Below are 56,774 nucleotides of genomic sequence, written 5' to 3'. Positions count from 1 at the left end.
GCCACAGCATTATTGTGGAGCGCCTGGTGGCCTGCGGCGCTTCAGTTGCCACGCATGCCATGGATGGCTCGACGCCGCTGCACGCGGCGGCGGAAAAGGGGTACCCCGTGGTTGCCGATCTGCTTATCGAAAAGGGAGCCCAGATAAACGCCAAAGCTCACAATGGATGGACACCTCTCCATCTCGCCGCCTGCTATGGCCATGGAGCCGTAGCGGCTCTTCTCCTCGAAAAGGGAGCCAATCCCGATGAGAAGAACAATTTCGGCTGGACCGCCCTCCACTGGGCTGTTGACAGGAACCAGAAGGACGTTGCCGAGGTCCTCATCAGGGGAGGCGCCGCACTTAATGCCCTTACCAACAACAACTCGACGCCGCTGCACTGGGCGGCGAAAAAGGCTTACACTGAGCTGGCCGAGATGCTTCTCTCGAGAGGCTGCCAGGTGAATGTGCAGGATTCCCAGGGCCTCACGCCGCTGCACTGGGCAGTGCAGAGCGAAAACGGCGATCTGGTCTCTCTGCTCGTGACCAGGGGCGCTGACGTGACTCTTGTGGATTCCCTGGGGAGGACGGCCGTACAGTGCGCCAATGAGAACCGCTGCTGGGAAATCGCCGAGCTGATCCGCGCCCAGGGCCCCAGGGAGACAAGAAAATACCGCGACATATTCCAGGCGATTGAAAAGCAGGATCCCGATGCGGTGAGCGCCTTCGTCACCCAGGGTGCTCCCCTCAACAGCAAGAATTATGACGGCTGGACGCCGCTTCACTGGGCAGTGGAAAAGGGGAGCCTCAGGGCTGCCGAGATTCTCGTTGCCCGCGGTGCCGATATCAACGTGAGGACTTTCCGGGGGACCACTCCTCTTCACTGGGCGATAAAGAAGGGAAACGGCGCCATGATTGAGCTCCTTGTAGACCGCGGCGCCGACGTGTATGCCCAGGCTCAGGACGGGAAAACGCCCGTTGACTGGGCCATTGAACGGGATTACGGGGAGGTGGCTGATTTTCTCGAAGAAGAGGGAAGGCGTGATGCCCTCCGCCAGGGTGCCGTTCTTCCGGAGCCTGTCCCTGTCATGGAAGCCAGGGCTCCCCAGAAAGTTCTTGAGCTTCCCGTGGCAAGGGAAGCCAGGGCGGGCCCTCCACCGGTAAAAGTGATTCCTGCTCCCTCAAAAGCGTCCCCGCCTCCTGAAAGCCGCCTTGCTGAAGGGGCTCCCCCTCCCCCGGTGAAAGTGTCAAGGAAATTTAAGGATATCTTCGAGGCCGTGGACCGGAATGATCTTGACGGCATAGACGGCTTCATCGCCTCGGGTATCTCGCTGGACGGCAAAAACTATGACGGATGGACGCCCCTTCACCGGGCTGTGGAAAAAAACCTGATTGACGCCGTGGACCTGCTTCTTTACCGCGGTGCCGACGTGAACGTGCGCACCTTCAGGGGGCAGACACCGCTGCACTGGGCGGTGAAGAAGGGGAACCTTGATATTATCGATCTTCTCATAGAGAACGGTGCCGACGTGAATGCCGAAACCCACGACGGGCAGACGCCCCTTGATGTCGCCCTCGGGCGGGAGCGTGACGATATCGCCGAGCTGCTCCGCTCCTGCGGGGCGCTTTAGCTCCCCCGTCACCGATTTCCTAGTTGTATTCGAAGAGGACCGTCCTGTCCACGTCGCCGTTTCGTGTGGGCACCGGCACGAAATTCATGCTCTTGGTGATCTCAAGCCCTTTGTCGCTGTAAATGAAATCGATGAACTTCTTGAGGGGCTTCTTCGAGCTCCTGTTCTTGTAGAGGAAATAGGGCCTCAGGATGGGATAGGAGCCGTCTATGGCTTCCTCGAGCGTGGGCTTCCTGTAGATGGTGCTCCCTTTTTTCGCGATGGCAATGGCCTTGGTGCCTTTCGGATCCTTGTAGAGATAATAATAGCCAATGGCCCCGGGGTCATGGCGGAGCCTCTCCATGGTCTCGGCAGGCTTGTCCAGTATCTCGATGTGGGAGGGAAGGTTGTTGAGATCAATATTTTTGCTTATGTCCAGAAAATTCTCCAGGAAGAAATCGTACTGGTCCTTGCCGAATGAATGATAGAGCACCGTGATGGGCATGTCGTTGCCGCCCACTTCCTTCCAGTTAGCCGTCTTGCCGAGGAATATCTGCCTCACCTGCCCGTCATCGAGCTGGGAGACGGGGTTCCCGGGGTTCACCGCCACCGTGTATATGGCAAAGCCTGCATAGGATTCTTCGACCTGCACCCCTTTTCTGCGAGCCTCGAAAATCTCCTGGGTGGTGAGCCTCCGGGAGGTCTCGACGATATCGCAGGTCCCTGCCAGAAAGGAATCTATGCCCGCCTTGGTGCCGCTTTTCAGCACTTCAATGGTGATGGTGGGATTCTCCTTCATGAAGGTCTCGGCCCATTTCATTGAGAGCTCATAGAGCATCGTGGAGCCGTCGATTTTTATGGGACTCGAGTCCACCGCGGCGGGCTGTCTCGTGCAGCCCGCGGAAAGACTGATTATGAGGAGCACGAGAAGAATCACTGATAGATACCTCACGGCATATTACCTCTTTTCTTCGGGAGCTTCCTGGAGTGGTGCTTCACAGGCGACTGGAGGCTCCTTTTTCTTAAAAATAAGCGGGATCGTGAGGAACACGATGGCCATAATTATGAGACCGGCGCCGATAAGATTGCTGAGGCTTGGCGGGCGCTGGCCGAAGAGGTACGTGAGGGTGTACGAGGCGAAGATCCCCGCCATGATGCTCGATGAGCGATTTACTGGCACGCAGTAAGTGTTCTCACTCTTGTCAAGCAGGATAAGGCCGCCGAAGAAGCCCGTTCCTGACGAGAGAAGCCCGAGAATAAAGGTGTGGAGAGCAAAGCCGGTGCTGAAAATGGCCGTAAAGCCCGAGCGGACCTCGTGCATGCTGGGTCCGTAATTAATCATGGCGAAGACACAGAGGCCGATAAGCATAAGGGGGCTTGAGACGATCTGTTCTTCCACAAAATACCTCGTGTTGGCGTTCTCATCATCGCACTTTGCCACCTTGCTCATGAAGCGGAGCCTTATGAAATAGGCTATCAGGTAAATTGTCACATTGAGGGCACAGGCGATGGTGATGCAGTAGCCGCCCTTTTCGGAAAAAGCCACAAGGAGCGCGAGCATGCTCAATACCAGGCCGGCCCAGGAGAACCACCGCACCTTTCTCTTGCTGAAAAAGTCCACAAGAGGCGCCATAATGAGCAGCCCGCCCCTCATCAGAAGCATGATGAAGACGATGGAGACGCCCCTGAAGGTATAGGCAAGCGTGGTGGTCATAATGATAAGGGAGCAGCAGATTCCTGAGTAAAACGTATATTTGCTCGGCCAGAAACAATTGATGCCGAGAATTTTTTTCCTTCCCGCGTATTTCCACCACCCCTTGATGGAGAGAAAAAATATCATGCCCGATACTGCGCCGACAGAGGTGAGAGGGAGGAGCTCGAAGGAGGAGATCCCGCGGGGCATCCCCGCGAGGAGGCCGTCTGAAAGCGCCTTGGTGAGGGCGCTGTAAGGCCAGTAAGTGATGAAGTAACCAAAGGCCAGAAGCCATATGCCGTAGGCTGCGAGGGTTTTATGCTTTTCCGCCATAGTGCTCCTCTTGAGGTAAAATGGTGAGATATTGTCCCTTTCAGCTTATTTACACAGTGGCATGACTTTTCCTGCATCGGGGAACCAGGGAGCCCGCAGAGAGGAATCGGGAGAGGGGAGTAAGAATCCAGGAGCCAGGAGCCAGCGAAAGGAGATGCCTATGAAGTGCGATGAGCTGCCCCTTCCCTCTCATTTCGATCCCGGAAAAACGGGCGATATCTTCAGGGTGCCCTATTATGACAGGGCCCGCGAGGCCCTTGAATGGGCACGGTCACACCGCATAGGGCCTTCTTCCGAGGACCGCTTCCGCATAGCGCTCCTTGCCATCGATGTGCAGAACACCTTCTGCATTCCCGGTTTTGAGCTTTACGTGGCGGGTCCCTCGGGGAACGGGGCTGTCGAAGATACGGCACGGCTCTGCAGGTTCATTTACCGGAACCTGCAGAGCATTACTGAGATTGTGCCCACGATGGATACTCACCGGGCCATGCAGATTTTTCATCCCCTCTTTTTCATCAACAGCGAGGGAGCCCATCCCGATCCCATGACGGTCATCCCGGCAGAGGACCTGAGGAACGGCATATGGCGGGCCAGTCCCCATGCGGCCGCTCTTACCCATGGAGGTGACTACGGTGAGCTGCAGCAGCATGTGCTTCATTATGCTGAGGCCCTCCGCAGGGGGGGAAAATATGAGCTTATGATATGGCCTTACCATGCCATGCTCGGAGGAATAGGCCATGCCCTTGTGCCGGCCTTTGAAGAGGCCCTCTTTTTCCATGGAGTCTGCCGGTCAGCGCAGGCTTCCTTTGAGCTCAAGGGAGGGAATGCCCTCACGGAAAACTACTCCGTATTGAGCCCCGAGATACGGGAAGGCCCCGGCGGTGAGCCTCTCGCGGAAAAAAACAGAGAGCTCATCACTCGCCTCCTTGGCTTCGATGCCGTGATAATTGCGGGCGAGGCAAAAAGCCACTGCGTGGCCTGGACTGTCGATGATCTTCTCGGTGAGATAGAGGCCCGCGATGCCTCCCTGGCAGGGAAGGTCTACCTGCTTGAGGACTGCACCTCGCCGGTAGTGGTTCCGGGCGTCGCGGACTTCTCCCATGAGGCGGACAAGGCTTTCAGCCGCTTCCGTAAAGCAGGGATGCACCTTGTCAGTTCAGGGGAGCCCATGGCCTCATGGCCGGGGATCCCGGGCGGGTAATGGCTCAGTGGATCACCGGGATAGGGGCCTCGTCCATCCAGAGCTTGTGGATGTAGCGGTAAAGGGTGTCGCTCACTGAGACCTTGTAAGGCGTTGGATTAAGGGCCCTGATATGGTCCTCCCTCGTGGTGGCAAGCTGCTTCAGGGTATGAGCCCTTGTCTGCTGAAGTGATTCAAAGGGAGCAGAGAGCCTCCCGTCCCAGACCAGGCGGTGAAGGGGAAGGACCCTCTGGGGGACCACATAGGCCCGTTTTGTTTCGTCAAAGGGGTGGCGGCAGAGAATCTGTTTTCCCTCGCCGGGCGGCGCCTCCTCATCACCCATCATGATATCCAGCAGGGGATACTCCTGGGAGCCTATGAGGCGATACGCCTTCTTTTTCCCCGGGATTGTCACCTTGCTCACGTCCTGCGATATCTTTATCCTCGGGTGGTCGTTCACCACGACGAGCTTGTATACCCCGCCCAGGGCAGGCTGCCCGTAACAGGTCACGAGATGGGTCCCGATGCCGAAGACGTCTATTTCGTGGCCCTGCTGGTTAAGCGACAGCAGCGTCGATTCGTCAAGGTCGTTGCTTGCCACGATGGTGAGCCGTGAGAGATCGAGGCCGTATCTCTCGCCTGCCATGCGGAAGAGATCCCGCGTCTTTTTCGAGAAATAGGAGAGATCGCCTGAGTCAAGCCTTATCCCCATGGGCTTGTAGCCTATGTGCATGAGAGCCAGGGCCGCGCAGATGAAGTTGGGGACGCCGGATTTGAGGGTGTCGTAAGTGTCCACCAGGGCCAGGAACTGCTCCGGGAAGGCCTGGGCATAGGTGAGAAAGGCGGCGAGCTCTCCCTCATTGGTGGTGGTGAATTCCAGCTCCTCACGGAACCTGAGGGCCAGGGCCACGAGGTCGTGAACGGTGCCGTCAGGGGCAGCAAGGGTTCTCGTGGTCACCTCGTCAAGGCTGAGGAAGGTGGAGACAAAGGAATGGGCATGAGTTCCCCTGGTGGGGATGCCGAAAAGCTGACCCGCCAGGACATTGCTTGTGCTGTCAAAGCCGCCGATATAAGAGTAGCGGGAGGCTGACATGGCGCCATCAGGGCCCTGGGCCCTCCTGAGGCCGAACTCCATGAGGGTTTTCCCCGAGCCCGCCGCAAGCCTGAGGCGGGCCGCCTTGGTGGCCACCAGGCTCGGGTAGTTCACCAGGGAGAGAAGGGTTGTCTCAAGGAGCTGGGCAACGGCCAGGGGGCCTTCGACGCGGACCAGGGGGATCCGCGGGAACACCATGGTGCCCTCCGGGATGGCGTGAATCTTGATGCGCGAGCAGTCTATCGAGGCGAGCCAGTCGAAGAATCCGCTGTCGCATCGCGCCAGGAGAGGGGGCACCATCTCGTCGCCGCGGGGCGGCTCGACGGGAATCCAGCTTTCCCTTCCTTCTTCGTCGTGGTGCTTCTGCTCATAACCTGAAGCGGTTTTTCTCAGGTATCCCTGGCTCACGCCCTCCTCGAAGGCATGGCTTAAGTGCTTTTCCCTCAGGCGGACGCCCTCCTTGAGGTAGGCGATGTCATCGCCGGTGAAGCGGAAAGTGTCCACAAGGCGCAGCACCTCCTCGAGGCCGGCAAAGATGGTGAACTCACCTCCGAAGGGGTTCTTGCGGAAAAAGAGGTCAAAGACTGCCTGAGCTTCATGGCGGCCGCTTTTCCAGTAGGCATAGGCCATGGTGAGCTGGTAGAGGTCTGTGAGCAGGGGGCGGACAAAGGCATTGGCTGGCTCCATGGAGCCTCCTTTCACTTCCCGTTATTCGGTGATGCCGGCGAAAATCTCAAGGGTAACCTCCATCTCAAGAGGCCGCTTGGTGAAAGGGGTTACCTCCCCCTCCTTCACCTTCTCGCCCCGGAAGAGACGCTCGATAAGCTGCGAGCATGTCTTGCCGCCGCAGGAGCCCATGCCGCACCTGAGCATGGTCTTGAGCTCATTCATATCGCGGAGGCCTTCCCTGATGGCTTCCCTGACCCTCCCGGCAGTGATGCGCTCGCAGCGGCATATGATAACCTCGTCATCGGGGGAGGCCTCATGGCTCTCCAGGGCCTTTTCTTCCTCAAAGAGCCTGATTCCCGCAATTCGTCCTGCAAGCTCGGGGGGCACAGGAACGGTGACAATAAGGGTGCGGTCCTGGAATTTCCTGTCGGCGATCTTTTCAATGGGCGCCCTGGTCACAAAGGTTCCCCTGATGTCCACAAGGGCTACCTCCTGGCCCTCTTCGAGCCATGAACGGTCAAGCTCGAAGGGCAGCGAGACGAGGGCCCTGCCGCTCTGGCGAAGGTCCACTGTCGTGACGGCGAGGCCCGGGCATATGGCGATGCAGCGCTGGCAACCACTGCATTTCCCTTCGAAGCGGGGGATTCCCATGATGTCGCCGCCGGGGATGGTGATGGAATTGTTGGGGCAGACCTCGGTGCAGGGATTGCAGGGAATCTCCTGCACGCAGTGAAAGACGGGGAACTGGAGGGCGCCGTTTCTTGAAAAGGCAGCCGCCATGATTTTCCCCGGCTTGCTTTTCAGCACCTCGTTCTTTTCGCGCCATTCCCGGGGAATGGTGATCTTTTCCCCGAGGTCGGCCGCTATCTCAAGACCTTTTATCTTCCCGCTGAACATGGCGGCGCTCGCCTCGGCAATCTCTTCGGCATCACCGGCGGCGAAGACATCCATCCCGAATGAGCGGGCCATGTGGAAAAGCTCATCGATGGGGGTGAGCCCTACGGCCACGAGGACCGTATCCACCTTGAAGGTCTTGAAGGTGCCCTCCTTGTGGCGGAAGGCCGGGTCAATCTCGCAGATAGTGATCTCCTCTACACCCTTCTCACCGCCGAGGCATTCCACGACGGTATGAGACACGTAAAGAGGGACGCCGAAGCGCTGGAGCTTGTTGGCATGAACCAGGTAGCCTCCCACCTGCGGCATGGCTTCCACGAGGCCGATGACCTTGATGCCTGCCTGGAGGGCATGGTACCCCGCAATGATTCCCACGTTGCCCCCCCCGATGATGAAGAGGCGCTCCGAGGCCTTGACGAGATCTCTGTTCAGCAGTGTCTGGAAAGCCCCGGCGCCGTAAACGCCGGGGAGATCCCACCCGGGAAAGGAGAGGGCCTTTTCCCGGGCACCTGCGGCGATGAGAAGCTTCTGGGGCTCAACGAGGACATAACGGTCGCCGCTCAGGATTCCCACCTTCCTGTCCTTGAAGACGCCTATGGCCGTCGAGTTGAGCCAGAGCTTGACGGAAGGGAAGCCACGGAGCTCTTCGGCGAGCTTCGTGGCGATGTCGATGCCCCTTGTGCCGGCGTAACAGTCGGAGATGGAGCCGAAAAAGGTGTGGGTCTGGAGCACCAGCTTGCCTCCCGGCGAGGCCTTGTCATCAGCTATTATCACGTCCTTCCCAAGGCGCCCCAGTTCTATGGCCGCCGTGAGGCCCGAGGGTCCGGCGCCGATGACGAGGACCTCGCACTTTATGAGGGGGATGGAATGGCAGATTGGAGCCTCGCCAGTCTCTTCAGGGAGCGCCGGCAGCCCGTCGCAGGGAGTGATGACCATTCCCTCCCTCACGGCCGCCATGCAGGCCTTGACGGGGAGACCGTCGGCAATGACGGTGCACTGTGCGCACTGCCCGTTCGCGCAGAAGATGCCCTGGGGGCTCCCGTCCCTGGGGTGATGGCCGAATATCTTGATGCCGTGGGCAAAGAGGGCAGAGGAGATGACCTCTCCTTCGAGGGCTTTGTATTTTTTCCCGTTGAAGGTGAACTGCACGCTCTTGCGCTGAGGCACGGGTAGAATTGGATGACTGGCAAGACGCTTGTTTTTCATGATGCGGGCTCCTTTGCGACGTTTTCCAATGAGATATTCGGGAGGACAGGGAAAGACTCCTATATTATCCTAAAGTGACGGGGACAGGCTCTTTTTCCCTGACGGAAAGCGTTTCTGAATGAAAAAGATACTGTCCCCGCGTTCGTGTAAAGCTCGTGCGGAGGTGCTACCGGAGTGTGGTGAGGAGATCCCCGAGGCGCCCGCTGAGGGCTTCGATATCACCGGGGTTTATATGCTCCCTGCCGAACCTTATGGTGCAGTACTCGGACAGGAATGCCCTCACCGAGGCCTTTTCCTCATCGGAGAGGGGGCGCCCGCTCTTCGCTTTCGGCTCAAGGCGGCGAGAAAACTCCAACAGCGGCACGGAGCCTTCCCGTACAATCTTTCTCTTCGCAAGTGATTTCTCAAGCCTGGCGATGAGCTCCTCGAGGAGCTTCGCCTCGGGCGAGACCTGACTGCTGTGAGGTTTTTTCCCTTTCCTGAGGACTGTCAGAAAACCCTTCCGGCCCTTTGTGGAGAGGTAAAAGGCCGCGATGACGGCAATGAACACGATGGCTCGACGCTTTGAAGAAAATGTCCATATGAGGGCGTCGCGGACCTGGAGGAAAAGCGCCTTGAAAAAGCCCTTTATATCGCCGACAGAAAGGCGGGCCCTCATCATGTCATATTTCAGGGCCAGGGTTTCCCAGAGCTCCTTGAGAAAGTCCTTCACCGGCGAAAAGGGGGAGCCCTGGACATTGGAAGGGGGCGTGGGGTCGAGGGTCGTCCACCCCCGGCCGGGAAACCAGGCCTCCACCCAGGCATGGGCGTCCTTCTCGCGGATCAGGTAGAACCCGCCCATCCGGTTGTATTCCTCGCCCAGGAAGCCGTTTATATAGCGCGCCGGGATGCCGTTGAGACGCAGCAGCACCGTGAGGCCCGTGGCGAAGAATTCGCAGTGGCCCTCGCGCTTCTCGATAAGAAACTCCTCAAGAATATTCTTTCCCCCGGGATACCGGGGGCCCGCGCCGTATCTGTATTCATTGTGGAACATGTCCATATAGGTCTGGGCAATGGTCCAGGGTTTATCGTCAGGGTTCACATGGGCTTTGTTGAACTCTATGACGGCCGGCGCAATGGTGTCCGGGAGGGCCGTGTAGAGCGCCACCTCCTTCTCAGTCAAGGGGGCCGGGGCGGTGAAGGTGGGCCTGAGGGCTAGGTGGTATTCGCCGCGGGCCGCCTTCATATCGCCGTGCACGACTCCCGGGTCATCCCTGCTGATCGGCTCTCCCTCGATGAGGGCGAAGAGGGAGCCCCGGGGGGCGAAGAAGGTGTCGGTGCTTGTTGAGGTGAGGTAAAGGCTCATGAAGTGAGTGACGGCGGCAAGGTGGGTTTCCCGGTCGCCCTTTTCGGCCGCATGGTAGACCGAGCCTTCCTTATCGGGGAAATGCCTCCTTATCTGCTGCGCCTCAGGCTCCCCGAGTGGATATATGAGAGTTCTGTTCCGGTCCGATTCCCACGTGTTGTTGACGAACTTCTGAAAGACCTTGCCTACCAGATAGGTGGGGGGAGTCGAGGAGAAGACCCTGATCACGACGCGGTGTGAGCCTTTCAGGTTTGTCACTGCCGAGAGGTGGGTCTTGTCGGCGAAGGCCGGCGAAAATGAAAGGGAAGGCATTGTGAGAAAGACCAGCGAGTTCACCTTGCTCTCCGACCAGAGGAAGAACCTGGCTGTTCCCCATGCAATTGCAAGGATTACCACGCTGATCGCGGCGAGGACCGCCCAGTAGCGCGTCCCCCTCTTTACCAGGGGAGCGGCCAGAAGGTGCTCCTTCTCGATGCAGTAGTATGCGATAAGCGGCGTGAGGGCCACAATGGCGAACTTGTAAAGGGGGCTCGCCTGGTAGCCCGAGACTACAAGCAGGAGCAGGATGAGAAGGAGGAGCATGGAGCTGTCCCGGGGCTCAGATTTTCTGAACGCGAAAATCACGATAAGAAGAGAGAGGTAGAGCCCCGTAAGGTTGAAAAGCCTCACGAAGATGAAAGTCTCAGGCGTGAAGCGCGTGAAGAAATAATAGGCAAGGACGGGAATAAAGCCAAGGAGCCCCCCGATGAAAAAGGCCCTCATTGAGAAGGAAAGCTTCAGCGGAATCACGAGCGATGCAAGGCAGAGGAGCGCGAGGAATGAGAGCACCACATAATCCGTCGGCGTCTTCGCAAGCGACAGCATCGCGGCGGCCGCCATTATGATTCCCACAGGCTGGAGGGCATCGTGTCTCACAGCGTGGCTATCCCCCTTTTCTCATCATCGGGGCTTATCAGAGCTATCTTTCCCACGAGGCCCTCGTATGGCGCAGGGTCGGCGGAAGGGGCTCCATCGCGGACAATAATGGCTTTCACTGCCGTGCCGAGCGCCCTGGCGGTCCGCACGAGGCGCTCCCTTGGCTCGTCCCAGTCCAGAAACACCATGATGCACGTGGTGATCTGCGAGAGGTTCTCAAGCAGGATGGGCTCGAGCTTCTCAAAGGGCGGTGTGGAGCAGTGCTCGATGCAGGCGAGGATGTCCAGGATGTTCTCCAGGTAGGCGAGGCTCCTTCCCGCCTGGAGGTGATACACATTGGGCCCCGCGGCAAAGATGTCGATGATGTATTCCTTCCGGGAGAGGTTGTCAGCCACGGCCGCTGAGAGAGAGATGGCCGCCTCGAGGCTCTCGAAGGCCTTCTGTTTCGACCCCGGGGGAACGTAGGTGTCCAGCAGCAGGGCGATGCGGCAGAAATATTCCTCCTGGAACTCCTTGACGACAGGCTTTCCCAGGCGTGCCGAGGAGCGCCAGTGGATAAAGCGCGGGCTGTCCCCCACGCGGTATTCTCTGGTGCAGATGAACTCCGTCGATTCGCCCAGGTTCGACGTGAGAGCTATGCCGCCGGGCTGATAGCGCTTTCCCACGGGGATGTCAAGCGAGGTGAGGTGATGAAAGCGCGGGTACACAAGGAGGCTTTTCTCCTGGGGGAAGCGGCGCATTCCCTTGCCGATGCCGAAAGGAAAGGAGGACTCCACTTCAATGCCGGGAAGCACGTAGTGGCCGCGGCGGGTAAACTCCAGGACCACCTCGCATGAGGTCTCCCCATGGGGAGGAAGGTGCGGGATATAGTGGGCCCCTTCCTGGTGCTCGTGTATGAAGGGGGGAAGTGCTCCCTCGGTGACCGTAAGATCATAGTAGTTCTTTGCCGACAGGTTTCTCACCTGTATCCTGACCCTCACCGAATGGCCGCATGTGCTCCGTCCCGGAGGGGCGTGACTTACCTCGAGGCGAGGGGGCTTCAGGTAGGAAAAGAGTCCTGTGTATATGAAGGAGACAAAGAAGAGGGCAAAAAGGATGATGAAGACATAATAAATCTTGATGGTGAAGCTGTAAAAGCCCAGCCCCGAAGAGAGGACAAGGATCCAGAAGATAATCCTTCCCGAGGGGGTGAGCTTTCTCATATAGGCTGACTGGAGCCAGTAAAAGAGCCTTATGCGGGGTCTCTGTGGGTCCATCATGTCGGGATCTTTGTTTTCGCGATAATCTCTTCGATGATCCCCTTCTTGGAGACTCCGGAGTACTTTGCCTTGGTCTCCAGCACAATCCTGTGGGAGAGGACCAGGGGGGCCACTTCCTTCACGTCGTCGGGGAGCACATATTCGCGGTTCCGCATAAATGCCAGGGCCTGCGAGACGCGGTAGAGCATCAGGGAGCCCCGGGGGCTCACGCCGAGCTGGAGCTCACTTTTTTTCCTGGTAGCCTCCACGAGGGCGAGCATGTAGAGGGCAATGCTTTTCTCCACCCTCACTGCCCTCACTTCTTTCTGGAGTCCCACGACGGCGGTGAGATCCATCACCGGCACCAGATCGTCTATGGGGTGCTTCTCGGCCTGGCCGTAGAGAATCGCGAGCTCGTCGTCGGTCCGGGGATAGCCCATGGAGATCTGGAGGGCGAAGCGGTCAAGCTGGGCCTCGGGGAGGGGGTACGTGCCATGGAATTCAATGGGGTTCTGCGTGGCGATCACCAGGAATGGCTCCGACAGTGTGTTGCTTTTTCCCTCAACGGTCACCTGCCTCTCGCTCATGGCCTCCAGGAGGCTTGATTGCGTACGGGGTGAAGCCCTGTTTATCTCGTCGGCGAGGAGAATGTTGGTGAAAATAGGGCCTTCGTGGAAGACGAAAGTCCCGTCTCCCGGATTATAGATGGAGGAGCCCAGGATGTCGGTGGGCAGGAGGTCGGGAGTAAACTGAATGCGCCTGAATCCCCCGCTTATGGACATGGCCAGGGCTTTTGCCATGGTGGTCTTCCCCACGCCGGGCACGTCCTCGATGAGGACATGGCCCCCGCTGAAAAGGGCGAGCATGAGGTACTCTATGGCTTCATGCTTTCCCTTGATGACTTTTGAAAGGTTCTGCTCGAGACCGTCGTATGGTCTTTCCTGTCTCTCTGTCATGGAGCGCTCCTGTTCTCTGCTCAAAAGGAATGGAGCCCTTCCGGTGCCCGGTGGGATGGCTCGAGCAGGGGGGCATCCCTGAAGGGTTCACTGCCGCCTAAAGGGGGGACATGGTCTTCATGATCTCGCTTACTTCTGTTTTTAGCGCTGCAAGTTTTTCCGTGGAATCGATGATCATCCTGTAGCCCTTTTCAAAGCGCTTCTTCTCTTTGGCGGAGAGGCTCTCCTTGATGAGGGCGACGCCCCGCTCCATTCCGTCAAAGATGGCGGTGAAGGCGGCGCTCTTTTCAGCCAGTTTTTTCGAGTCGGGGTTAAAGAAGATGGCAGGCTCAATCTTCTGCTTGAACTCGTCCCTGAAGAGCATGAGGGAAGGCACAAAGCCCTCAAAATAGGCGGCAAAGTCTTCTTCGCTCATGGCCCCCTCGAGGTAGTTCTTTCCCATGGTGGTAAAGGTGATCCTCGTCGTCATGTTCTCACTCCTTAAAGGAACTGCTATGGTGAATCATTCAACAAAGCCTTATAGATACCTTCTCTTGCCGCATAAGGCTTTCGAGGTGCCAAGAAGGAATATCGGAACGTGACGGTGAATAAATTTCTCTTGAAAAAAGGATAAAGGGAAAAGGGGTAGAATTACCTAGTAATTTTCCCGAGAATGGAACGGAGGTTCCACGATATAAGAATTCAAGAAAGGAGGTGACAATATGAGAAAGGTTATGCTCGTTATGGCGGTGGCATTCGTCCTTTTGACTTTCGCGGCTGCCCATGCACAGGTCACTACTTCGGTGATGGCTCCTCAGGTACCCTTCTATGGGACAGACACGGCAAGGACATATGAGGGTTTCGTAACATGGAACGGGAAACTCCCACAGTGGGGTTCGATGATCGTTGTTGATACCAAGGACAAGGGTTCACAGAAATTCCTGCTTAGCAATGGAACTCAGTTTCATCCCTCTTCGGTCAAGCTCAGAGATGGCGTATATGTGATTGTGAAATCCGATGAGTTCAATCACGCTAAATCTTTCGAGATTCTTCCTTTCGTAGAATGGCAGAATCGCACAGGCTGGAAGAAGTAATTTTTCAGTCATCATACAGGGAAGGCCCGGCATGAGCCAGGCCTTCTTATTTTTTCCCCTTTCGACGGGCGGTGAGGCCTGTGAAGGAGAATGTCAGGGTCTGTCATATCTGATATACTGACGCACATTATGCTCTCTGGAGGATAATGATGCCGTCAGTCATGCTCTTGAGTATAAGGAGAACCATTGCAAGGAGGAGCCTTCCATGCTGCTTGACGGGGAATCGGAAAAAATTCTGCTTGACTCAGGGATAATACAGAGCGCTCTCAAGAAGGACGCGTCGGACATCCATCTCTGTCCGGGGAATCCTCCCACTGCCCGTATCCACGGGAAAGTGGTTCCTCTCAGCGACATGGTGCTCACCGGCGAAGATGTTGACAAGATAGTGCGCCTTCTCACCAACCGCTTCATGCTCTCGGATTTTTTCGGCGAGAATCCCCGCGACCTGGATTACACCGTGGAGATGCCTTCCACGGGAAGGCGCTTCAGGATCAATGTATTCAAGCAGTATCACGGCTCCTCGATCGTGATGAGAGTGCTGTCCAACCGCCTGAGGTCCCTCGAGGAACTCGGGCTGCCCAAGAAACTTGAGGAGCTTGCCCTCGAGCGGTCGGGCCTCGTGCTGGTCACCGGTGCCACGGGGAGCGGGAAATCCACCACGCTTGCCGCAATGATTGAAATCATCAACCAGCGGTCGGAAAAGCACATCATCACCATAGAGGATCCCATCGAGATAGTCTTCCAGAACAAGCGCTCCCTCATTGAGCAGAGGGAAATAGGGACCCACGTGCCCGATTTCCACATAGCGCTCAGGAGCGCCCTCAGGGAAACGCCCGATGTGATCCTTGTGGGGGAGATACGCGATGAGGAGACAGCCCAGATGACCCTCAGATCGGCGCAGGTGGGTGCCCTGGTCATTGCCACCCTCCATACAAGGAGCGCCCAGGAGACCATCAGCCGCTTTCTTTCCCTCTTCTCCGACGATCACCGGGGCGGCGCCAGGCTCCAGGTGTCGGACTGCCTTCTTGCCGTGGTCTGCCAGAACCTTATCCTCACCAAGAACAAAGAAGGCCGCGTGGCGGCCTGCGAGCTGCTCCTGGGCACCACGGCCATACGGCATCTCATAAGGCAGGACAGGATGCACCTCCTCCACTCGGCAATGGAAATCGCCTCGGAGCATGGGATGATCACCATGGAGCAGTCCCTGGTAAATCACGGGAACAACGGGATTATCTCATGGGAGGACGCCTTTTCATTCTGCAACGAGAAGGAGGCCTTCCTGGCCCAGATGCCTCCGGGGCTGCGCCGCCAGTTCACCATTGACTGGGAGATGGAGCTTGACATCAAGAAGCTTGAGGCGCTCAAGGAGTCCAGGCTCCGCATCGCCGGAAGCGATGTCTATGTCAAGAAGGAGGGCGGCGACGAGGAGATGTTCTGACGGGTGCTCAGAGAGGGTATTTCGCGATGAAGCCCTTCGTGTACTCCCAGGAATAATCTGGCGCCTTCATGTAAAGAAGCACGCGGGGCCCCTGCCATGGCTTGTCGGGGCTGTACCCGGGGATATAGTCATCCCATGATATATCGTATATTACTGATCCCTTCACTTTTCCGCCCTTTTCCCCCACGTATATGGTCGCCCTGTTCTTTTCACAGGTATGTCGGTCTCTTGTTTTCAAAGTGAGCTTCCTGAAGCCCCCCCGTATGGTGCTGAATTTTCCCCCTCCCACGAGGTAGCTTCCGTCGGTGGGCATGACGCAATACAGAGTGAGTTCATGGGGATCAGTGGTGTACGGTGAGCCGCTTCCTCTTGTCTGGAATTCAAAGGATATCTCCAGGTGGGGAAAGAGGGCGCCGGAATCGGTCTTCTGCCTGATGGTCATATGCGGCTTTGCCACCTCGGAGGGGTAATAGCAATAGGTGGGGGGATATACCGTCTGTGAGTTGAAGCCGAAATTTCCCCAGTCCCGCTTGGGGTTCACCGAGGGCTCAAGGGCCCCGGCGGCCGCGACTTGCGTTCCCGGGGGGGCGGGGCGAAGCTCGTCGGGGAACAGGAGTCTTATAAAGGAAACCAGGCCCCACAGGAAGAGAACGACCATGATGATGCCGGCCCCGATCTGCAGCGGTGTTTTATTTCCCATCTGCGTGTTGAAGAATCTGCTTATCGCGCCGGGAGCGGGAGGCTGAGCCTGAGGGAATACAGGCGCAGCAGGTGTTACCGGTGCCTGAGGCGGCACGGGCGAAGGCTTTGGTGGGGGTGGGACGGCTTCAGGGAAGAGCACCTCCAGGCTCTCTCTCATCTCGCGGGCGCTCCCGAAGCGGTGCTCCGGCCTGTCCGAGAGCGATTTCATTATGAGGGCCGCAAAGGCTCTGTCCACGTCGGGCTTTAACTGCTCGAGGGGCTGAAACTGGAAGGGATATGAGAGGGGCGCCATGCCTGTCATGAGGTGGTGGAGTGTTGCGCCGAGGGAATAGATATCTGAGCGGGCGTCACTCTGGGCCTTTCCGTAGGTCTCTGGCGCCGCGTAGCCCGGTGTGCCGAGGAGCATCGTGTCATGGGCCTTCCCCTCGACATAGCGCCTGGCGATGTCAAAGTCCACGAGCTTCAGTTCTCCGTCCCGCCCTATGATGATATTTGAAGGCTTGAGATCGCGGAAGATGATGTCGTTTCCGTGGAGCACCTCCAGGATGGCGCAGAGCTCCATGCCCCAGCGTGCCGCCTGCTCCTGGGAGGGTAATTCCACGAGGAGGGCCTCTTCCAGGGATTTTCCCTCTATATATTCTTCTATTATATAACAGAGGTCCCCCCTGGTGAAGTAGTCCTCTATATGGGGGAGTCCCTGGTGGGATACAGTGGTGAGGATGGAGATCTCCCTCAGGAAGCGGTTATAGACTTCCACCGCATCGGAATCGCTCCCGGTGAGGTCCTTCGTGACCTTCATGGCAAAGAGCCTGCCGCTTTCCTTATGCTCCACAAGGTAGACGTAGTTCATGCCCCCCTCGCCAAGAAGCCTCATTATCATGTAGGACTCTACCGTATCGCCGGGAAAGAGCATGCCCATAGGCATTTTTTCTCTATCGTATCCTTTTTTTCCTGTTCCTGAGGTAGTCTGAGAGCAGGTATTCGCCGAGCCTTGAAGGGGAGGTATAGTAGGCTCTTCCTCTGTTGATGCGGGTGAGGCGCTCGATGAAATCGACAAGGAGGGCATCGCGGGCAATCATGAAGGTGATGATGGCGATGCCGTTTTTTCTGCAGTTTCCCGCCTCGTTGAGGGTCTTGTTCACTATCTCGGGATCGAGTCCCCAGGCGTTCTTGTAAAGGCACCCTCCTTTCGTGATGCACGACGGCTTGCCATCGGTGATCATGAAAATCTGCCTGTTCGCCTGGTGCGTGCCGAGAAGTATTTTCTGGGCGAGCTCAAGGCCGGCCCTGGTGTTGGTATGGTAGGGGCCGACGCCGGCATAGGGGAGGTCCTCGAGCTTCACCTCCCAGGCAGTATCGCCGAAGAGCACGCAGTGAAGGCTGTCATGGGAATAGTTCTTCAGTACAAGCTCGGCCAGGGCCAGGGCCACCTTCTTGGCGGGGGTGATCCTGTCTTCTCCGTACAGGATCATGCTGTGGCTTATATCGAGCATTATCACCGTGGCGCAGCTCGCATTAAAAGCCGTCTCATGGACCATCAGATCCTTCTCGGTGATGCTTATCTCGTCTATGCCCCGCCTCATTGCCATCTGGAGCGATTCCTTGATGGCGATGCGGTCAAGAGAGTCTCCGAACTGGTAGGGCACGAGCTCGGGGAGCATCTCGCAGCCTGTCCCCAGGTGCTCTGTGAGATGGTCTCCCGGCCCGTCCCTCTTCAGGGTATTGAAGATCTCATGGAGAAAGTGCTCGCGGAGCTTCTTCTCGCCGCTTTTCGAGAGGTGCGAAATCCCTTCGTTGTCGCGGTAGACGATTTTTTTTCTCTCGATCTCAGAGCGAAACTCCTCCAGGTTCAGGGAGTTCCCTATAATGCCCCGGGCCTGGAGGAGCTCCAGGATCCTGAAGGCTTCCTCGACGTCGCCGTTAGTCACCAGCAGGAGCTCGTTGAAAAGGCTCATGAGCCCCATGAGGTGCATGAGCCTTTTCAGTTCCTCCTCGTCCCACTTGAGATACCTATAGTTCATAGTGCCCCTTCATCTGGTCAAACATGATCTTGAGCATGTCGAAGTAGGAGGACCCGGAGTCGGCGCTCTCCTTGGCAATGAGGGAGTGCTGGTGGAGGCCCTCCAGGATGAGCTCCATCCCGAAGGCGGTTTCGTGCATATCGCCCGTTTTCAGGTGCTTCTGGGCTATCTCGAGAAGTGCGGGCACCCTTTTGAGCTCCCTGTAATAGTCATCCCAGGGCATCTCATCTGAGAGGTCTATCCTGTTCCCTTTCCCGAACCAGGTGATAATCTCCCGGTAAAGAGAGTCCGCCTGGGGAATGACCTGCTCGCCCCTGGGCGGGGGCTTAGGGGACGCTGCCTTGGGGAAGATTCTCTCGAATATCTTTTTTACGGCGCCTCCTATGAGCCTTTTTGCCACTCCAGAAGCTCCCTCCTGCTCTCCCTCGTAGACAAGCTCGATTTTCCCCGTGATTGAAGGGATGACGGCTCCGAGGTCACAGATCCTCGGGTACACCGTGTGCTCCCCCGTCAGGAGGGCTCTCTTTTCAAGGTTGCTCTTGAGATTCTCTATAGCGCTTATGGAGAGCCTTGCGCTCACCCCCGAGCTCTGGTAGACATACTCGCTTTCCCTGGCCATGAAAGCAATCTCCTCGATAAGCTCCCCCATGGAGGGGGGAATGAGTATACGGGCAGGGCTCTCTCTCTCAAGCCATGCCTCCTGGGAGGTGATGGCCAAGGCGTCGGCCATGGTCCTGGGGTAATGGGTCATAATCTGGGAGTCTATGCGGTCCTTCAGGGGCGTGATGATATTGCCCCTGTTGGTGTAGTCCTCGGGGTTGGCCGAGAAAGCGATGAGCATGTCGAGGGGCATCCTTACGGGAAAGCCGCGGATCTGGATGTCCCCCTCTTCCAGAAGGTTCAGGAGTCCCACCTGGATGCGGGGCTGCAGGTCAGGGAGCTCGTTGATGGCAAATATTCCCCTGTTGCTCCGAGGGATTATCCCGTAGTGGATCACCTCTTCATCGGAGAGGGAGCGCTTCTCGGCCGCCGCCTTGATAGGGTCGATGTCGCCTATGAGGTCAGCAATGGAGACGTCGGGCGTGGCGAGCTTCTCGTTATAGCGTTCCCCGCGGTGGAGCCATTCAATGGGAAGATCGTCCCCCTCGCTCTCACGACGGGTCCTGCAGCTTATGCAGAGAGGGGAAAGGGGGCTGTCATGAAGAGGGCACCCCGCCACCATGGGGATATACTCATCCAGAAAAGTGACGAGGCTTCTCAGGATCCTGGACTTTGCCTGCCCCCTCAGTCCCAGCAGGATAAAGTTATGCTTTGCAAGGAGGGCGTTAATGAGGGAGGGAATGACGGTCTTGTCATAGCCCACGAGGCCTGGGAACAGCTTTTCTCCCCGCCTTATCTTCTCCAGGAGATTTTTTCTTATCTCATCGCGGACGGGCAGGGCCCTGTAGCCTGATTTCTTCAATATGCCAAGGGTAGAAGGCAATTGCATTGTATCACCCCCTCAAAGGATTCTCTTTTTAAGATTCAGCGAGGCTCCCCAGGATTCAGGAGGGCAGGCGGATCAGTTGTGATATATCTTGAACTTGTTCTTGAGATTCTGAAGCTCGGTGTTGTGGAAGTCGTCCACGTACTCCTTGATGATCCGAATCTCGCAGATGGCGTCCCAGAGAGCCAGAACGAGCACGCAGACCACCAGGAAAAGGCATACAAGCCAGTAATAGACTGAAAGCTTTGATGACTGGAGGAAAGAGACTCCCACAAAGATCATGATTCCTATGACGAGCATGATGGCAAGCCCTACGACCCTCCTGGTGAGTCTCTTGTTGGCCCATGGCGGGATCCTGTCCTGGGCCTTGAGGTGAAGATGGTTTCTTACCTCCTTGTAGCCCAGCAGCAGTGTTCCGGCAATGAGAAGCGAGGGGAAGAAGTAGGTGAAAAAGATGTCAAACAAGGCACCCTATCCTTTGAGGTATAGAAATGACCGTCCAGTATCAATATAGCACAAACAACACTTGAGATCAATGAGAGGGCAACGGAAGAAATCAGGAAGGGATGTCGAGACCCTTGTAAGTATTGTTCTTGATGTCATATTCTATTCTCCAGAGATTCTTCAGGTTGCAGCTGGGGCATTTCGCAGTGAGGATAAGGGAGAGAATTTCCGCATCGCCCTCCATTCTCTTGCTGAACACGTATTCGTTGAACTCCACATGCCCCCCCGATTTCTTAGGCGTGTGCCTTCCAAAGACTATGAAGCCTTTCATCGGTTCCTTGCAGTAGTTGCATTCCTCGCTGAACTCCATCTCGGTGATTTCATACCCCATGGTGAAGGACCTCCTTGTATGCTCTTCATTACATTCTCGAAATCAAGGATCATTCCTCTTATGGAAAAATTGCCCATATACTTGCCAAAATCCGCTGATTATGCTATAGTTGTTTTGCAAAAAATTCTCTGTCACTTTCAGAGAGTGGGAGCACCCACTCTTTTGTTATAAAGGGGAAAAATGAAAGGGCGAGTGGTGTTCACGATGTCACCGCAGGCAATGGAGCAGCTCAGGTCCGTTGCCGAGAGGATTGCAGTGTTCAACGGGGTGGAGCTGAAGACCGTGGAATACCTGAAAGAGCATGGAAGCATGGTACTCCGCGTTGTCATCGCAAAGGAAGAAGGTATCGGCACCCAGGAATGCGCGGCAATAAGCCGCGCATTGAGCAAGAAGCTTGATGAGCTCGATCTTATAAAGGAACACTATTACCTTGAAGTGAGTTCACCGGGGATTGAGAGTATTAACGGGTAGCATAGCTGCGCCTAATATCGTGTGAGAGAGGGGAGAGCATAGTGAATCCTGATTTCATTGCTGCACTCAAGCAGATTGAAAAAGAGAGAGCCATACCCCTGGAAGTCATCCTGGGAGCCATAGAGGATGCCCTCGGCGCCGCCTATAAAAGGAACTATGGCCCTACGCAGAATGTGGCCATAAAAATTGACAGGATCACGGGAGCACTTCAGGCAACGGCCCAAAAAACCGTTGTGGCCCGCGTGAGCGATCCCCAGAATGAAATAACTCTTGCGAAAGCAAAGAAAATCAACCCCGATGCGCAGAAGGGCGATGAGATCGACATGGAGGTCACGCCCTCTGATTTTGGCAGGATTGCCGCCCAGACCGCCAAGCAGGTCATCGTGCAGCGTATCCGCGAGGCCGAGCGGGAGATAATTTTCACCGAGTTCACCAAGCGTGAGGAAGATGTCATAAGCGGCGTGGTGCAGCGCTATGAGCAGAAGAACTGCATGGTTGATCTCGGCAAGCTGGAAGGAGTCCTTCCCTCTACCGAGCAGGTTGCCGGCGAGCATTTCAAGCATGGAGACAGGATAAAGGCTCTTATCCTGGAGGTGAAAAAGACCGCCAGGGGTCCCCAGGTCGTCCTGTCGCGGTCCCATCCAAACCTGATAAAGCGTCTCTTTGAGATGGAGGTTCCCGAGATCTCAAGCGGCCTTATCACGATAAAGTCTGTGGTGAGGGAGCCGGGCCACCGCTCCAAGATAGCCGTCGTATCGAAAGACACGAAGGTCGATCCCGTGGGGGCCTGCGTGGGACCCAAGGGTTCGAGGGTCCAGAATATAGTCGATGAGCTCAAGGGAGAGAAGATAGACATAATCAGCTGGAGCGCCGACCCCACCATGTATCTTTCCAACTCCCTCAGTCCGGCGAAGGTCGTGACGGTAATCCTTTACGACTATGACAAGTCTGCCTTCGTGGTGGTGCCCGATCACCAGCTTTCGCTCGCCATAGGCAAGGAAGGCCAGAACGTGCGCCTTGCGGCCAAGCTCACGGGGTGGAAGATCGATATCAAGAGCGAGAGCCAGTACGGCACCATGAAGGAAGAGCTTGAGGCGAAGGCCGCCGAGATGGCCCGCCTCAAGGCCGAGGAGGAGGCCAGGAAGAAGGCTGAGCTGGAGGCCAGGAAGAAGGCCGAGGAAGAAGCCAGGAAGAAGGCCAGTGAAGAGGCTCAGAAGAAGGCCAGTGAAGAGGCTCAGAAGAAGGCCAGTGAAGAGGCTCAGAAGAAAGCCAGTGAAGTGGCCGAGCAGCAGGCTGTCGATGAGGTGCGCAGGAAACTCGAGGAAGAGGCGCGCCTGAAAGCCGAAGAGGAAGCCCGCAAGTGGGAAGAAGAGGAGAGGCTTCGCAGGGAGGCCGAGGAGCGCTGGAGAACGGAAGAAGAAGCGCGCCTGAAAACCGAGGCAGCAGCGGCTCCTTCCGAGGCGGTTGAGAGTGAAGCGGCCAAGAAGAAGAAGAAGAGGAAAGAACGGCGTGCCGAAGAAGAAATGGAGGACATGGCGCCCAAGAAGAAGAAGAAGGCTAAGCGCACGCGCCTCACGGAAGAGGAAGTAGATGAATATGAAGAATATTTCTGGAAAGAGGTCAGGTAGACCATACTGATAAAGGAAATGGATGACGGGGCAGGGAGAAAGCCTCTCAGGAAATGCGTGGTGTGCGGTGCCTTCAGGGGAAAAGATGAGCTGATAAGGCTGGCGTTCGTGAAAGGCCAGGAGATTCTTATTCCGCAAGGAAAGGCTTCACCGGGAAAAGGGATTTATCTCTGCGCGGACCGCGAGTGCCCCGCAGTATTTTTGAAAGACAAGAAGTATAAAAAGCGGTTTCACCGGTTCATGAGCGAGAGCGAGCAGCAGGCGCTTGCCGGGCGGTGCCGCGAGACGGGGCACACCATGAAGGAACGAAAACAGGCATAATTATAATGAAGGCCTTGTAAATCAAGACAGGTCGTACGGGCAAAGGATGTGGAAGGATGGCAAAAATCAGGGTATATGAACTTGCAAAGGAAACAGGACAGAGCAACAAGGATCTTCTTGATATTCTCAAGGAGCTTGGAATCGAGGCAAAAACTCACCAGAGCGGCATTGAGGAACCTGCTGTCAAGCGTGTGATGGAGGTGCTTGAAGCCAGGAAAAAAGGAAAGGCACCTCTTGAGGCGCCTGCGGCGAAGCAGGAAAAAAAGCCGGTTCCCATGCCGGCGGCAGCAGAGGCCAAGACCCCGCCGGAAAAGGATAAAGGGATCGCGGCGCCTCCCTTGCAGAAACCAGCCGTAGAAAGGCCTTTGCCTCCCAAGAAGCCTGTCGAGGAGAAGCCAGTGCCCCCTGCGGTTTCCCAGGAGAAGCCTGAACCCCCTGCGGCTCTCCAGGAGAAGCCTGAACCCCCTGCGGTTTCCCAGGAGAAGCCTGTACCCCCTGCAGACATTGAAAAGGCAAAACCTGCTGAGGCACTAGAGATCTCCTTTCCCCTCACTTTGGGGCAGTGCGCCCAGAAGCTGGGGCTCAGGGCCAACGACATCATCAGGAAGATGATGGACCGCGGCCAGATGGTGGCAATCAACAAGTCCCTGGAGAAAAGGGATGTGGAGCTCATCGCCGAGCTTTTCTCCATAAAGCCCGAAGCAATAAGGTTCAAAGAGGAAGCGCCTCCTCCGCCCGTAGAGGAAGAGGATCCCCGGTTCCTGATGCCGCGCCCTCCTGTCGTGACCATTCTGGGTCATGTCGATCATGGAAAGACCTCACTTCTCGATTCCATAAGGAAGACCAATGTGACGGCAAGCGAGGCAGGCGGCATCACCCAGAAGATCGGCGCATACACCGTGGAGCACGAAGGGAAAAAGATAGTCTTTGTAGATACTCCGGGCCACGAAGCCTTCACCGCCATGAGAGCCCGCGGCGCCCAGGTCACCGATATTGCCATCCTCGTCGTCGCTGCCGACGACGGCGTGATGCCCCAGACCATAGAGGCCATCAATCATGCAAGGGCCGCCAAGGTCCCCATCATTGTGGCCATCAACAAGATTGACAAACCCCAGGCCAACCCCGACAGGGTCAAGCAGCAGCTTGCCGACCTGGAGCTGCTCTCCGAGGACTGGGGTGGCGATACCATCTGTATCCCCGTGTCAGCCCGGGAGAAGACAGGGATTGACGAGCTTCTTGAGATGATTATCCTTGTGGCTGAAATGCAGGAGCTGAAGGCCAACCCTAAAAGAAGGGCCCACGGAATCATCATCGAGTCAAAGCTGGACAAGGGGCTTGGCCCTGTGGCCACGGTGCTGGTGCAGAAGGGCACCCTCCGCCTGGGAGACTCGATCATCGCAGGGCTTGCGAGCGGCAAGGTGCGCGTCCTTATCAATGACAAGGGAGAGAGGATAAAGAAAGCCACTCCTTCCATACCGGCAGAGATCGTGGGCCTCTCGGAAGTGCCCCGCGCCGGCGATGTACTGCAGGTCGTGAGGGATGAAAAACTGGCGCGGCAGATCACTCTTGACCGCGTGGCCAGGACAAGGGAGAGGACCCTTGTGTCGGGGCCCAAGACCACCCTGGAGGATGTCTTCAGGAACATTGAGCATGGCGAGAAGAAGGAGCTCAACATCATCGTGAGGGCCGATGGCCAGGGCTCAGTGGAAGCCCTCAGGCAGTCTCTTGTCAAGATATCTGACGAAGAGGTGAAAATCAGCGTGATCCACAGCGGCGTGGGAACCGTCTCCGAATCGGACATCCTCCTCGCCAATGCGTCACAGGCCATCATAATCGGCTTCAACATCCGCATGGATCCCAATATCAAGAAGCTTGCCGAGCAGGAGAAAATTGACATCCGCCTTTATAACGTGATCTATCACGTTATTGAGGATATTAAGCTTGCTATGAAAGGCATGCTCGAGCCTGAATATGAGGAAGTAATACTGGGAAGAGCAGAAGTGAGGCAGGTTTTCAGGATCTCCAAGATTGGTGTCATCGCGGGGAGCCATGTACTCTCCGGCAAGATTCTCCGCAGCGCCGACGTGCGTGTGATGAGAGGAACTGAGCTGATACACCAGGGCAGGATAGACTCGCTCAAGCGCTTCAAGGATGACGTGAAGGAAGTGCTTGAGGGTTTCGAGTGCGGCATCGGCGTGGAAAAGTTTGATGGCCTCCTCTCCGGTGACATTCTGGAAGCTTACCAGCTCCAGAAAAAGGAAAGATAGGTGCCGAGGTATGGCGGGTTTCAGGCTCGAGCGAGTTGCGGAGCTGATTAAAGAGGTGACGAGCGATATCATAAGGGAGCTCAAGGATCCCCGCGTGGGATTTGCCTCCATCACCCAGGTGAAGGTTTCGCCCGATCTGGGCCATGCCAAGATTTATGTGAGCATCCTGGGTGATGAGAAAAGCAAGAAGGAGACAATTGAAGGGCTCACCAACGCAAAAGGCTTTATCCGCAGGGAGCTCTCAAAGCAGATTTCCCTCAGGCATATCCCCGAGATAGCCTTTGTGGCCGATGATTCCATAGAGGAAGGCGTAAGGGTCCTCAACCTTATCAACAAGGTGACAGCTCAGGATGCACAGTCTAAACAAGGACATCATGATGAGTGAGCGGCGCCTCAGCTCCCTTGAGGATATCGCAAGGCACATAGAGGAAAAGCACTCCTTCATTCTGCTTCCCCACATCGGCATCGACGGCGACGATCTCGGCTCCATGATCGCCCTCTCAATGGGACTGGCAAAGCTCGGCAAGGTGGCGCACATCATAAGCCATGACCCGGTCCCTCCTCTCTTCAGCTTTCTGCCTTCGATAGAGAAAGTCTCTTCCACCCTTCCTGAAGGCACTTTTGACAGCGCCCTTCTGATGGAGTGCACCAATGCCTCCCGTCTTCCCCGGAGCATTGATCTCAGGGCCCACGTGGCCACCGTCGTCAACATCGATCACCACCCCGGGAACAGGATAGAGGGCGATCTCAATTATATCGACTGCAGTGCCGCCGCCGTCGGCGAAATAGTCTATGACCTGCTCATGCTCCTTTCCGTTCCCCTTGACATGGCCATGGCCATGGGCCTCTACGTGGCCATCCTGACCGACACGGGGGGATTCCAGTTCGCCAACACCACGGCAAAGACCCACAGGATAGTGGCTGACCTTCTCCGGTTCCCCCTCAAGGTTGACGAGATATCCCGCCACATCTTCAGGGAAGTCTCCCTCGATGTGCTGAGGCTGGAAGGGGATGTGATGGCGCGGCTCCGCTCGAGCATGGGCGGAAAGATCGTATGGAGCACCGTCACTCTTGATTCTCTCAGGCTCTACGGCGTTGAGGACGAGGAGACACAGTTTTTTGTCGAGGAGCTTAACGTGGTGAAAGGAAGCCTCGTGGTGGTTCTCTTCAAGGAGATTGACGAGGGCGCCGTGAGGGTAAGCATGAGGAGCACCACTCCGCTTGTTCCCGTCAATGAGGTGGCATCCCGGTACGGCGGCGGGGGCCATGTCCTTGCTGCAGGATGCACCGTCGAAGGCTCCCTCGAGAGTGTCCAGGACGAGGTGCTTGGAGCGCTCGCAGCCTTTATGGAGGCGAGGGGCTGCTGAGACCTTCGCCTTATTCCCGCGCCACGGCTTTGAAATCCCTTATGTTAACTTCCTGTTAACATAATTTTTACAAAATGGAAACAAAGTAACATGATGTTTACAATACCCTCGTTGACGTCATGGCGCCCATGCATGATATAATAGTATCAAGATAAAGTCTCCCAGTGCCAGGGCGGGAGACAAAAGGGAGTGATAGAAATGATAGACGAGATCAAAGGAATAGGCGGCTCGAGAGAAAGCAAGGAAGCCGGCGCATCGTCGCTTGCCGCGTCCCTCCAGGGTGCCCAGTTTAACCAGCAGGTATCGGGACCGGCGGAAACCTCTCAGGCACAGGAAGCATCGAGCGTAGAAAAGATAAGCGACAAGGTTGACGTTTCGAAAACCGACAAGGCTGAAGATGCGGGCGGTGCCAACCTTCAGGCGATAAGGGGCAGCCTGCAGCAGGGCCAGGGCTTTGAACAGGGAGCGCAGCCCTCTTTCGCCCTCAATTCAGTCTCGGGAGTCCAGTCAGGCCTTGAGCCAGGCCTCCAGAAGGCGGGCGTCTTCAAGTCCCCTGCCGAAGGCTAGACGGGTAAGCTTTCAAAGTACAGACCGGGAAAATAAAACGAAGGAGCATGACACTCTTGCTCCTTCGTTTGTTTTTTTGTCGTTACTTGGCTTCTCTCAGCCTGAAGTGGAGGGGAAAATCACCAATCAGCTCGCTGTCGAGGTAGACCTGGAAGATGTAGGTCCCCGGCTCCGAGAACACTATCTGGTTCACGTCGGTTTTCACGTTGGCCGTCTCGGTCTGGTCATTGAGGGTAAAATACATTTCGGGCGACTGGCACATGATCATTGTCTGGGAAGGGTTGAGGACTTTGATCTGCTGAATGTGAAATCCCTCTCCCTTTGTCCATGTCGTGAGGATGCAGAACTGGGGATACGTAATGGGAAACTTGGCGGTAAAGAGATCGGAAAAGACTCCATAGCAGATCAGCTTGCCGTCAAGGGCAGGCACCACGGCGTCGCAGAATATGAAGCTTCTCAGCGTTGGTTCCATACGTTCCTCTGTTTCCTGTCATGATATGAATTCGTTATGCTCCTCAGCATAACTGACGCCATCATAATGCTTTGGAGCATTATGTGCGTCAGTATATCTAATTCTCCTCACAGGAAAAATATCCTTTCATCTGGCTATTTTTCCAGGCCTTCCCGGGGAAAAGGGAAAAAAGCGGCCGTGTAGAATCTTTCATGTCCAAAGAAAAGACTTATACTCACAGAGCATTACTGACGGCATCATTATACCTGAGATTATGACGTGCGTCAGTAAATCGCGCAGCGAATCTTGAGCCTGTCGAAGTTTTCTTGGCACTAAAGAAAGGAGTACTATCTAATGAAACCGACTGCACTGATTTATTCTGCCCATGACCGCTGTGAATACATTCACCGCTCGTTTATCATCGAGCGCGCCCTTCAGAGCTGGCACAACAAGACGCTCATGCACCTTCCCATGTCGCAGCGCAGCAGGGCAAGCCAGGAATGGGACTACAACAATTTCAGATGGTATTACGACCGCTTTGGCCAGTGGGGCCTCCAGTATTTCCCCTTCTACTGGGATGACCATCTCAGGAGGGAGGATATAGACCTCTTTTTCCATCTGCTCTGGAGTTCCGAGGTGGTAGTGCTGGGAGGAGGCAACAGCTCCCTGGGTCTCGGCCGCTACAAGGCCCTGGGAGACTGGTATTACAACGACCATTATCTTTTCGAGAGGATCCTCCATGAGCGGCAGGACAGGGGCCTTCTCACCGTGGGCTTTTCCGCCGGGGCTGATCAGCTCGGCCAGTACCTCTGCGAGGTGGCGAGCAGCCATCTTCACGATCCTCATGGGTTCGGCCTGGCGCGCAATGTCGTGACGACCCTTCACTTCGAGCATGGAAGGGAAGGGGAGATATGGCACCTTGCAGGGAACCTGCCCCACTGCATGGTCTTCGGCCTGCCCAATGACTCAGGCATTGGCACCCACCAGTTCTATCTCCCCTCGGGGAATATCTTCCAGGCCATATGGTTCATTACCGACAATTCCTGGGATGTGCCCCAGCACCAGTTCCATATCAAGACCAGGCAGGGAGTCAAGATTCAGCATGTCTACAATGACGGCAGGCATTGGTCCTTCAACGGCGGGGACATGATGGTCCGGGTCATGTCGCAGGACAACCTCTATCAGGATATCACCGTCATCACCAACCAGGGGCAGTACATAGACTACTGGACCCAGTGGCCTTCGGAATATCACAGCATTGAGCAGATCATGCACAACAACTGATTTCAATGGCTTAGCCGGGGCGCGCAGGCACTGTTTTGCCGCGCGCCCTTTTTGATTTTCCATAGAACCGGGAGGCGCTGCTTCCCTGGCTTGATACTCTCAGAGGATGGATACCGCCATAGCCATGCTTCCCACGGTGCTGCTTTATTCTTCCCATAACCGCTGTGACTATCTTCACCGCGAGTTCATCATCGACAGGGCCTTGAGGGGGCTGAGAGGTGACAGGACCATTCTCCACCTGCCCGTCTCCGTGAAGAGCCAGAGAGGCCAGCGCTTTGATTATGGCCGCTTCAGGTGGTACTATATGCACTTCAGGGGGAGGGGCCTCCGCTATTACCCCTTTTACTGGAATGAGCACCTCAGAAACCAGGACCTGGATATTTTTTTTAAAATGCTTCATGGCTCGCAGGTCGTCGTGCTCGGAGGCGGGAGCAGCTTTCTCGGAATGATGCGCTACCGGGCCATGGGAATGCGCTATTGCGGTGACGGAGATCTTTTCAGGAAAGTGCTCATTGCACGGCAGGAGCGGGGGGCCCTCACCGTGGGCTTCTCTGCGGGAGCCGATCAGCTTGGTGAATATCTTTCAGGGATTATAAGCCATTCAGCCCTTGATGCCTGCGGGATTGGCCTTGCACGCGACATTGTGACAGCCGTCCATTTTTCGCAGGCAAGGCGCCGCCAGATACAGCGTCTCGCCCGCGGTCTTCCCCACTGCCTCGCCTTCGGCCTTCCCAACGACTCAGGGATTGCCATCTCGCAGGGCTTTCTGCCTTCAGGCAGCTTCTGGCAGACCCTTCTTTTCATCATAGACTGCTCCTGGGAGGCACCTGCCGATTTGCACCATATCAAGACGAGGCAGGGCGAAAAGATCCACCATTTTTACTCAGACGGACGCCACTGGGCCTACAACGGGGGGGATATGCTGGTGCGCGTCATATCAAAGGACTACCGCTGGCAGAAACTTTTGCTTGTGACCAATGAGAGCCGCTTCATCGATTATCACTCACAGAAGCCCTCACCCTTGCAGAGCATCCAGGAATTCCTGGCGGGCTTATGAAGATCATGGCGCCTTTGACCATCTGCGGAGGTGAAGCATCCATACTCATGGGGGAAGAAACAGTGGTTCCCCGAGAGGAAGATTCTCCATGGCACAGAAAAAGAGAGCAAGAATTGAGTGGAGGAAATACTGGTGAGCGAGGTGCCTATGCCTGCGGGAAGGCTGTTCCTGGGAGCCCTGGTGATTCTGGCCCTCCTGTGCGGCGCCTGTGCCCGCAAGATAGAGCGCATGGGGGGATCGCTCTATGACAGGCAGTTCAGGGAGATTAACGGAGCCGTGAGAAAGGCCGATTACAAGGAAGTATCCCGCATCCTTGCCAAAGAGCCCGGGCTTGCGAAAGCCCAGGACTCATGTGGATACGGAGCCCTGCACTGGGCATCCCTTGACGGGAGCAAGGATATAGTTACCCTTCTTCTCGCACAAGGCGCCCCTGTCAATATGAAAAGCAAGGACGGTGTGACCCCCCTTCACTGCGCCTCGAGAACAGGGCGCCACGAGGTCGTCTCGCTGCTGGTGAAAAGCGGTGCTGACCTCGATGTGAAAACCTCGGGCGGCGATACGCCTCTCTCGCTTGCCGAAAGCGGTAAGCACCGCGAAGTATGCCGTTTCTTAAGGAACCATGGGGCCCATAATTAGAAAGGAGCTCTTGTATGATGTTTCTGGAAGTACCTTACCATCATGGCGCGCAGCACACCCTTGTCCGTCTTTATGACGACGGCGTTTTTCTCGTGACGGGTCGCGAGAGGCCCAATATCATGACCATCGGATGGGGAAGCGTGGCGGTCATATGGAAATTTCCCATCTTTACCGTGCTGGTAAGGCCAACACGCCACAGCTTTTCATTGATTGAGGAGTGGGGAGAGTTCACGGTGAATGTTCCCCATGAAAACTCGCTGAAGAAAGAGCTTCTGTTCTGCGGGACCAAGTCGGGAAGAGATGTGGATAAATTCAGAGAAACGGGACTGACGGCCTCGCCGGGCAGGCGTGTCTCAGTACCATTCATAGCTGACTGCGAATGGATTTATGAATGTCGTGTCCTCTTCAGGCAGCCCATGAACCCTGCCATGCTCGACAGCAAGGTCACGGAGAAATATTACGGCTCCGGTGATTATCATACGGTCTACTTCGGAGAGATCGTGGGGAGTTACCTCAAGGACATTTAAACAAGGCGGCGTGAACCGGTTGCCGTTGCGGCAGGTGAGGAAGCGGGTCTGTCGCTCTTGAACTGCGCATTCACCTTTGGAGAATGCGCTCCGCAAGAGTCTGTCTCGGCCTGCGGCGCCTCGCTTTCCAGGTAAAAGCCGAATTCCTGCAGCAGGGCAAGCTTGGGGTTCACATTCTCCGCGAGAGCATAGTGGAAAAAGCCGGGGAACAGGTCTCGGTTTTCCTCAATAAAGCGGAAAATCGCCCTGTGGGCCGGGAGGACAGAAGCGCGGGCGCCCCTGCACACCTCGTGGCCTGTCACCATATACTCAGGGAAGAGGTCCGGGCAGAAAGTGAACCTGTCATCTCCGCGGTATTCGCCGTAGATGTCGGTCTGGGGGAGGAAGCACAGAAGGCTGGGAAGGACCCTGGCTCCCATGGTGCGGAAGTTGATCATCTGGAAGAGGGACTGGTAGAAATCCCTCATGGTCTCGAAGGGGAAGCCCCAGACATAAAAGGTGTCAACACGGGGAATGTGGCGGAGGGCCTCGGAGACGACGGCCACCGCCTCTTCAGGGGTGAACCCCTTCCTGGTGCGCTCCAGGATTGCAGCCGACCCGGATTCAATGCCATAGCGCACCTCGAGGCACCCTGCGCGGGCCATTTCCCTGAGTGTTTCACCGTCAGTAAGGTCCACCCGTCCGAAGGTCTTCCAGTACAAGGGGAGGCCGCTTTTTTTCAGCACCCTGCAGAATTCCAGCACGCGCTTTTTTGACGAGACAAAAAACTCGTCCTGGAAAAGAAAAAGGTCGGCGCCTGCTTTCTCGTGGACGAGGCGCATCTCCTTGACGATATTTTCCGCGGATCGGGAATAGCTTTTCCTGTCCCAGATGGGCGCCACGGAGCAAAAAGTGCAGCCGTAAGGGCACCCCCTTGAGGTGAGCACACCGTAGCCCTCGTATTTCGAGAGATCTATGTGGTGAAAGGCGGGGAATAGAATGGCATCGAGGTCTTCGATGCGCGGCGGCCTGGGGTTCTCAACGATGGTCCCCTCCCGGCGGTACAGTATTCCCGGCACTCTGCCGAGATCGCCTTTCTGCTGAAGAGTCCTTACCAGTGCCGGTGCTGAGCGCTCGCTCTCTCCCACGGCGATGAGGTCAATCCATGGAAAGCGCTCCAGGATGGCGCGCTCTACTGACTTTGGCCCCACGCCGCCGAGGATGATGGTCCTGTCGGGGTACCGCTCCTTGACTTTTTCAAGGGCCATGAGGGTGAAGGGGAGGAGATTGGCCATCACCGAGAATCCCAGGATTTCCGAAGGCTCTTTGACAAAATCCACGATGGCTTCCGCAGAGAACGGGTCGCTGCTCTGGCAGAACTGGTAATCCCTGAAATCAACGGAGAATCCTTCCCGCTCCAGGGCCGCCGTGAGGTAGAGGGGACCGAGGGGTACGTGGTATTCCCGCTCCACGCGGTCAAAATGGCGCACGTAGAGCATGTTGAGATTGACCAGGGTGATGTCCTTCATGGAGCCTCTTATTCGGGATTCTTCTCGAAGGCATCCATGGCGCTCTTTGCCGCCTTCTGGAGATCGGCTTTCGTTGCGGGCTTGACGCACCGTGAGAGCTCTGCTCCTTTGGGAGTAAAGAATACCACCGTAGGATACTGCTTGACCTTGTATTTACCCGCTGTTTTTTCATCATTGAACTTTGCGGCCACAAAGCCCTCGGTCACTATATAGCTTCGAAGGCTTTTGTCGATGAGATAGCACACTTTCATCGATTCGACCACATCAGGCGGGAGAGTCACTTTGGGATCGACCAGGAAGAACACGGCCATGACGGGCATGTGTTTCTCTTTTGCCTCGGCAAAGGCACTTTCAAGTGTCGTGTGCCATTTCACCTCGGGAGTGTCAAAGGAGATGCCCCTTGTGCGGACTTCCCCTTTATCGGGTGAGATCCCCGTGCAGATGACCTGCCCCAGGGCGTCGGTGGTAAAGCCCAGGGAAGCCGCGGCGGCAAGGGCGAGCGATGCTGCCGAGTTCTTGATGAACTGGCGCCGCGGAATGGAGGGGACTTTCATGTGGTCTATCATGGTGACGAGCTGGCTTTTTGGCACGGCAGCGAGAATGGCCTGCTCCGAGGGGGCAAGGGTGACTCCCAGATAAGATGCGGCTGCCATCGGGTCCTTCATGAGCCGATCCTTGAATTCCTCGTTCATTGATGAAGCGATGATGAGCTTCTGGATGCCCTGGGGGAGCCCCGAGAGGGCCTTCTCCTTCTCGGGAGGCCGCCCTCCCACAATGGTCCTGGGCGGGCTCGCCTGGCCCTGAGGGACAGTGCCGCCGTAAAGAGGCGATTTATCATCCTTCGGTCGTCTGCTCATCATGTACCTCCCCCACATTGGTAATAATTCCAGATATGAGCATTATACCATAGAGTGCGTACTTCTTGCAAAGTGGAGCAAAATGCGGTATTATTGGAATGAACACAAAGGAGGGTCGCTATGGTAAAATTGCGTTTCATCGTCATATGTGCAGTGCTCTCTGCGTGGTGGTGCATGAACCCCCGAGGTGCCTGTTTTGCCGGCATGCAAGGCTCTTCTGAAAGTACGGTTCCTCTCGTGGCGCAGGCTGATCCAGCTCAAAGCCTCTCGGTCACAAGCTGCAAGCTTAAAACCGACAGCAGCTTTTCAAACAACCTCGTTGTTGAAGCCTATGTGCAGAATGGGTCCGACAGGCGCGCCAAGGACATCCAGGTCACCTTCGTGCTGAAGGATCCCAAAGGAGTGACAGGGGATTCGGGGACCGGGGAGGCCAGGATATACAGTTATTACAGCGCCACCATCAATGAGCTGATGCCGCGGGCCGGGCAGCAGGTAACTATTGCCACAGCTCTGGCAAACCCCAAGAACATCAACGAGGGGGCAAAGACGCTGCTGGTGGAGATATGGCGCAGAGGCGACACTTCCTCAACGCCTGTCACGCTGCAGTATTATTTCGTGGTGAAGGCGGCCAGCTTTTCTGATTGAGGGGCCGCCGGGTTCACCAGGCAGATGGACTTGCCGCTCCTCTTATGACTGTCAAGGGACATCAATTGACTTCCCCGGCGGTATCTGCTACGATTGTGAGAGCGTCACAAAGATCGGGGGGTATGGCATGGAGATTCAGAAAAGCGGTTTCATCCCTCATTCTGTCCCTTCAGGAGCACCTGTGCAGAAGGATGGCGCGCCTTCCAGCCCCGGTGATGCCTTCACTCCCGGCATGTCCGGAGAAGGCACCGCACCAAAGGCACAGTTCGCCTCGCTCACTTCGTCGGTGCTTGAAGCCAGGGGTCTCAGCAAGAAGCAGAATGATTTCCGCGTCACAGCCACTGCATCAGCTCCAGGAGGCACCACGTACGTGGCCTATACCTCATCCAGAAAGGAAAAGGCCGCCGTAAGCTCCTATATCTCAGCAGTGTCGCCGCAGGGCGAGATCCGCTGGGAGCGCCCGCTTGCCCTGGAAACCATTTACAGCATCTCCTCGGACGCCGAGGGCACCCTTTTCATCCGCTCATCGGGAAATTTTACGGCACTCCATGCCGACGGCACCGTGAAGTTTGACCAGAAGCTTCCCGAGGCAATGAGCGGCCATTACGCCGATTCCTCGGGAAACCATTATTTCATTAAGAGCGGAAGCCGCGAATTCTTTATGACAGGACCAGATGGCTTGCCCCGCGATCTTCCCGGGGGCCTCAAGGGAATCAAGGGCCAGGAAATTGCCGAAGGCCCCGGGGGAACCCTCTGCGTGCGCGACGGCACCACCCTCACCATGGTGGACCTTGAAAAAGGGACGAAAACCGGCGGGTTTGCCTGGAAGGACACGGTAGAGCAGAAGCCCAACTTCGCCCGCCATATTGACCATTCGGAGCTTGACGCCGAGGGGAATGTGCGCCTCTTCATCGAGAACACCACCGTGAGCCCTCCGCCGCCCCGGTACGATGACTTTGGCATGGGCTTCGGAGGGGGCTTTGGAAGGCCCTTCGGCGGGAGGCCCCACCTTCCCCCTCATGAAGATCCCATCTATGACATGCAGGTCTATACCGATTTCACCCTTGAGAAATATGACGGTGCGGGGAAGTTAAGCTGGAAGGTCGATGGTCTTGACGACAAAGGTATCTATGCCCCCCTCCCTGACGGCGCACTCGTGTTCTCAGTGAACAGGAACGAGATGATACCCAACCCGAACTACAAGGAGAACGGGGGCGATCCCTTCGCCTACCAGGGGAAAACCATCCCCTCGGGGCGGGTCTATATCGGAAAGATCACCCCGGGAGGCAAGAAGGTTGATGAAGCCTTCACCGTTGAGGGGAAGGTGGAGAAGATCCTGGTGGATAAAAAGAGCGGATCCTTTGTCATCTCCCTCGGCGAAAATAAATTCTCCCGCTTTGACAGCCAGGGCGAACTTATAAAGAGCCATACGCTCGATGTCAGCAAGGGCCGCTTCTTTGCGGAACGACTGGAAGGCGATCACCATGTCATCCTCAAAGAAGGAGGGGGAGCGAAGGCATATTCACTCGACATGGAAAGCGGCACCCTGACCACTCTTACCGACAGTGAAGCCGATCACTGCTACGGGCTTGCCGCCAGGGACCTTGAAAACGAGGTGCCCTCCGGTGAGGGGAAGGCCGAAGTAGAGGAATTCGATGAGTGGGTGAATGTGGGAGGAATAAGGATCCAGAAGAAGCAGCAGTAAGGTCCGGGAAGTGGCATCAAAGCCTCCTCTGAGCCTCCCCTTGCAGGAAATTGGGAGAGCCACAAGAACTCTCTATTTATGGACAAGAACCCCGCCCCACCCAGGGCTCCTGAAATGGCGCTTGACAAAGAGCATCTTGCCCTCCTGGTGCGGGCAAGCGAGCTCCTGGGCTCTTCGCTTAACATTCACGAAATTCTGGACAGGCTCATGGACCAGGTGATAGAAGTCCTCAAGGCCGAGCGCGGCTTTGTCATGATGCGCACCGGTGAGGGAGAGCCCTGGGATTTCATGAGCGCCAGGGCCATTGACAGGGAAGTCCTGGGGCGCGAGGAGTTCCGTATAAGCAGAGGAATCGTGGACAGGGTGGCCCGCGAGGGAAAGGCCGTCCTTACGAGCGATGCCGTGCAGGACAGCCGCTTCAAAGGGCAGGCGAGCATCTCTCTTTACGCCCTCAAGTCCATCCTCTGCGTGCCCCTTATCATCAGGGAAAAGGTTCTCGGTGTCATCTATGTTGATAACCGCATGGAAACAGGAGTCTTCAAGCACAACGAAAAGTCCCTGCTTGAATCCATCGCCCGCCAGGCTGCCATTGCCCTGGAAAACGCCCTGCTTTACGATGAGCTCAGGAGGGTTCACGAGGAGAGCATGGAGAAAGCGCGCCGCGAGCTTGCCCACACTCAGGCGCAGCTTTTCCAGTCCTCTAAAATGGCGGCAGTAGGGCAGCTCGCAGCGGGCGTGGCCCATGAGATAAACAACCCTATCGGTGCCATAACCCTCAATGTTTCGTCCCTCAAGCGCGACCTTCTGGAAGAGGGTCTCAAGCGCCGCCTTGACATCATCGAAAAGGCGGCCCTCCGCTGCAAGGCCATAGTGGAAAAGCTGCTGCGCTTCTCCCATCCCTCCTATGACACCGTCGAGATGATAGCCGTCGGGGACCTCGTGGCGAGCACCCTTGAGCTCATTGAGCACCAGCTCAGCAAGGAGAATGTGGCCGTCGAGAGAAGAATCCCGGGCGATCTCGCGGTCTGCGGGAACCAGGGCGAATTTTCCCAGGTGATTATGAACATTCTCCTCAACGCGAAGGACGCGCTGAAAGGGCTCCCCCCCGGGCAGCCCCGCCTGGTGAAAATCACCACCGCCCGCGGGGCGGGCCGGGTGGTGATCAAGATTACCGACAATGGCAAGGGAATGGACGAAGCCACGAGAGATCGCATATTTGAGCCATTTTTCACCACAAAGACTGTCGGTGAGGGGGTAGGCCTCGGGCTCTCCGTATGCTTCCAGCTCATGGCAAAGTACGGCGGCGAGATATCGGTAGCCTCGGAGCCCGGGAAAGGCTCCGTCTTTACCCTCTTGTTCAGGGAGAGCCTCGTGGAACCGTGCCCGTAATCATGAAAATGAAAGGAGCCAGCGATGGCAGAGCACATACTTGTAGTGGATGATGACGAGTTTATGCGGGCAAGCCTCCAGATGGAGCTCGAGGCCGCCGGGTACAAGGTGACGGCCGCAGAGAACGGCTACTCCGCCATCGAGCTCGCCAAGAAGGAGACCTTTGACCTCGTGGTGACAGACGTGAGGATGCCGGGGATGAGCGGCATTGATGCCCTTTCGGCCATAAGGGAGTTTCAGCCCATGGCAAAGAGCATCGTCATCACCGGCTACGCGAGCCCCGATGCGCCTGTGTCGGCAATCAAGATGAGGGTTGACGATTATCTCATGAAGCCCTTCTCTTCGGAGGATTTCCTCAAGAGCGTCCACATATCCCTGGAGCGCTATCGCCAGCACTCGCTCCAGGACTCAAGCCGGCTCCGCTTCAGGGAGAGCTTTGTGAAGCTCCTGATGGGGATCTTTGCCGAAAGCCGCTTCTCGTATCTTGTGGGCCACTCGGAGCGGGTGGCAGGGATGGCCCTTGCGATGGCCCGTGAACTGGGCTTTTCACCCCAGCGGACCCAGAGCCTCTACCTCGCCTCCCTTCTCCATGATATAGGCATTGTGGAGCTTCCCGCACCTCTGCTGGAGAAAAGCGAGCTTATGGCCGCCGAATATGAGCTCATCAAGAACCACCCGATCCTGGCCAGGGACCTCCTCGCTCCCTTCAAGGAACTGAGAGAAATTGCCACGATGGTGCTCCATCATCACGAGAGATGGGAAGGCGGCGGCTACCCGTCGGGGCTCACCGGCGAGAAGATTCCCATTGAATCGAGGATAATCGCCATTGCGGAGACCTTTGACAGCCTCACCAACGAGCGTCCTTACCGGAAAAAGCTCGACAGGGCAGAGGCTCTCGCCCATATAGGGCGGGAGAGCGCCAGGAGCTTTGACCCGGCCCTCGTGAAGGCCTTCACTGCAGTCATGGAAACACGCCTCCAGGATGGTTCCCCTGCACCGCTTCCCTTGCTGATCGAAGGGCCTGCAAAGGCAACGTTCCTTCTGAACATCGCCCACACTTACGCGCAGATGGGAAACAGTGAAGTGGCCCGGGCGGCTTTCGCCTCGGCGGAGGAGCTTCTCAGGGAGGAGGTATGCGCCCCAGAGCTTATGGCGCGGGTAAAGTTTGAAAAGATCCACCTCCTTGCACGAGACGGGAAGCTCAAGGAAGCTCTTGAAGAGGCCCGGGCGGCACTTGAATTCGCGAAGGAGCAGTCGCTCCAGTTTGCCTTCGCGCAGATCACCCTCTTCACCATCTCCCTCAGAATGAAGGAGCGGGACTTCAAGGGCCTTGCAGAGGAGCTTGCCGCCGTGAGGGAGACTTTTCACCTCTGGGAGTCTGCCTATGATATCTGCGTGACCGACCTCTTTTCAAGCGCCCTCCAGGTAATGAGGGAAGAGGGGCCGGGCGGCCAGGCATCCCGCTTCGAGGAGCATCTGAAGAGTTTCCTGCTGAGAATGGAGGGCGGGAGGTTCTATGATGTCATGACCCTTTATGGCGACCTTGTGTACCCTGTTGTCAGGCACGCCCTTGAGAAAGACATTCTCTGCGACGTCATCTCACGCGTGTTATCTGATGAGAGCGAGCCTGGAGTTCTCCCCCTCATCGAAAAGCTCATCGGCGCAGACCACCAGGGCACAAAGCTCAAGGTCCTGGACATACTCTCGGCAATGAAGGGGAAAGGGGCACTTGAGCTGCTCTCGAGGGCCGCCAATGACAGTGATCCTGCCGTAGCGAAGAAATCTTCGCTCCTTATCTCAAAGTCTCCTCTCGAGAAGACCGAAGCGGTGCTGCAGGTCTATTTCCTGGGGAAATTCCGCGTTGCCGTTAACAGCGAGCCTATTGATGAGGACATCTGGGACACGCGCAAGACGCGTAACCTCTTTTCCTATCTCGCCTCACGGAGGGGCGAGGTGATAAACGAAGAGAAGCTCATGGAGCTTTTCTGGTCCCAGGGCGGTGACAAGGCCCGCCACTCCCTTTATAATGCCATTTCGCAGATCAGAAAGATATTCACCCCACTCGTGGGCATCGCGGCGAAGACCATTATTCAGAAAAGGAAGGATGGCTATCTCTTCAACAAGAAGCTCCACTGCTGGGTTGATATCGAGGAGTTCGACGAGCATTACCACCGGGGGAAATACCTTGCCGACCAGGGGAAATGGGACGAGGCCCTCCTGTCGCTGCAGCGGGCCGAGAGGCTCTACGGGGGGCCCTTCCTTGAGGGATCGTACGAAGAGTGGAGCGACAGCCTCCGCTTCAAGCTGCAGACAAAGTTCCTGGAAATACTCCAGATAATGGCCCACTACTTCTTCGACAAGAAGAAATACAAGGTGAGCATTGACTATTGGAAAACCATTCTTAACTGGGACAACTGTTTTGAAGATGCCTACCTCGGGCTCATGATGTGCCACTATGCACTTGAGAAAAACAACGAGGCTATAAGGATTTATCACGAATGCACGCAGACTCTCAAGAAGGAGCTTGATCTCGCCCCGCCGCCGAGGATCATGGAGTTCTACCTTAAAATGATCCATGGTGAGCCTGTGGAGCTCACGCTCTGAGACCATGGCGAAAAGGCAATGAGAGGCAATGGGAATACTTTTTGAGGCCTTCAGAAAGCTTGCCGAAGAGGTGGAAGGCTCGGTGACACGCGGGGGTATCTTTACCTCTGCCCACCCCAAGCTCAAGGGAACCCTTCGCGCAAAGCCCCTGAGTATCTTCTTCCAAAAGGAGAGCGGTGCCGATTTCCTCTGCATAAGGATATCAGGCAGGTTCCCCTTTCTCCTTGTCATAAAGCCCCGCTACAAGACGTACGGCATTTTCAACCTTGACCTTGCCTTCAAGACCGAGGAGATTGAGTCGCCTTTTCCCCTCTTCGTGATGAAGACCGACGACCGCGTGAAGTGCAGGGAGTACCTGGGAAAAAAGGCTTTCTCCAGGGATTTCCAGGAGCTCATCTCGCCGGCGGTGCTTGAAAAGAAATTCTTCCAGGAGTTTTTCAGGGAAGACAGGATCAAAGAGTTCGAAGACAGGGAGTTTTACCGCTCCCTGGGGGCCAACATCTCAAATATTGACCTGGAGCTTAACAAGCTCTCCCTTCCCTCGAAGAGGCTCTTCTTCTTTCCTTACATGATTCTTGACAGGAGAGGCGCCTTTCTGAAGGTCCGTTTTACCCATTACCTCGATGCCTTCAGGGACAGGAAAAAGACTCATCATGAGGTGGACCGCAGCCTGCAGGACGAGGTAAGGGAGGTCATCTCCTGCTACCTCAGGTGCCTTGAGGCAATGCTTGACGAGGGAGGAGCGATATAGGGCTCAAATATCGTCGGCATTATCCTCGGTGTGAAGGTTCCTGACCGAAGATTCCAGACGTCCCCTCATGTCTTCCATCTCCTTGAGCATATCGACTCTCATGCTCTCCATCTTCTCAAGGAGCTTCACAATGACTTCAACGCCTGCAAGGTTGACTCCCACGTTGGTAAAGCTGCATATCTGTTCAAGGCGTTCCACGTCACGCTTTGAATAGAGCCTCATGTTCCCCTGGGTGCGGTGGGGCGGAGAGAGGAGGCCAAGCCTTTCATAATGGCGGATTGTCTGGGGATGTACCTTGAGCATCTTGGAGACAACACTTATTACATAATAAGGTTCAGAGTCCTGGTCCATGGCGGTTATCTCCTTTCCCATATGGTTTCAAAGCCCGGAGGCGCTCCCATTACTTGCGCCTGTAGAGATCTTTTCTCGGATTCTCCCTGACAAGCTTCCCGAGCTCTTCAAAAAGCTTCTTCTCTTTTGCGTCAATCTTCGAGGGAATCACCACCTTGATTTTCGCGTAGAGATTCCCCGGCTCCCCTTTCAGGACAGGCATTCCCTGCCCGGTGAAGCGGAGCGTCTTTCCCGCCTGTGTCTCGGGGGCTATCTTCGTGGAGATGGTGCCCTTGAGAGTGGGAATGTCGATTTCGCCTCCCAGGACCGCCTCGGTGATCGTGACAGGCACCTCGCAGTAAAGGTCGTTGCCTTTCAGCTCGAAGAAATGGTGGGGCTTGATTCTTACCACCAGCAGGAAGTCCTCTACTTTTATCCTGGAGCCGTTTTTCACCCCTGCAGGGATCTTTACCTCCAAGGTGGTGGGCTTCGTCCTGAAGCCTCCTCCCCGGCACTCCATGCAGGGCTTCCCGTTCACGGAGCCGCTCCCCTGGCACTTGTCGCAGGGCATCTGTTTCTCCGCCTGGAGGAGCCTGTTGGTGCCGAATGCTGCCTCCTCGAGGGAAAGCTCAAGGGCCAGCTCCTGGATCTGGGGCTGGGCCCGCTTTGATGACGCCCTGGCAAAGGATTGCCCTCCCAGGATGTCTTCAAGGTTGATGGTGCTGGAATAGCCTCCCCGCGGCTGCTTTCCCCCGGCTCTGCTGCTGCCGCCGCCTCCGCCGCCGAAGAACATGTTGAAGAAATCGGAGAATCCTCCCATATCCCCTGTTCCGGCGCCCTGAAAGCTCCCGAGATCATTGTAGTCGAAGTGGGCGCCTCCTCCTCTTCCCCTGGAAGAGCCTCTCTGGCCGTATTGGCGGAACATGTCCTCAGGGATCTTCCCCCCCTGGAAGTAGGGGCCGAGCTGATCGTACTGGGCCCGCTTCTCCTTGTCGCCAAGAACCTCGTAGGCTTCGTTTATCTCCTTGAATTTCGACTCGGAAGCCTTGTCTTGAGGATTCACGTCGGGGTGGTACTGCCTCGCAAGCTTCCTGTAAGCCTTCTTGATGTCCTTCTCAGCGGAATTCTTATCCACGCCGAGTATCTTGTAATAGTCCTTGTAATCCACTGCTCACCGCTTCCCAATGGCACAGGGAGCCATTTCTGAAGTTCCCGGGGTCCGGAGGCCGGCACCATCCTGTTAATGATGCCGGCCCTTGTGCTTATTCCTCCACGCTGATCTTGATCTGCTTCGGCTTCACGGCCTCGCTCTTGGGAAGCATCACTTCGAGCATTCCGTTCCTGTAGGATGCTGCAACCTTCTCCCTGTCCACCGGCGTGGTGATATTGAAGGCGCGGTAGAAGTTGCCGTAAAGCTTCTCCCTGCGGCGGTAGTTTCTCTTCTCCTCGGGAGCCTTGCGCTCGCCCTTGATGATGAGCTGCTCTCCCTCGATCTGCAGGTCAATCTCCTGGATGGTGAGCCCGGGAAGATCGAAAGAGAGATAAATGGAGCTCTCGTTCTCCCAGACCTCCACGGGAGGCATCCATGATGCGACTCCCTGCTCCCTTGCCCTTCCCTGGGGCTTTCTGCCGTAAGCCTCCTCATAGACCTGGTTCAGCTGCTCCTGTACCGCGTTGAGATCCTCAAACCATCTGAACATGTAAAGTACCTCCTTTGCTCAAATATAAGGGTCTTTTTCCCTTTGCTACTCTTTCACTTTGTACTCGGCGTCAATGACGTCGTCATCTCCCGAAGGCGGCCTGCTCTCGCCTCCCGGTGCCCCGCCATGCTCTCCGGCTGTTCCCGGGCCTGTGCCGCCGGGACCTCCCGCTCCTCCCGATCCTGCGGGCGAGGTCTTTGAGTAGATGTCGGAGGTGAAGTCCGAGAGGGCCTGCGAGAGGCTTTCGATGCCCTGCTTCATTCCCTCCTCGTTCTCCGAGCTGATGGCCTCCTGGAGCTTTGTCCTGACCTCCTCCACCTTGCTCTTGAGGCCCGGGCTCGCCTTGTCGCCGAGCTCCCTGAGGGTCTTGTCGCTCTGGTAGACAAGGGTGTCGGCGCGGTGCTTGAGCTCTACCTTGGCAAGGCGCTTCTTGTCCTCCTCGGCATGCCTCTCTGACTCCTTGACCATCGTGTCTACGTCGTCCTTTGAGAGGTTCGTCGTAGCTGTAATCTTTATCTGCTGGGATTTTCCCGTGGCCTTGTCCTGGGCGGTCACGCTCAGAATGCCGTTGGAGTCGATGTCAAAAGTGACCTCGATCTGAGGGACGCCGCGGGGAGCCGGCGGGATCTCGGCCAGGATGAACTTGCCGAGGGTCTTGTTGTCGGCGGCGAAGTCCCTCTCGCCCTGGAGGACATGTATCTCCACGGCAGGCTGAAAATCAGCGGCGGTGGAGAAGGTTTCGGTCTTTTTGAAAGGGATCGCCGTATTTCTGTTGATGAGCTTTGTCATCACGCCGCCGAGGGTCTCGATGCCCAGCGTGAGGGGCGTCACGTCCACAAGCACAATGTCCTTTACCTCGCCGGAAAGGACGCCTGCCTGGATCGCCGCGCCAAGAGCGACGCACTCATCGGGGTTGATGTCCTTGTTGGGTTCCTTGTCGAAGGTCTTGCGCACATAGTCCACAATCATGGGCATTCTCGTCGATCCTCCCACGAGGAGGACCCTGTCCACATCCTTGGGGTCGAGCTTCGCATCGGCAAGGGCCTGCTTCACGGGTCCCTGGCATTTCTCGGCAAGGTAGTAGGTCATTTCTTCAAACTTGGCCCTTGTGAGGGTCATGTCAAGGTGCTTGGGCCCTGACTGGTCTGCCGTGATGAAGGGCAGGTTGATGTTGGTCTGGAGCACCGATGAAAGCTCGATTTTGGCCTTCTCCGAGGCCTCCTTGAGGCGCTGCCTGGCCATATTGTCCTTGCGAAGGTCAATGCCGTGCATTCTCTTGAACTCATCGGCGAGCCAGTTCATGATCTCGTTGTCCCAGTCGTCGCCTCCGAGCTGCGTGTTGCCCGACGTTGATTTCACCTCGAATACCCCTTCGCCTATGTCCAGGATGGACACGTCAAAAGTGCCCCCCCCCAGGTCAAAGACGAGGACCTTCAGCATCTGCTCCTGCTTGTCCAGGCCGTATGCAAGGGCCGAGGCCGTGGGCTCGTTGATGATGCGGAGCACTTCAAGGCCTGCGATAGTGCCGGCATTCTTGGTGGCCTGGCGCTGCGAGTCGTTGAAGTAGGCAGGCACGGTGATCACTGCCTGGGTGACGGTGGTGCCCAGGTATTTTTCCGCATCGTCCTTGAGCTTTTTCAGGATCATCGATGATATCTCTTCAGGGCTGTAGTTCTTCCCGTCAATAGTGACCCTGTAGTCCGTTCCCATCTTTCTTTTGATTGACACGACGGTCTTGTCGGGGTTGCTCACGGCCTGCCGCTTGGCGAGCTCGCCCACGAGGCGCTCCCCTGTCTTGGAAAATCCCACCACCGAGGGGGTGATCCTGTTTCCCTCGGCATTCGGTATCACTACGGGCTTGCCGCCCTCCATGACTGCCACTACTGAGTTTGTGGTTCCCAGATCGATTCCCACTACTTTAGACATGCAATTCCCTCCTTCTGATTTTCGATTCATTGATTCTTATGCGCTTTTTTTGGATACTACCACCATTGCGGGCCTTATTACCCTGTCCTTGAGAAGAAATCCCTTCTGAAGCTCTTTTGTCACCGTCTCTTCGGGGAGATCGTCATTTTCCTCGCTCGAAACGGCCTGATGGAGAGAGGGATTGAAGGGCTCCCCCTGGGCTTTTATCTCGGTGACGCCCTCCTTCTCCAGCATGGACCATACCTGCTTCTGCACCATCTGGATGCCTTCCACGAGAGCATCATAGTTTTTGGAAAGCTGCGACGCGGCAACGGCCCTGTCAAAGTTGTCTATAATGGGGAGCATCGCGACGATGACTTTTTCCGCGGCGTACTTGCCGGCCTTGGCAACTTCCTCTTCCTTGCGGCGCCTGAAGTTCTCAAAATCGGCCTGGAGCCTCTTCACCTGCTCCTCGAGCTCCTGGATACGGTCTTTGTCTTTCTTGCTCTCCTCAGGCATCTCTGCGGGAAGGTTCTCTCCCGTTTTTCCCGCAGGGGGATCCGATGGCGTTGCCGTATCAAGCTTCGCAGGGCCCTCCTCCGCTTTTTCTATGGTCATCGGCTTCTGTTCCTGATCTTTTGCTCCTCCTGCCTCTATGGGGATCTTGAATACGTCAGGCTCTCTTTTTACATCCTTTTTCAGCGCCGATTTTACTTTGTGCCTCCTGGCGTGGTAGGGGTCATGTATATCATATTCGCTCATAAAAGTACCTCCCAAAGTTTTAACATTTTGTATTATAATAGTTGAGCCTCATGTTGTCAAGCCATGGCAAAAAAATAATAGGCATCGCTGGCTCTGGCAACAGGCTTCCGGCTCCCTTCATTGCGAGGCCCCTCCTCTCAGGGCATATTACTTGACATTCACCGTGCACTATACTATACTATGAGAGCTATATTTTCTTTGCCGGTGCATCATTTCACCGTTTTACTGTTTTTTCGTCATAATAAAGTGATGTGGAAACAGCAGAAAAGATTCTTCGGTGATCCCGGGAGTCTCCGAGAAATCCCCGGGGGCGCTGGTGAAGGCTCACCGATGAGCCGCGAAGAGGTTCATCTCTCACGCTGGAAGTCATCACTTGCAGGATAGATATCAGGGTAGCAGAGCGCAGGGCCATGTTTGAATCGCTTCAGGAAAAACTAGGGAATATCTTTAAGAAGCTCAGAAGCCGGGGAAAGCTCACGGAAAAGGACGTGGAGCTCGCCCTCAGGGAAGTCCGCCAGGCTTTGCTTGAAGCCGACGTGAACCTCAAAGTGGTGAGGGACTTCATAAACCGCGTCAAGGAAAAGGCGGTGGGCGAAGCGGTTTGGAAGAGCCTCACCCCGGGCCAGCTGGTGATAAAATTTGTCAAGGACGAGCTTGTAGAGCTCATGGGGAGCACAAGCTCCCGCCTCGATCTCTCCCCTGACCCGCCGACGATTGTGATGGTCGTGGGTCTCCATGGCTCAGGAAAGACGACGACATGCGGCAAGCTTGCCGGCCATTTCAAGGAGAAAGGCCATCACCCTCTCCTCGTGGCGACGGATATTTACAGGCCTGCAGCAATTGCACAGCTGAAAGTGCTCGGTGACAAGCTGGAGGTGCCCGTCTACACCCTTGGAGAAAAACAGTCGCCGGTGAACATCTGCAAGGGCGCAATGAAGGCCGCCGCCACTTCAGGCAGGGACATCGTGATAATTGACACGGCAGGGCGGCTCCATATTGATGAAGAGCTCATGAAAGAGCTTGTCGAGGTAAAGAGCAGTATATCACCCCATGAGATCCTCCTCGTCGTCGATGCGATGACCGGGCAGGATGCCGTGAATATCGCCGAGAGCTTCAACAAAGCCCTCTCCATCGACGGAGTGGTCCTCACCAAGATGGATGGTGACGCCCGCGGCGGAGCGGCTCTCTCGGTGAAGGCAGTGACGGGAAAGCCCATCAAGTTTGTCGGTGTCGGTGAGAAGCTCGATGCCATCGAGGTATTTCATCCAGACAGGATGGCCTCGAGAATCCTGGGGATGGGAGACGTGCTGGGCCTTATTGAGAAGGCTGAGGCGACTTTTGATGTCGAGAAGGCCGAGGAGCTGGAAAAGAAGCTCAGGACCCAGGAGCTCACCCTCGGGGATTTCCTGGTGCAGCTCCAGCAGGTCCGCCAGATGGGTCCCCTTGATCAGCTCCTGGATATGATCCCCGGCATGTCGGGGATGGGCAACATGAAAGGGATGGTCGTCGATGAGAAGCAGCTCGGCAGGATTGAGGCTATCATCCAGTCAATGACTCCCCAGGAGAGAAATGTCCCCTCCATCCTCAACGCCGGCAGGAGAAGGAGGATTGCCTCGGGATCGGGCACTTCCGTGGCTGATGTGAACAGGCTTCTGAAACAGTATGATATGGCAAAGAAAATGGTGAAGCAGCTTGCAGGCTTCGAGAAGACGAAAAGGCGGCCTGCATTCAAGCTCCCATTCTAAAGGACGGGCAATATAATGTACGTAAGGAGGAACAAGACGTGGTCAAGATCAGGTTCAGGAGAGTAGGAAAGAAAAAACAGCCCAGCTACCGCATCGTGGTGGCAGATTCAAGGAGCCCCCGTGACGGGCGCTTTGTTGAGAACATAGGCCATTATAACCCCAGGACGGAGCCTCCCACCATCGTCGTGAAGGAAGAGAAGCTCAACAACTGGCTGAAAGAAGGGGCCCAGCCCACCGAGTCAGTGAGAAGAGTGCTTGTGGCGTGCGGCATAATGAAAAGGGAGGAACCTAAGGAAAAGCCGAAATCTTCATAGAATTCCCTCCATTGAAAGAGAACCCGGAAGGGAAACAGGCCTTTTGGAATAACCTATGAAAGCGGAGGAAATATATGAAGGAACTTCTTGAATATCTTGCCAAATCACTTGTAGACAAGCCTGAAGAGGTAGAGGTGAGCCAGCTCGAGGGTGAGAGATCCGTTATCCTGGAGCTTCGTGTATCTCCCGATGACATGGGAAAGGTAATCGGGAAGCAGGGAAGGATTGCACAGGCCCTCAGGACCATAGTGAAGGCTGCCGCAGTCAAAGATGGAAAGAGGGTTATGATTGAAATCATATAGGAGGAGCGGCTATGGAGCAGATTGAGCTGAGAAGGCCTGTGGCGATAAAGGTCTTGATGACCGATGATTTTCGCAAGCAGCTTATCCTTGAGGCACGGGAGACACTCGCAAGAATTGAGGATAACCTCAAGCATATGGAGCTCGCCCTGGAACAGCAGGCGGCAGCCCCGGGAGGGGAAGGGCAGGAGCTTCGGAAGCAGATAGAGTTGGAAAAAGCCCGCCTCATGCAGCTGGAAAAGGAGCTTAACTGGAGGGTCGCAGAGCTTGAAGCGGTGCAGAATGGCGCCGAGCTCCCCTTCAGGGTTTTTGAGGGGCCCGTAACACTTCGGGTGGGTGATAACTTCCTGGACAAGTTGACGCGCGCTGAAGTGGTTATCCAGGACTGGAAAGTGGTGGAAATAAGAGAGGCCTGATGGAAGAGCGGCAGAAGATTCTTGTTGGTCAGGTGACAGGCGTTCACGGCAAAGAAGGAGAGCTCAAGGTGAAGGTCCTTACCGACTTTCCCGAGCGCTTTTCAGTGCACTCCAAGATGGAGCTCGGCTGGAAAGATGATGAGAAGAAGGATCGTCTTGTGCTGATAGAGAGCTCAAGGCCCCACAAGGGGCATCTGCTCGTGAAGGTCAAGGGGATTGAAACAAGGGAGGACGCCAAGGAGCTCATGGGAGCCTTCTTTCAGATCAACAAGGAGGAAGTCAGGCCCCTTCCCAATGATTCTTTCTACCACTTTCAGATAGTGGGCCTGAAAGTATATTACCTGGAAGGAGGGTTTATCGGCACGGTCTCGCAGATACTTCATACGCCGAATCACGATGTGTATGTGGTACAAGGCGAAAAAGAGATTCTGATCCCTGCCCTGAAGAAGGTTATCAAAAAAGTCGATCTTGAGGCACGGAGGATGTGGATTGACCGGGAGATGATAACAGGCTTTGAGGATTGATGTCATCACGCTCTTCCCTGAGGTTTTTACCCCTCTGGAGAAAAGCATCATAAGGCGCGCCCGGGATGCCCATCTTGTGAAGATTCACCTTCACAACCTGAGGGACTACACCGATGACCGGCACAGGACCGTCGATGACGCTCCTTACGGCGGCGGGGCAGGAATGATTCTCAAGATTGAGCCGCTCTTCAAGGCCCTGGATCGGCTTCAAAAAGAAGAACCCCGGGGGAGAGTGATTCTGCTGTCGCCGCAAGGCCAGGTTTTTACGCAGGCCCGCTGCCGCGAGCTTGCAGGCCTCTCCAGGCTTATTCTTGTTGCGGGCCATTATGAAGGGATTGATGAGAGAGTCACTGAGCACCTCGCGGACGAGGAGCTTTCCATAGGAGACTATGTCCTCACGGGAGGCGAGCTCCCCGCGATGGTGGTCATTGATGCCGTGGTAAGACTCATCCCCGGCGTGATAGACAGCGAGTCTGCCGCTCTTGAATCCTTTGACGGCGGCCTTCTGGATTATCCGCACTATACGAGGCCGTCGCAGTTCCGGGGCTGGTCTGTGCCGGAGGTGCTGCTCTCAGGAAATCATGCCCTGATTGGGCAGTGGAGAAATAAGGAGCGTGTAAGGCGCACGGCGCTGAAGCGGCCGGATCTTCTCGAGAAGCTCAGGGGCGATGAGGAGATCGGGAAGTTTTACCAGCAGATAAGCGATGAAAGCAACCCCTGCCCTTGTGCAGGGTCTCAGCAATATGATGACTTGAAAGGAGATTGCCATGGATTCGATCAAACTCATAGAACGGGAGCAGATGAAAAGTGAGCTGCCCAGCTTCAAGCCCGGTGACACCCTGAAGGTGCAGATCAAGGTCGTTGAGGGAGGAAAGGAAAGAAGCCAGGCCTTCGAGGGGGTCTGCATCGCGCGCATGAACGCGGGCCTCAAGGAGTCCTTCACTCTCAGGAAGATATCCCATGGGGTAGGCGTGGAGAGGACCCTCCTCATCCATTCGCCCATGCTTCAGAAAATAGATGTGGTGAGAAGGGGCGAGGTGAGAAAGTCCCGTCTCTACTATCTCCGTGACAAGATAGGCAAGCAGGCCCGCGTAAAGGAAAAGAAGCTCACCGATGCGGGAAGGACAAAGAAAGCATAAGAGGGGGAATAGCGCGTGACGCCAACCCAACTGGCAATCCTTATAGGAATCCTTCTTATCGTAAGGGTGATACTTCATTTCTCAAAGAAGATAAAGATTGAAGAGAAGCGCCGCAAGGTTCTCTATGAATACCTCGATTCAATAATCATCGCGGGGGTGACGGCGCTTGTCCTTATTCACTTTGTGGTGCGGACCTTTTATATTCCCTCTACCTCGATGGTGCCGACTCTTGTCAAGCACGACTATATCATGGTGAATGAGTTCATTTACCGCTTCAAGACGCCGGAGCGGAGGGAAATTGTAGTGTTCCATCCCCCTGAGAGTGCCAACGCGGGAGGCAAGGACTTCATCAAGAGGGTCATTGCCGTTGAGAATGACGAGATAGAGGTGAAAGAGGGAAAGGTATTCATCAATAATGTCGTTCAGGATGAGCCTTTCATCAATGAAGCGCCTGAGTATCTGATGGAGAAGCGCAAGGTCCCCGAGGGGAGCCTTTTCGTGATGGGCGACAACAGGAATAACAGCGATGACAGCCACCGATGGGGCTTTCTTCCCAGGAAAAATGTCGTGGGGAAAGCCTTTCTGATATTCTGGCCCCCCCAGAGAATCAGGGTTCTCAAGTAGGGCCGGCCCGGAGTGAGAGTATCCTGGTTCCCCGGCCACATGAAGAAAGCTCTTAGGGTAGTGAAAGAATCGCTGCCCCTTGTCAATCTTGTCCTCGTGGTGCTTGATGCGCGGATCCCCTCAAGCTCAAGGAACCCTGAGATTGAAGGGATTCTGGCAGGTCGCGAGGTGCTGTTTCTTTTGAACAAGTCTGATCTTGCCTCTCCGCAGGCCACTTCCCGGTGGCTTTCCTATTTCAAGGGAGAAGGCCTTGCCGTCTCGTCGAGGTCCGGTGAGGGTTTCAAGATGCTCAGGAAGATGATTGAAGAGCGGCGGGGAGAGGTGGTGGAATCGCGGAAGAAGCGGGGAAGGCGCGACGAGGAAATCAGGCTTATGGTGATGGGTATCCCCAACGTGGGAAAATCAAGTGTCATCAACAGGCTCTCCGGCAGGAACGTCGTCCGTGTAGGTAAAAACCCCGGCGTCACGAGAGGGCTTCAATGGATTGCCCTTCCTGGTAACGGTGAGCTCCTGGATATCCCCGGCATATTCTATCCCCGTGTGGACAACGAAGAGCATGCCTGGCATCTTGCGGCAGTAGGCACCGTCAGGGAGGAGCTGCTGCCGGTTGATGAGCTCGCCCTGAAAATTCTCTCTTTTCTCTCGGCCGTGCAAGCCCCCTGCCTTAAGGGCATGACGGGCCCGCCTGCTGAGCTGCTGGAACAGATTGGGAGGAAAATGGGGCTGATAGGAAAGGAAGCCTCGGTGGACGCTCACAGGACCGCCCTCTCGGTAATAAAGAGCTTCAGGGAGGGGACATACGGTCCTTTCACCCTTGAAGAGCCCCCTCACGAAAGCCCTGGAGGACCCCATGACGCGTAAGGGTATTTTCTCTCTGCTTGCCGCTCGGTACGATGTGGGGGGGGAATTCCCCGCCGCATCCTCTGAGAAAGGCCCCTGCGGTACTGAGCTGCCGCGGGAATGCCTGGATTTCCTGGAGCGGGAGCGCATCAGGATAAGGGAGCTTCAGGGCTATGAAAGGGGAAAGGGAGGCTGCAGGGTTATTGCAGGCCTTGATGAGTCCGGAAGGGGGCCTCTTGCCGGCCCCGTGGTGGCATCAGCGGTTGTTTTCACCGATGCCCCCTTTATCCCTTTTGTGGACGACTCCAAAAAGCTGCTGGAGGGGGAAAGGCTTCAGCTGTCACGGTGGATCCGCTCCCATGCAGCGGCCGTGGGAATCGGCATCGTCGAGCACTACGAAATAGATTCCCTCAACGTGCACAGGGCTTCTCTCGAAGCCATGGCCCGCGCGGTGAGGGAGCTTCCGCTCATGCCGGACCTGCTCATTGTTGACGGGCTTTTCACCCTTCCCGGTTTCAATGGGGCGCAGCAGGCCGTTGTGAAAGGCGATTCCCTCTCTTTCTCCATAGCCTGCGCATCGATCATGGCAAAGACCACCAGAGATGCCATCATGGAGGGGTATGAGAGGCAGTACCCAGGGTACGGCTTCTCACGCCATAAGGGATATCCCACGGCAGAGCACCTGAGAGCTCTCAGGGAGCGGGGAGTCCTTCCTGTCCACCGCCGCTCCTTCGGCCCGGTGAAGGAATGCCTCCAGGTGAGTCATGGGAGGTGAGTTCCAGTGAAGAGCAGCCATATCAGGAAAGGGAGAGAGGGAGAGGAGAGAGCGCAGCAGTATCTCAGGGGGAAAGGCTACACAATCCTTGAGACAAACTTCCGTGCCCTGAGAAAAGAAATTGACATCATAGCCCGCCTGGGCGAGGAAATGGTCTTCGTTGAGGTAAAGACGAGAAGAACCCGTGATTTCGGCGATCCCACCGAGGCAGTAGACAGGGGCAAACAGAGGAGAATCCGCCAGGCAGCCCTTTCATATCTTCAGCAAAAGAGCCTCCAGGAAGCACCATGCCGCTTTGATGTGATCTCCATCGTGCTCTGCACGGGGGAGCTGGAGCATATCGAGCAAGCCTTCTAGGGAGCTTTCTCATCTCCGGGCTCAGAAGGTGCCGCCGGTGTTGAAACCGGGGCCGTTGCCGATGTGGGTGCTGCTGCCGGTGCTGCTGCCGGTGTTGCTGCCGGTGCTGTTATCGGTGTTGCTGCCGGTGCTGTTATCGGTACTGATGACTCGGGTGATGTCTGAGCCGGTGATGCAGACGATGTCGGTGATGCCGGTGCCTTGGGCAGAGAGGAGGTTCCTGCCGGTTCCGACTGGGAAGGGAGTTCCCTTATCCACCGGGCCAGTGAAGGGACTTTCTCGTCCTTGATGGCCTTGTAGGTAATCCTTACAAGCACCCCCTTGTCAAGCTGAATCCTCCCCATAAGTGATACCTTGGTATGGGCGTTGATCTCAAAATCCATTTCCTTGCCGTTTTCTATCCTTATCTTGATATGATCGCGGGCTAACTCGGTAATGGTTCCCGTGATCCGGTAGCCTTTCCACCAGTAAGGTATCTCATCGGCCTCCTGGACGCTGAAGAAGGCGGTGCTGATGAGAATGCCGAAAAGACAGGCCGCGCAGAGCATCACAACCCCAACAATCCTTTTCGAATCCATCTTGGCTTCCGCTTTTGATTCCATAAATCCCCTCCATAAATAAAAATGCTTTGGGAAGATTTCAGGCTGTTTTCCAGGTTTCAGGTGAGATCAGTGCCCGAGATGAGAGTGCGTATGAATCAGATATTCTTCCTGGGAGATTTTTTTCCTCTTGAGGTCAGGAATCTCCCCTGTGGCGGTGCAAAAATGTAACAGAAAGATGAAGACCGTTAAAAAAATGGAAATGTGACGGCAATATCTCCGGGATATGATTGTCTTGAAAGACTCTGTGATGAAAGGAGAACGCTATGCTTGCCCATATGAGAAGCATGTCGGTGCTTGGTATTGATGCCTTTTCCATAGAAGTGGAAGTGGATATTTCAAAGGGACTCCCCGGGATTACTATCGTGGGGCTCCCCGACAAGTCGGTGAGCGAGTCCAAGGACAGGGTCCGCTCGGCAATAAGAAATGCCGGTTTTGAGTTCCCCTCCCGGAGGATCACGGTGAACCTTGCGCCCTGTGACATAAGAAAGGAGGGGCCTTCCTTCGACATGGCCATTGCCATGGGAATACTTGCAGCCTCGGGCTCCTTGGAATCATTGCACCTTGATGAATTTGTCATTGTGGGGGAGCTCGCTCTTGACGGAACTGTAAGGGATGTGGGCGGTGTGCTTCCCATTGCCATGGAAGTTAAAAAGAATAAGCCTCCCTGCCTTGTGGTGCCGTGGAACAACTTTTCCGAGGCGACCCTTGTGAGCGGCGTCAGGGTGTACCCTGTAAAGACCCTCCGTGAAGCTGTTGAGGTGGTCAGTGCCGGCCCTGCAGGACCAGGGCGTGAAGATGCTCCTTTGCGCTCTCCTGCCGCGGAGCCTGAGGAATCCTATGAGGATTTCTGCGATGTCAAGGGGCACAGGGGAGCGAAAAGAGCGCTTGAAGTCGCTGCGGCAGGGCACCACAACATAGTGATGGTGGGCCCTCCCGGTTCTGGGAAGACCATGCTTGCCCGGCGGTTTTCATCTATTCTGCCTCCGATGAGCTTTGAGGAGGCCATTGAGGTGACAAAGATATACAGTGTCCAGGGGCTCCTTCCCCCAGAAAGGCCTCTGATCACCGAAAGGCCATTCAGGGCTCCCCATAATTCCTCTTCTTATGCGGGTCTTGTCGGAGGCGGGAGAGTCCCCAGGCCAGGCGAGATAAGCTTTGCCCACCACGGTGTGCTCTTTCTTGACGAGCTTCCGGAATTCAGGAGAGATGTCCTTGAGATGCTCCGCCAACCCCTGGAGGATGGGACTGTCGTCATCTCAAGGGCTCATACTTCTGTGACCTATCCCTCATCATTCATGCTGATCGGGTCAATGAATCCCTGTCCCTGCGGGTTCCTTATGGATCCTCTGAGGCGCTGCGAGTGCACGCCTCAGAGGATCCAGAAATACAGGACCAGGATCTCGGGGCCTCTCATGGACAGAATAGACATTCATATCGAGGTGCCGCGTCTCCCCCTGGAAGATCTCGGCCGGAGGCCCTCAGGCGAGGCCTCGAAGGCCATAAGGGAGAGGGTCATGAGGACCAGGCTCATCCAGCAGGAGCGCTTTGGCAGGGGCAGCATTAGGTGGAACGCCCATATGTCGCCTGCGGAAGTGGAACGGTTCTGCCTTGTTGACAGGGAAGGCGGGAACCTTCTGCGCGAAGGCGTTGAGAGGCTTGCCCTCAGTGCCCGTGCCTATACAAGAGTGCTCAAGCTCTCAAGGACCATCGCCGACCTGGAAGGCTCAGGGAGAATTAAAATGCATCATGTCGCCGAAGCCCTTCAATACAGGTCACTTGATCGCCCTTTTTTCATGGAGGGTTTGTAAATTCACATTTTTTTAACAATTTGTTCCGAAAAAATTTACATAGGTTACAAAAAATCAACGAACAGCCACCCGCCATGTAGTTATAATAAAAGCAGGGGTAGCAGGGGATCGGGGACTTTGAAGCGGGAGCGAAAATCGTGAGAGTACCTGATTGGATGCAAGTTCCAGGGTGGGGTACTCAAGCTGGCGGCGTCGGTAGTGGAGCTGGCAGGCAGTACACAACCGGCGATGGCGTGAGAAGTGGAAGCCATGAGCCGGATGTGGTTTCTCATTTTGATGACACCTCCTTGACCAGGGGCTCCCTCAGTGAAGAGCCGAAGTCTCAGAATCAGCAGCAGGCCGACAGAACCCTCCAGATTTTCTCCACTACATGGGACGTGAACCTTCTCAAGCTCATGAATTCCCGGAAGGGCTCCAGTGCCCCTGCAGGTACCGCGGGAGCCGGGAGCGCGGGCAGTGTCACGCCAAAATCCCCTCTCCCTCATGAGCCTCCAAAGACCCGGGAAGGGTCCTCCGGCACCACGAACTCCGTAATATCCCGGTTCAAGGACTCCTCGGCTTCCAGTTATGAGCATTCCGTCCGCGTGGGAGAGATTGCGGGGAAGCTTGCCCGGCAGATGAATTTTGCCTGGAACAGCAAAAGGGCCGGGCAGAATGAGCCCGGGGGCTATTACAAGAAGCTCGGGGTCTACCATGACATCGGGAAATATGCCATACCCTATGAGATCCTTGAAAAGCCGGGAGCCCTCACCGACGAGGAAAAAAGCATGATAAAGGAGCATCCCCGTCTTGGCGAGCAGCTTTTAAAGCATGATCCGGAGTTCAATGACCTCCTCCCTGCTGTGCGCCACCACCATGAGCGGTGGGATGGGAAGGGTTATCCCGACGGCCTGAAAGGAAATGATATACCGGTGGAGGCAAGGATCATATCCATTGCCGATGCCTTTGACGCGATGATATCTGACCGTCCTTACAGGAAGGGCATGTCCAGGGAGCAGGCGGTGGACGAGATAAACCGCTGTGCCGGCTCCCAGTTTGACCCTGAGATGGTGGAGATCTTCACTGCCCTTCTGCAGAGCAGGGGAAAATCTGCGTAATAAAGCCCTTCTTATCCCCTCTTACCGGCCCTTGAGGACCAGATGGAAGAGATCGACGGCAGGAGAGGCAGGAATGGCCCTGTTGAGGGGAAGGGAAAAAGGATCCTCTTCCAGCTCAAGGGGAGCAAGTGTTGCGAGGACATTGCGGGAGGACTCGTAAGCCCCGGACCAGGCCTCAAATTTCACCGGGTCAGCCTTCTGGGCCTGTGAGAGAAGCATGTGGCCCATATGCTCCTTTTCCTCGGCGAGAGCGTAGCGGGCGATAAAGGCCTCAAAAAATGATGGATTCAGTGCAATGGCTCTGTCGAGAGCTTTTTTTGCTTCAGTGTGGCTGTTGGTGAGAAGGGCAAGAAGGGCCTTGTCATACCATATTACCGGGTGCTTGTTCTCAATCTTTGAAGCCTTTTCAAAGCTCTGGCTGCATGTTTCATAGTTTTTGAGCTGGAATTCCAGGAGACCTCTCAGAACCCAGCATGTGGCGAGATGGGGAGAGTGGGATACGGCATTTTCGGCGCTCCTGATCGCCTCCTTGATATTCCCGAGCTTCCAGTGGCAGCGGGAATGGGTAAGCCATCCATGGACCGTCTTTTCAAGGTAGAGGGACCGCCCGGCCATTTCAAGAGCTTCACGGTATTTTCCGGTGTGGTAAAGGAATGCTGCCTTGTTGGCCCAGGCGGCGGCTCCCTTGCTCCCGGAGCTGAGGGCCTTTTCCCAGCACTTTTCTGACTCCTGCTGCTTTTTCAGGTGGAAATAAGTGGCACCGAGATAATGCCAGATTTCCCTGTCAAAGGGATTGAGTTCCTGGGCTTTTATAAAATAGAGAAGGGCCTCGGCAT

Annotated in this window: 56 protein-coding genes (2 of these 56 cut by a window edge); 33 read left to right on the top strand and 23 right to left on the bottom strand. The window is 55.9% G+C overall.

Going from position 1 to position 56,774, the window contains the following annotated elements; genetic code table 11:
• Positions 1-1,610, top strand: the 3' portion of a protein-coding gene (locus tag RDV48_19815; protein ID MDQ7825058.1) for an ankyrin repeat domain-containing protein. The gene continues 1,258 nt to the left of window position 1, outside the view; 1,610 of the gene's 2,868 nt are visible here — the last part of the coding sequence; its start codon lies off the left edge, out of view; the stop codon is at positions 1,608-1,610.
• A gap of 19 nt (positions 1,611-1,629) precedes the next feature.
• Here RDV48_19815 and RDV48_19810 read toward each other — a convergent pair whose 3' ends face one another.
• Positions 1,630-2,541: a PstS family phosphate ABC transporter substrate-binding protein gene (locus tag RDV48_19810; GenBank protein MDQ7825057.1), complete on the bottom strand. Its 912-nt coding sequence runs from the start codon at positions 2,539-2,541 to the stop codon at positions 1,630-1,632.
• Between the two features lie 6 nt (positions 2,542-2,547).
• Entirely contained in the window at positions 2,548-3,615 is a 1,068-nt protein-coding gene (locus RDV48_19805) for a hypothetical protein (GenBank protein MDQ7825056.1), read from the bottom strand.
• Between the two features lie 154 nt (positions 3,616-3,769).
• On the opposite strand from RDV48_19805, the gene RDV48_19800 reads away from it, so the two are divergent.
• Positions 3,770-4,816 carry a cysteine hydrolase family protein gene (locus tag RDV48_19800; protein ID MDQ7825055.1) on the top strand — a complete coding sequence of 349 codons (1,047 nt, stop codon included), beginning with the start codon at positions 3,770-3,772 and terminating at the stop codon, positions 4,814-4,816.
• A 4-nt stretch (positions 4,817-4,820) separates the two neighbouring features.
• On the opposite strand, the gene pncB is transcribed toward RDV48_19800, so the two are convergent.
• The 6 genes from pncB to RDV48_19770 all read right to left on the bottom strand — a co-directional run bounded on the left by pncB (position 4,821) and on the right by RDV48_19770 (position 13,580).
• The gene (pncB, locus tag RDV48_19795) at positions 4,821-6,575 is read right to left on the bottom strand and encodes a nicotinate phosphoribosyltransferase (GenBank protein ID MDQ7825054.1); all 1,755 of its coding nucleotides are present in this window, start codon (positions 6,573-6,575) and stop codon (positions 4,821-4,823) included.
• 21 nt (positions 6,576-6,596) lie between these two features.
• Entirely contained in the window at positions 6,597-8,657 is a 2,061-nt protein-coding gene (locus RDV48_19790) for an FAD-dependent oxidoreductase (GenBank protein MDQ7825053.1), read from the bottom strand.
• A 166-nt stretch (positions 8,658-8,823) separates the two neighbouring features.
• The gene (locus RDV48_19785; protein MDQ7825052.1) at positions 8,824-10,917 is read right to left on the bottom strand and encodes a transglutaminase family protein; all 2,094 of its coding nucleotides are present in this window, start codon (positions 10,915-10,917) and stop codon (positions 8,824-8,826) included.
• Entirely contained in the window at positions 10,914-12,176 is a 1,263-nt protein-coding gene (locus RDV48_19780) for a DUF58 domain-containing protein (protein ID MDQ7825051.1), read from the bottom strand. The genes RDV48_19785 and RDV48_19780 overlap by 4 nt, the downstream gene beginning before the upstream one ends.
• The gene (locus tag RDV48_19775; GenBank protein ID MDQ7825050.1) at positions 12,173-13,111 is read right to left on the bottom strand and encodes a MoxR family ATPase; all 939 of its coding nucleotides are present in this window, start codon (positions 13,109-13,111) and stop codon (positions 12,173-12,175) included. Before RDV48_19775 ends, RDV48_19780 begins: the two co-directional genes overlap by 4 nt.
• A 97-nt stretch (positions 13,112-13,208) precedes the next feature.
• A complete protein-coding gene (locus RDV48_19770; protein MDQ7825049.1) occupies positions 13,209-13,580 on the bottom strand; it encodes a hypothetical protein in 372 nt (123 codons plus the stop codon).
• Between the two features lie 232 nt (positions 13,581-13,812).
• On the opposite strand from RDV48_19770, the gene RDV48_19765 reads away from it, so the two are divergent.
• Together RDV48_19765 and RDV48_19760 are read left to right on the top strand one after the other, a co-directional pair.
• Complete coding sequence (locus tag RDV48_19765; GenBank protein ID MDQ7825048.1) at positions 13,813-14,184, top strand: hypothetical protein; 372 nt, start codon at positions 13,813-13,815, stop codon at positions 14,182-14,184.
• A 205-nt stretch (positions 14,185-14,389) separates the two neighbouring features.
• Complete coding sequence (locus RDV48_19760; GenBank protein MDQ7825047.1) at positions 14,390-15,622, top strand: PilT/PilU family type 4a pilus ATPase; 1,233 nt, start codon at positions 14,390-14,392, stop codon at positions 15,620-15,622.
• 7 nt (positions 15,623-15,629) lie between these two features.
• Here RDV48_19760 and RDV48_19755 read toward each other — a convergent pair whose 3' ends face one another.
• The 5 genes from RDV48_19755 to RDV48_19735 all read right to left on the bottom strand — a co-directional run bounded on the left by RDV48_19755 (position 15,630) and on the right by RDV48_19735 (position 20,666).
• Complete coding sequence (locus RDV48_19755) at positions 15,630-17,243, bottom strand: serine/threonine-protein kinase (GenBank protein ID MDQ7825046.1); 1,614 nt, start codon at positions 17,241-17,243, stop codon at positions 15,630-15,632.
• Between the two features lie 13 nt (positions 17,244-17,256).
• Entirely contained in the window at positions 17,257-18,345 is a 1,089-nt protein-coding gene (locus tag RDV48_19750; protein ID MDQ7825045.1) for a hypothetical protein, read from the bottom strand.
• Positions 18,335-19,834, bottom strand: a complete 1,500-nt coding sequence (locus RDV48_19745; protein ID MDQ7825044.1) for a magnesium chelatase — start codon at positions 19,832-19,834, stop codon at positions 18,335-18,337. The genes RDV48_19750 and RDV48_19745 overlap by 11 nt, the downstream gene beginning before the upstream one ends.
• A gap of 72 nt (positions 19,835-19,906) precedes the next feature.
• A complete protein-coding gene (locus RDV48_19740) occupies positions 19,907-20,296 on the bottom strand; it encodes a hypothetical protein (GenBank protein ID MDQ7825043.1) in 390 nt (129 codons plus the stop codon).
• A 91-nt stretch (positions 20,297-20,387) separates the two neighbouring features.
• On the bottom strand, positions 20,388-20,666 hold the full coding sequence (locus RDV48_19735; protein ID MDQ7825042.1) for a hypothetical protein: 279 nt from the start codon (positions 20,664-20,666) through the stop codon (positions 20,388-20,390).
• Positions 20,667-20,846: 180 nt separating this feature from the next.
• Here RDV48_19735 and RDV48_19730 point away from each other — a divergent pair, with 180 nt between their 5' ends.
• The 7 genes from RDV48_19730 to RDV48_19700 all read left to right on the top strand — a co-directional run bounded on the left by RDV48_19730 (position 20,847) and on the right by RDV48_19700 (position 27,287).
• Positions 20,847-21,137, top strand: coding sequence for a hypothetical protein (locus RDV48_19730; GenBank protein ID MDQ7825041.1), 291 nt, complete (start codon positions 20,847-20,849; stop codon positions 21,135-21,137).
• Positions 21,138-21,178: 41 nt separating this feature from the next.
• Positions 21,179-22,765 (top strand): transcription termination factor NusA, encoded by a 1,587-nt coding sequence (gene nusA, locus RDV48_19725; GenBank protein ID MDQ7825040.1) that lies wholly within the window; start codon positions 21,179-21,181, stop codon positions 22,763-22,765.
• A gap of 18 nt (positions 22,766-22,783) precedes the next feature.
• Positions 22,784-23,086: a DUF448 domain-containing protein gene (locus RDV48_19720; GenBank protein ID MDQ7825039.1), complete on the top strand. Its 303-nt coding sequence runs from the start codon at positions 22,784-22,786 to the stop codon at positions 23,084-23,086.
• Between the two features lie 56 nt (positions 23,087-23,142).
• The gene (infB, locus tag RDV48_19715) at positions 23,143-25,353 is read left to right on the top strand and encodes a translation initiation factor IF-2 (GenBank protein MDQ7825038.1); all 2,211 of its coding nucleotides are present in this window, start codon (positions 23,143-23,145) and stop codon (positions 25,351-25,353) included.
• 10 nt (positions 25,354-25,363) lie between these two features.
• Complete coding sequence (gene rbfA, locus RDV48_19710) at positions 25,364-25,738, top strand: 30S ribosome-binding factor RbfA (protein ID MDQ7825037.1); 375 nt, start codon at positions 25,364-25,366, stop codon at positions 25,736-25,738.
• Entirely contained in the window at positions 25,704-26,720 is a 1,017-nt protein-coding gene (locus tag RDV48_19705) for a bifunctional oligoribonuclease/PAP phosphatase NrnA (GenBank protein ID MDQ7825036.1), read from the top strand. Before rbfA ends, RDV48_19705 begins: the two co-directional genes overlap by 35 nt.
• A gap of 198 nt (positions 26,721-26,918) precedes the next feature.
• Positions 26,919-27,287, top strand: a complete 369-nt coding sequence (locus RDV48_19700) for a hypothetical protein (GenBank protein ID MDQ7825035.1) — start codon at positions 26,919-26,921, stop codon at positions 27,285-27,287.
• Between the two features lie 82 nt (positions 27,288-27,369).
• Here the strand turns inward: RDV48_19700 and RDV48_19695 are convergent, their stop codons facing one another.
• The gene (locus RDV48_19695) at positions 27,370-27,759 is read right to left on the bottom strand and encodes a hypothetical protein (GenBank protein MDQ7825034.1); all 390 of its coding nucleotides are present in this window, start codon (positions 27,757-27,759) and stop codon (positions 27,370-27,372) included.
• Between the two features lie 333 nt (positions 27,760-28,092).
• Between RDV48_19695 and RDV48_19690 the strand changes: the two genes are divergently transcribed.
• The 4 genes from RDV48_19690 to RDV48_19675 all read left to right on the top strand — a co-directional run bounded on the left by RDV48_19690 (position 28,093) and on the right by RDV48_19675 (position 31,242).
• Positions 28,093-29,022 (top strand): hypothetical protein, encoded by a 930-nt coding sequence (locus tag RDV48_19690; GenBank protein MDQ7825033.1) that lies wholly within the window; start codon positions 28,093-28,095, stop codon positions 29,020-29,022.
• A gap of 106 nt (positions 29,023-29,128) precedes the next feature.
• A complete protein-coding gene (locus tag RDV48_19685) occupies positions 29,129-30,079 on the top strand; it encodes a hypothetical protein (GenBank protein MDQ7825032.1) in 951 nt (316 codons plus the stop codon).
• A gap of 132 nt (positions 30,080-30,211) precedes the next feature.
• A complete protein-coding gene (locus tag RDV48_19680) occupies positions 30,212-30,715 on the top strand; it encodes an ankyrin repeat domain-containing protein (GenBank protein MDQ7825031.1) in 504 nt (167 codons plus the stop codon).
• A 14-nt stretch (positions 30,716-30,729) separates the two neighbouring features.
• Positions 30,730-31,242: a flavin reductase family protein gene (locus tag RDV48_19675; protein ID MDQ7825030.1), complete on the top strand. Its 513-nt coding sequence runs from the start codon at positions 30,730-30,732 to the stop codon at positions 31,240-31,242.
• Here RDV48_19675 and RDV48_19670 read toward each other — a convergent pair.
• Together RDV48_19670 and RDV48_19665 are read right to left on the bottom strand one after the other, a co-directional pair.
• Entirely contained in the window at positions 31,239-32,750 is a 1,512-nt protein-coding gene (locus tag RDV48_19670; GenBank protein ID MDQ7825029.1) for a radical SAM protein, read from the bottom strand. The genes RDV48_19675 and RDV48_19670 overlap by 4 nt on opposite strands.
• An 8-nt stretch (positions 32,751-32,758) precedes the next feature.
• Complete coding sequence (locus RDV48_19665; GenBank protein MDQ7825028.1) at positions 32,759-33,610, bottom strand: hypothetical protein; 852 nt, start codon at positions 33,608-33,610, stop codon at positions 32,759-32,761.
• Between the two features lie 117 nt (positions 33,611-33,727).
• On the opposite strand from RDV48_19665, the gene RDV48_19660 reads away from it, so the two are divergent.
• The 5 genes from RDV48_19660 (at position 33,728) to RDV48_19640 (ending at position 40,701) form a co-directional block, all read left to right on the top strand.
• The gene (locus RDV48_19660; protein MDQ7825027.1) at positions 33,728-34,252 is read left to right on the top strand and encodes a hypothetical protein; all 525 of its coding nucleotides are present in this window, start codon (positions 33,728-33,730) and stop codon (positions 34,250-34,252) included.
• A 181-nt stretch (positions 34,253-34,433) separates the two neighbouring features.
• Positions 34,434-35,957, top strand: a complete 1,524-nt coding sequence (locus tag RDV48_19655) for a hypothetical protein (protein MDQ7825026.1) — start codon at positions 34,434-34,436, stop codon at positions 35,955-35,957.
• A 78-nt stretch (positions 35,958-36,035) separates the two neighbouring features.
• Positions 36,036-37,346 carry an ATP-binding protein gene (locus tag RDV48_19650; GenBank protein MDQ7825025.1) on the top strand — a complete coding sequence of 437 codons (1,311 nt, stop codon included), beginning with the start codon at positions 36,036-36,038 and terminating at the stop codon, positions 37,344-37,346.
• 24 nt (positions 37,347-37,370) lie between these two features.
• On the top strand, positions 37,371-39,950 hold the full coding sequence (locus RDV48_19645) for a response regulator (GenBank protein MDQ7825024.1): 2,580 nt from the start codon (positions 37,371-37,373) through the stop codon (positions 39,948-39,950).
• 28 nt (positions 39,951-39,978) lie between these two features.
• Positions 39,979-40,701 carry a hypothetical protein gene (locus tag RDV48_19640; protein ID MDQ7825023.1) on the top strand — a complete coding sequence of 241 codons (723 nt, stop codon included), beginning with the start codon at positions 39,979-39,981 and terminating at the stop codon, positions 40,699-40,701.
• A gap of 3 nt (positions 40,702-40,704) precedes the next feature.
• On the opposite strand, the gene RDV48_19635 is transcribed toward RDV48_19640, so the two are convergent.
• The 5 genes from RDV48_19635 to grpE all read right to left on the bottom strand — a co-directional run bounded on the left by RDV48_19635 (position 40,705) and on the right by grpE (position 45,398).
• Positions 40,705-41,052: a MerR family transcriptional regulator gene (locus RDV48_19635; protein ID MDQ7825022.1), complete on the bottom strand. Its 348-nt coding sequence runs from the start codon at positions 41,050-41,052 to the stop codon at positions 40,705-40,707.
• Positions 41,053-41,101: 49 nt separating this feature from the next.
• On the bottom strand, positions 41,102-42,199 hold the full coding sequence (locus RDV48_19630) for a J domain-containing protein (GenBank protein MDQ7825021.1): 1,098 nt from the start codon (positions 42,197-42,199) through the stop codon (positions 41,102-41,104).
• A gap of 94 nt (positions 42,200-42,293) precedes the next feature.
• The gene (locus RDV48_19625) at positions 42,294-42,731 is read right to left on the bottom strand and encodes an Hsp20/alpha crystallin family protein (GenBank protein MDQ7825020.1); all 438 of its coding nucleotides are present in this window, start codon (positions 42,729-42,731) and stop codon (positions 42,294-42,296) included.
• A 45-nt stretch (positions 42,732-42,776) separates the two neighbouring features.
• A complete protein-coding gene (gene dnaK / locus RDV48_19620) occupies positions 42,777-44,657 on the bottom strand; it encodes a molecular chaperone DnaK (protein MDQ7825019.1) in 1,881 nt (626 codons plus the stop codon).
• A gap of 36 nt (positions 44,658-44,693) precedes the next feature.
• On the bottom strand, positions 44,694-45,398 hold the full coding sequence (gene grpE, locus RDV48_19615; protein MDQ7825018.1) for a nucleotide exchange factor GrpE: 705 nt from the start codon (positions 45,396-45,398) through the stop codon (positions 44,694-44,696).
• Positions 45,399-45,808: 410 nt separating this feature from the next.
• On the opposite strand from grpE, the gene ffh reads away from it, so the two are divergent.
• From ffh to RDV48_19560, 11 genes are all read left to right on the top strand, one after another.
• Positions 45,809-47,143 carry a signal recognition particle protein gene (ffh, locus tag RDV48_19610; protein MDQ7825017.1) on the top strand — a complete coding sequence of 445 codons (1,335 nt, stop codon included), beginning with the start codon at positions 45,809-45,811 and terminating at the stop codon, positions 47,141-47,143.
• Between the two features lie 38 nt (positions 47,144-47,181).
• Positions 47,182-47,457, top strand: a complete 276-nt coding sequence (rpsP, locus tag RDV48_19605; GenBank protein ID MDQ7825016.1) for a 30S ribosomal protein S16 — start codon at positions 47,182-47,184, stop codon at positions 47,455-47,457.
• A 74-nt stretch (positions 47,458-47,531) separates the two neighbouring features.
• Positions 47,532-47,759 (top strand): KH domain-containing protein, encoded by a 228-nt coding sequence (locus tag RDV48_19600; GenBank protein MDQ7825015.1) that lies wholly within the window; start codon positions 47,532-47,534, stop codon positions 47,757-47,759.
• 11 nt (positions 47,760-47,770) lie between these two features.
• On the top strand, positions 47,771-48,172 hold the full coding sequence (locus RDV48_19595; protein ID MDQ7825014.1) for a YlqD family protein: 402 nt from the start codon (positions 47,771-47,773) through the stop codon (positions 48,170-48,172).
• Complete coding sequence (gene rimM, locus RDV48_19590) at positions 48,172-48,696, top strand: ribosome maturation factor RimM (GenBank protein MDQ7825013.1); 525 nt, start codon at positions 48,172-48,174, stop codon at positions 48,694-48,696. The genes RDV48_19595 and rimM overlap by 1 nt, the downstream gene beginning before the upstream one ends.
• A complete protein-coding gene (gene trmD, locus RDV48_19585) occupies positions 48,686-49,507 on the top strand; it encodes a tRNA (guanosine(37)-N1)-methyltransferase TrmD (protein ID MDQ7825012.1) in 822 nt (273 codons plus the stop codon). Before rimM ends, trmD begins: the two co-directional genes overlap by 11 nt.
• Complete coding sequence (rplS, locus tag RDV48_19580; GenBank protein ID MDQ7825011.1) at positions 49,464-49,835, top strand: 50S ribosomal protein L19; 372 nt, start codon at positions 49,464-49,466, stop codon at positions 49,833-49,835. Before trmD ends, rplS begins: the two co-directional genes overlap by 44 nt.
• A gap of 15 nt (positions 49,836-49,850) precedes the next feature.
• On the top strand, positions 49,851-50,459 hold the full coding sequence (gene lepB, locus RDV48_19575) for a signal peptidase I (GenBank protein ID MDQ7825010.1): 609 nt from the start codon (positions 49,851-49,853) through the stop codon (positions 50,457-50,459).
• Between the two features lie 12 nt (positions 50,460-50,471).
• Positions 50,472-51,320, top strand: a complete 849-nt coding sequence (gene ylqF / locus RDV48_19570; GenBank protein ID MDQ7825009.1) for a ribosome biogenesis GTPase YlqF — start codon at positions 50,472-50,474, stop codon at positions 51,318-51,320.
• Entirely contained in the window at positions 51,310-52,074 is a 765-nt protein-coding gene (locus tag RDV48_19565) for a ribonuclease HII (GenBank protein MDQ7825008.1), read from the top strand. Before ylqF ends, RDV48_19565 begins: the two co-directional genes overlap by 11 nt.
• Positions 52,075-52,080: 6 nt before the next feature.
• Entirely contained in the window at positions 52,081-52,431 is a 351-nt protein-coding gene (locus RDV48_19560; GenBank protein MDQ7825007.1) for a YraN family protein, read from the top strand.
• Here RDV48_19560 and RDV48_19555 read toward each other — a convergent pair.
• On the bottom strand, positions 52,428-53,033 hold the full coding sequence (locus RDV48_19555) for a hypothetical protein (protein ID MDQ7825006.1): 606 nt from the start codon (positions 53,031-53,033) through the stop codon (positions 52,428-52,430). The two genes, RDV48_19560 and RDV48_19555, sit on opposite strands and share 4 nt — an antisense overlap.
• A 263-nt stretch (positions 53,034-53,296) precedes the next feature.
• Between RDV48_19555 and RDV48_19550 the strand changes: the two genes are divergently transcribed.
• Positions 53,297-54,841, top strand: a complete 1,545-nt coding sequence (locus RDV48_19550; GenBank protein MDQ7825005.1) for a YifB family Mg chelatase-like AAA ATPase — start codon at positions 53,297-53,299, stop codon at positions 54,839-54,841.
• Positions 54,842-55,101: 260 nt separating this feature from the next.
• Complete coding sequence (locus tag RDV48_19545) at positions 55,102-55,938, top strand: HD-GYP domain-containing protein (protein MDQ7825004.1); 837 nt, start codon at positions 55,102-55,104, stop codon at positions 55,936-55,938.
• A 21-nt stretch (positions 55,939-55,959) separates the two neighbouring features.
• Here the strand turns inward: RDV48_19545 and RDV48_19540 are convergent, their stop codons facing one another.
• On the bottom strand, positions 55,960-56,774 hold the 3' end of the coding sequence (locus RDV48_19540) for a tetratricopeptide repeat protein (protein MDQ7825003.1). Its footprint extends 3,889 nt past the window's final position; only the last 815 of its 4,704 coding nucleotides appear in the window; the start codon falls outside the window, past its right edge — the gene reads right to left on this strand; it ends in the stop codon at positions 55,960-55,962.

This window comes from Candidatus Eremiobacterota bacterium (assembly GCA_031082125.1).
Classification (GTDB): domain Bacteria; phylum Vulcanimicrobiota; class CADAWZ01; order CADAWZ01; family Ess09-12; genus Ess09-12.
This window is presented reverse-complemented; position numbering and strand designations above follow the sequence as displayed.

Excerpts from the sequence above, each read along its gene's own strand:
- RDV48_19735 (MDQ7825042.1), bottom strand. The coding sequence starts at position 20,666 with ATGGGGTATGAAATCACCGAGATGGAGTTCAGCGAGGAATGCAACTAC.
- RDV48_19600 (MDQ7825015.1), top strand. The coding sequence starts at position 47,532 with ATGAAGGAACTTCTTGAATATCTTGCCAAATCACTTGTAGACAAGCCT.
- grpE (MDQ7825018.1), bottom strand. The coding sequence starts at position 45,398 with ATGAGCGAATATGATATACATGACCCCTACCACGCCAGGAGGCACAAA.
- rbfA (MDQ7825037.1), top strand. The coding sequence starts at position 25,364 with ATGGCGGGTTTCAGGCTCGAGCGAGTTGCGGAGCTGATTAAAGAGGTG.
- RDV48_19685 (MDQ7825032.1), top strand. The coding sequence starts at position 29,129 with ATGGATACCGCCATAGCCATGCTTCCCACGGTGCTGCTTTATTCTTCC.
- RDV48_19800 (MDQ7825055.1), top strand. The coding sequence starts at position 3,770 with ATGCCTATGAAGTGCGATGAGCTGCCCCTTCCCTCTCATTTCGATCCC.
- RDV48_19805 (MDQ7825056.1), bottom strand. The coding sequence starts at position 3,615 with ATGGCGGAAAAGCATAAAACCCTCGCAGCCTACGGCATATGGCTTCTG.
- RDV48_19720 (MDQ7825039.1), top strand. The coding sequence starts at position 22,784 with ATGGATGACGGGGCAGGGAGAAAGCCTCTCAGGAAATGCGTGGTGTGC.
- RDV48_19675 (MDQ7825030.1), top strand. The coding sequence starts at position 30,730 with ATGATGTTTCTGGAAGTACCTTACCATCATGGCGCGCAGCACACCCTT.
- RDV48_19745 (MDQ7825044.1), bottom strand. The coding sequence starts at position 19,834 with ATGCAATTGCCTTCTACCCTTGGCATATTGAAGAAATCAGGCTACAGG.
- RDV48_19730 (MDQ7825041.1), top strand. The coding sequence starts at position 20,847 with ATGAAAGGGCGAGTGGTGTTCACGATGTCACCGCAGGCAATGGAGCAG.
- RDV48_19645 (MDQ7825024.1), top strand. The coding sequence starts at position 37,371 with ATGGCAGAGCACATACTTGTAGTGGATGATGACGAGTTTATGCGGGCA.
- RDV48_19765 (MDQ7825048.1), top strand. The coding sequence starts at position 13,813 with ATGAGAAAGGTTATGCTCGTTATGGCGGTGGCATTCGTCCTTTTGACT.
- rimM (MDQ7825013.1), top strand. The coding sequence starts at position 48,172 with ATGGAAGAGCGGCAGAAGATTCTTGTTGGTCAGGTGACAGGCGTTCAC.
- RDV48_19750 (MDQ7825045.1), bottom strand. The coding sequence starts at position 18,345 with ATGAACTATAGGTATCTCAAGTGGGACGAGGAGGAACTGAAAAGGCTC.
- RDV48_19775 (MDQ7825050.1), bottom strand. The coding sequence starts at position 13,111 with ATGACAGAGAGACAGGAAAGACCATACGACGGTCTCGAGCAGAACCTT.
- RDV48_19635 (MDQ7825022.1), bottom strand. The coding sequence starts at position 41,052 with ATGGACCAGGACTCTGAACCTTATTATGTAATAAGTGTTGTCTCCAAG.
- RDV48_19755 (MDQ7825046.1), bottom strand. The coding sequence starts at position 17,243 with ATGGGCATGCTCTTTCCCGGCGATACGGTAGAGTCCTACATGATAATG.
- RDV48_19770 (MDQ7825049.1), bottom strand. The coding sequence starts at position 13,580 with ATGACGACGAGGATCACCTTTACCACCATGGGAAAGAACTACCTCGAG.
- RDV48_19705 (MDQ7825036.1), top strand. The coding sequence starts at position 25,704 with ATGCACAGTCTAAACAAGGACATCATGATGAGTGAGCGGCGCCTCAGC.
- pncB (MDQ7825054.1), bottom strand. The coding sequence starts at position 6,575 with ATGGAGCCAGCCAATGCCTTTGTCCGCCCCCTGCTCACAGACCTCTAC.
- ffh (MDQ7825017.1), top strand. The coding sequence starts at position 45,809 with ATGTTTGAATCGCTTCAGGAAAAACTAGGGAATATCTTTAAGAAGCTC.
- dnaK (MDQ7825019.1), bottom strand. The coding sequence starts at position 44,657 with ATGTCTAAAGTAGTGGGAATCGATCTGGGAACCACAAACTCAGTAGTG.
- rplS (MDQ7825011.1), top strand. The coding sequence starts at position 49,464 with ATGGATTCGATCAAACTCATAGAACGGGAGCAGATGAAAAGTGAGCTG.
- RDV48_19565 (MDQ7825008.1), top strand. The coding sequence starts at position 51,310 with ATGACGCGTAAGGGTATTTTCTCTCTGCTTGCCGCTCGGTACGATGTG.
- RDV48_19595 (MDQ7825014.1), top strand. The coding sequence starts at position 47,771 with ATGGAGCAGATTGAGCTGAGAAGGCCTGTGGCGATAAAGGTCTTGATG.
- RDV48_19640 (MDQ7825023.1), top strand. The coding sequence starts at position 39,979 with ATGGGAATACTTTTTGAGGCCTTCAGAAAGCTTGCCGAAGAGGTGGAA.
- RDV48_19650 (MDQ7825025.1), top strand. The coding sequence starts at position 36,036 with ATGGACAAGAACCCCGCCCCACCCAGGGCTCCTGAAATGGCGCTTGAC.
- RDV48_19550 (MDQ7825005.1), top strand. The coding sequence starts at position 53,297 with ATGCTTGCCCATATGAGAAGCATGTCGGTGCTTGGTATTGATGCCTTT.
- RDV48_19665 (MDQ7825028.1), bottom strand. The coding sequence starts at position 33,610 with ATGATGAGCAGACGACCGAAGGATGATAAATCGCCTCTTTACGGCGGC.
- infB (MDQ7825038.1), top strand. The coding sequence starts at position 23,143 with ATGGCAAAAATCAGGGTATATGAACTTGCAAAGGAAACAGGACAGAGC.
- RDV48_19670 (MDQ7825029.1), bottom strand. The coding sequence starts at position 32,750 with ATGAAGGACATCACCCTGGTCAATCTCAACATGCTCTACGTGCGCCAT.
- RDV48_19555 (MDQ7825006.1), bottom strand. The coding sequence starts at position 53,033 with ATGGAATCAAAAGCGGAAGCCAAGATGGATTCGAAAAGGATTGTTGGG.
- RDV48_19790 (MDQ7825053.1), bottom strand. The coding sequence starts at position 8,657 with ATGAAAAACAAGCGTCTTGCCAGTCATCCAATTCTACCCGTGCCTCAG.
- RDV48_19625 (MDQ7825020.1), bottom strand. The coding sequence starts at position 42,731 with ATGTTCAGATGGTTTGAGGATCTCAACGCGGTACAGGAGCAGCTGAAC.
- RDV48_19780 (MDQ7825051.1), bottom strand. The coding sequence starts at position 12,176 with ATGATGGACCCACAGAGACCCCGCATAAGGCTCTTTTACTGGCTCCAG.
- RDV48_19690 (MDQ7825033.1), top strand. The coding sequence starts at position 28,093 with ATGAAACCGACTGCACTGATTTATTCTGCCCATGACCGCTGTGAATAC.
- RDV48_19700 (MDQ7825035.1), top strand. The coding sequence starts at position 26,919 with ATGATAGACGAGATCAAAGGAATAGGCGGCTCGAGAGAAAGCAAGGAA.
- RDV48_19760 (MDQ7825047.1), top strand. The coding sequence starts at position 14,390 with ATGCTGCTTGACGGGGAATCGGAAAAAATTCTGCTTGACTCAGGGATA.
- RDV48_19660 (MDQ7825027.1), top strand. The coding sequence starts at position 33,728 with ATGGTAAAATTGCGTTTCATCGTCATATGTGCAGTGCTCTCTGCGTGG.
- RDV48_19695 (MDQ7825034.1), bottom strand. The coding sequence starts at position 27,759 with ATGGAACCAACGCTGAGAAGCTTCATATTCTGCGACGCCGTGGTGCCT.